This is a genomic window from Acidobacterium sp. FHG110202_01 (assembly GCF_059115305.1).
The window spans coordinates 1-57,671 of the sequence record NZ_JBZYWJ010000006.1 but is presented as its reverse complement, the minus strand read 5'-3'; the positions used below and the strand labels follow the sequence as shown (position 1 = coordinate 57,671).

The 57,671-nt window shown below is 56.5% G+C and carries 49 protein-coding genes and 1 tRNA gene (1 of these 50 running past the window's edge); 18 read left to right on the top strand and 32 right to left on the bottom strand.

Translation table 11 applies throughout. The features are described from left to right. Together AC5S16_RS13725 and AC5S16_RS13720 are read left to right on the top strand one after the other, a co-directional pair. Positions 1-107, top strand: the 3' end of a protein-coding gene (locus AC5S16_RS13725) for an enoyl-ACP reductase FabI (protein ID WP_493930646.1). The gene continues 661 nt to the left of window position 1, outside the view; only the last 107 of its 768 coding nucleotides appear in the window; its start codon lies beyond the left edge, outside the window; its stop codon occupies positions 105-107. A gap of 39 nt (positions 108-146) precedes the next feature. Next, positions 147-767: a YukJ family protein gene (locus tag AC5S16_RS13720; RefSeq protein ID WP_493930645.1), complete on the top strand. Its 621-nt coding sequence runs from the start codon at positions 147-149 to the stop codon at positions 765-767. Between the two features lie 5 nt (positions 768-772). Here AC5S16_RS13720 and eutC read toward each other — a convergent pair whose 3' ends face one another. Beyond that, complete coding sequence (gene eutC / locus AC5S16_RS13715) at positions 773-1,522, bottom strand: ethanolamine ammonia-lyase subunit EutC (RefSeq protein ID WP_493930644.1); 750 nt, start codon at positions 1,520-1,522, stop codon at positions 773-775. Beyond that, on the bottom strand, positions 1,519-2,898 hold the full coding sequence (locus tag AC5S16_RS13710; protein WP_493930643.1) for an ethanolamine ammonia-lyase subunit EutB: 1,380 nt from the start codon (positions 2,896-2,898) through the stop codon (positions 1,519-1,521). Before AC5S16_RS13710 ends, eutC begins: the two co-directional genes overlap by 4 nt. A 97-nt stretch (positions 2,899-2,995) precedes the next feature. On the opposite strand from AC5S16_RS13710, the gene AC5S16_RS13705 reads away from it, so the two are divergent. Both AC5S16_RS13705 and AC5S16_RS13700 read left to right on the top strand, forming a co-directional pair. Then, a complete protein-coding gene (locus AC5S16_RS13705) occupies positions 2,996-3,346 on the top strand; it encodes a PadR family transcriptional regulator (protein ID WP_493930642.1) in 351 nt (116 codons plus the stop codon). Positions 3,347-3,433: 87 nt separating this feature from the next. Continuing rightward, positions 3,434-6,118 (top strand): ABC transporter permease, encoded by a 2,685-nt coding sequence (locus AC5S16_RS13700; RefSeq protein WP_493930641.1) that lies wholly within the window; start codon positions 3,434-3,436, stop codon positions 6,116-6,118. Between the two features lie 230 nt (positions 6,119-6,348). Here the strand turns inward: AC5S16_RS13700 and AC5S16_RS13695 are convergent, their stop codons facing one another. The 13 genes from AC5S16_RS13695 to AC5S16_RS13635 form a co-directional block, all read right to left on the bottom strand. Beyond that, positions 6,349-7,797 carry an ATP-binding protein gene (locus tag AC5S16_RS13695; RefSeq protein WP_493930640.1) on the bottom strand — a complete coding sequence of 483 codons (1,449 nt, stop codon included), beginning with the start codon at positions 7,795-7,797 and terminating at the stop codon, positions 6,349-6,351. Between the two features lie 79 nt (positions 7,798-7,876). Beyond that, a complete protein-coding gene (locus AC5S16_RS13690) occupies positions 7,877-8,359 on the bottom strand; it encodes a DUF4174 domain-containing protein (protein ID WP_493930639.1) in 483 nt (160 codons plus the stop codon). A gap of 73 nt (positions 8,360-8,432) precedes the next feature. Further along, the gene (ilvC, locus tag AC5S16_RS13685; RefSeq protein WP_493930638.1) at positions 8,433-9,482 is read right to left on the bottom strand and encodes a ketol-acid reductoisomerase; all 1,050 of its coding nucleotides are present in this window, start codon (positions 9,480-9,482) and stop codon (positions 8,433-8,435) included. Positions 9,483-9,520: 38 nt separating this feature from the next. After that, complete coding sequence (locus AC5S16_RS13680) at positions 9,521-9,883, bottom strand: T6SS amidase immunity protein Tai4 family protein (RefSeq protein ID WP_493930637.1); 363 nt, start codon at positions 9,881-9,883, stop codon at positions 9,521-9,523. Then, positions 9,880-10,368, bottom strand: coding sequence for a type VI secretion system amidase effector protein Tae4 (locus AC5S16_RS13675; protein ID WP_493930636.1), 489 nt, complete (start codon positions 10,366-10,368; stop codon positions 9,880-9,882). Before AC5S16_RS13675 ends, AC5S16_RS13680 begins: the two co-directional genes overlap by 4 nt. Before the next feature lie 22 nt (positions 10,369-10,390). After that, a complete protein-coding gene (locus tag AC5S16_RS13670) occupies positions 10,391-10,804 on the bottom strand; it encodes a hypothetical protein (protein ID WP_493930635.1) in 414 nt (137 codons plus the stop codon). 45 nt (positions 10,805-10,849) lie between these two features. Beyond that, entirely contained in the window at positions 10,850-11,440 is a 591-nt protein-coding gene (gene ilvN / locus AC5S16_RS13665) for an acetolactate synthase small subunit (protein WP_493930634.1), read from the bottom strand. A 15-nt stretch (positions 11,441-11,455) separates the two neighbouring features. After that, a complete protein-coding gene (gene ilvB, locus AC5S16_RS13660) occupies positions 11,456-13,207 on the bottom strand; it encodes a biosynthetic-type acetolactate synthase large subunit (protein ID WP_493930633.1) in 1,752 nt (583 codons plus the stop codon). An 82-nt stretch (positions 13,208-13,289) separates the two neighbouring features. Then, positions 13,290-14,972: a dihydroxy-acid dehydratase gene (gene ilvD, locus AC5S16_RS13655; RefSeq protein WP_493930944.1), complete on the bottom strand. Its 1,683-nt coding sequence runs from the start codon at positions 14,970-14,972 to the stop codon at positions 13,290-13,292. A 23-nt stretch (positions 14,973-14,995) separates the two neighbouring features. Continuing rightward, complete coding sequence (leuD, locus tag AC5S16_RS13650; RefSeq protein WP_493930632.1) at positions 14,996-15,592, bottom strand: 3-isopropylmalate dehydratase small subunit; 597 nt, start codon at positions 15,590-15,592, stop codon at positions 14,996-14,998. Then, complete coding sequence (leuC, locus tag AC5S16_RS13645; protein WP_493930943.1) at positions 15,592-17,022, bottom strand: 3-isopropylmalate dehydratase large subunit; 1,431 nt, start codon at positions 17,020-17,022, stop codon at positions 15,592-15,594. Before leuC ends, leuD begins: the two co-directional genes overlap by 1 nt. Before the next feature lie 174 nt (positions 17,023-17,196). After that, positions 17,197-18,306 (bottom strand): 3-isopropylmalate dehydrogenase, encoded by a 1,110-nt coding sequence (leuB, locus tag AC5S16_RS13640; protein ID WP_493930631.1) that lies wholly within the window; start codon positions 18,304-18,306, stop codon positions 17,197-17,199. Positions 18,307-18,401: 95 nt separating this feature from the next. After that, the gene (locus AC5S16_RS13635) at positions 18,402-19,598 is read right to left on the bottom strand and encodes a 2-isopropylmalate synthase (RefSeq protein WP_493930630.1); all 1,197 of its coding nucleotides are present in this window, start codon (positions 19,596-19,598) and stop codon (positions 18,402-18,404) included. Between the two features lie 134 nt (positions 19,599-19,732). Here AC5S16_RS13635 and AC5S16_RS13630 point away from each other — a divergent pair, with 134 nt between their 5' ends. Together AC5S16_RS13630 and AC5S16_RS13625 are read left to right on the top strand one after the other, a co-directional pair. After that, positions 19,733-20,692, top strand: a complete 960-nt coding sequence (locus AC5S16_RS13630; protein ID WP_493930629.1) for a LysR family transcriptional regulator — start codon at positions 19,733-19,735, stop codon at positions 20,690-20,692. Positions 20,693-20,928: 236 nt separating this feature from the next. Continuing rightward, positions 20,929-21,528, top strand: coding sequence for an outer membrane protein (locus tag AC5S16_RS13625; RefSeq protein ID WP_493930628.1), 600 nt, complete (start codon positions 20,929-20,931; stop codon positions 21,526-21,528). A gap of 371 nt (positions 21,529-21,899) precedes the next feature. Here AC5S16_RS13625 and AC5S16_RS13620 read toward each other — a convergent pair whose 3' ends face one another. The 3 genes from AC5S16_RS13620 to AC5S16_RS13610 all read right to left on the bottom strand — a co-directional run bounded on the left by AC5S16_RS13620 (position 21,900) and on the right by AC5S16_RS13610 (position 25,582). Then, the gene (locus AC5S16_RS13620; protein ID WP_493930627.1) at positions 21,900-22,460 is read right to left on the bottom strand and encodes an outer membrane beta-barrel protein; all 561 of its coding nucleotides are present in this window, start codon (positions 22,458-22,460) and stop codon (positions 21,900-21,902) included. A 77-nt stretch (positions 22,461-22,537) separates the two neighbouring features. Further along, positions 22,538-24,406 (bottom strand): hypothetical protein, encoded by a 1,869-nt coding sequence (locus AC5S16_RS13615; RefSeq protein WP_493930626.1) that lies wholly within the window; start codon positions 24,404-24,406, stop codon positions 22,538-22,540. 96 nt (positions 24,407-24,502) lie between these two features. Further along, positions 24,503-25,582, bottom strand: a complete 1,080-nt coding sequence (locus tag AC5S16_RS13610; RefSeq protein ID WP_493930625.1) for an energy transducer TonB — start codon at positions 25,580-25,582, stop codon at positions 24,503-24,505. A 461-nt stretch (positions 25,583-26,043) separates the two neighbouring features. Here AC5S16_RS13610 and galE point away from each other — a divergent pair, with 461 nt between their 5' ends. Both galE and AC5S16_RS13600 read left to right on the top strand, forming a co-directional pair. Continuing rightward, positions 26,044-27,024 (top strand): UDP-glucose 4-epimerase GalE, encoded by a 981-nt coding sequence (gene galE / locus AC5S16_RS13605; RefSeq protein WP_493930624.1) that lies wholly within the window; start codon positions 26,044-26,046, stop codon positions 27,022-27,024. Positions 27,025-27,100: 76 nt separating this feature from the next. Continuing rightward, positions 27,101-27,952: a hypothetical protein gene (locus AC5S16_RS13600; RefSeq protein ID WP_493930623.1), complete on the top strand. Its 852-nt coding sequence runs from the start codon at positions 27,101-27,103 to the stop codon at positions 27,950-27,952. 29 nt (positions 27,953-27,981) lie between these two features. On the opposite strand, the gene AC5S16_RS13595 is transcribed toward AC5S16_RS13600, so the two are convergent. After that, complete coding sequence (locus AC5S16_RS13595; protein WP_493930622.1) at positions 27,982-28,752, bottom strand: hypothetical protein; 771 nt, start codon at positions 28,750-28,752, stop codon at positions 27,982-27,984. A 199-nt stretch (positions 28,753-28,951) separates the two neighbouring features. Here AC5S16_RS13595 and acs point away from each other — a divergent pair, with 199 nt between their 5' ends. Then, positions 28,952-30,913, top strand: a complete 1,962-nt coding sequence (acs, locus tag AC5S16_RS13590) for an acetate--CoA ligase (RefSeq protein WP_493930621.1) — start codon at positions 28,952-28,954, stop codon at positions 30,911-30,913. 360 nt (positions 30,914-31,273) lie between these two features. Here the strand turns inward: acs and AC5S16_RS13585 are convergent, their stop codons facing one another. Next, a complete protein-coding gene (locus AC5S16_RS13585) occupies positions 31,274-33,238 on the bottom strand; it encodes a YjhG/YagF family D-xylonate dehydratase (protein ID WP_493930620.1) in 1,965 nt (654 codons plus the stop codon). Between the two features lie 41 nt (positions 33,239-33,279). Between AC5S16_RS13585 and AC5S16_RS13580 the strand changes: the two genes are divergently transcribed. Continuing rightward, the gene (locus tag AC5S16_RS13580; RefSeq protein ID WP_493930619.1) at positions 33,280-34,599 is read left to right on the top strand and encodes an MFS transporter; all 1,320 of its coding nucleotides are present in this window, start codon (positions 33,280-33,282) and stop codon (positions 34,597-34,599) included. On the opposite strand, the gene AC5S16_RS13575 is transcribed toward AC5S16_RS13580, so the two are convergent. The 4 genes from AC5S16_RS13575 to AC5S16_RS13560 form a co-directional block, all read right to left on the bottom strand. Then, positions 34,596-36,302, bottom strand: coding sequence for a FecR domain-containing protein (locus AC5S16_RS13575; protein ID WP_493930618.1), 1,707 nt, complete (start codon positions 36,300-36,302; stop codon positions 34,596-34,598). The genes AC5S16_RS13580 and AC5S16_RS13575 overlap by 4 nt on opposite strands. A 280-nt stretch (positions 36,303-36,582) precedes the next feature. After that, positions 36,583-37,962 (bottom strand): Gfo/Idh/MocA family protein, encoded by a 1,380-nt coding sequence (locus AC5S16_RS13570; protein WP_493930617.1) that lies wholly within the window; start codon positions 37,960-37,962, stop codon positions 36,583-36,585. A 19-nt stretch (positions 37,963-37,981) separates the two neighbouring features. After that, entirely contained in the window at positions 37,982-39,157 is a 1,176-nt protein-coding gene (locus tag AC5S16_RS13565) for a Gfo/Idh/MocA family protein (protein WP_493930616.1), read from the bottom strand. Between the two features lie 14 nt (positions 39,158-39,171). After that, the gene (locus tag AC5S16_RS13560; protein ID WP_493930615.1) at positions 39,172-39,612 is read right to left on the bottom strand and encodes a cupin domain-containing protein; all 441 of its coding nucleotides are present in this window, start codon (positions 39,610-39,612) and stop codon (positions 39,172-39,174) included. Positions 39,613-39,979: 367 nt separating this feature from the next. Here AC5S16_RS13560 and AC5S16_RS13555 point away from each other — a divergent pair, with 367 nt between their 5' ends. Continuing rightward, positions 39,980-40,375, top strand: coding sequence for a (R)-mandelonitrile lyase (locus AC5S16_RS13555; RefSeq protein WP_493930614.1), 396 nt, complete (start codon positions 39,980-39,982; stop codon positions 40,373-40,375). A 152-nt stretch (positions 40,376-40,527) separates the two neighbouring features. Continuing rightward, positions 40,528-43,017 carry a glycogen/starch/alpha-glucan phosphorylase gene (locus AC5S16_RS13550; protein ID WP_493930613.1) on the top strand — a complete coding sequence of 830 codons (2,490 nt, stop codon included), beginning with the start codon at positions 40,528-40,530 and terminating at the stop codon, positions 43,015-43,017. 514 nt (positions 43,018-43,531) lie between these two features. Here the strand turns inward: AC5S16_RS13550 and AC5S16_RS13545 are convergent. After that, positions 43,532-44,248, bottom strand: a complete 717-nt coding sequence (locus AC5S16_RS13545; protein WP_493930612.1) for an MgtC/SapB family protein — start codon at positions 44,246-44,248, stop codon at positions 43,532-43,534. A 143-nt stretch (positions 44,249-44,391) separates the two neighbouring features. Here AC5S16_RS13545 and AC5S16_RS13540 point away from each other — a divergent pair, with 143 nt between their 5' ends. Next, positions 44,392-45,069: a lipid-binding SYLF domain-containing protein gene (locus AC5S16_RS13540; RefSeq protein ID WP_493930611.1), complete on the top strand. Its 678-nt coding sequence runs from the start codon at positions 44,392-44,394 to the stop codon at positions 45,067-45,069. Positions 45,070-45,254: 185 nt separating this feature from the next. Here AC5S16_RS13540 and AC5S16_RS13535 read toward each other — a convergent pair whose 3' ends face one another. Beyond that, on the bottom strand, positions 45,255-45,542 hold the full coding sequence (locus tag AC5S16_RS13535) for a DUF3175 domain-containing protein (protein WP_493930610.1): 288 nt from the start codon (positions 45,540-45,542) through the stop codon (positions 45,255-45,257). 182 nt (positions 45,543-45,724) lie between these two features. Between AC5S16_RS13535 and AC5S16_RS13530 the strand changes: the two genes are divergently transcribed. Then, entirely contained in the window at positions 45,725-45,931 is a 207-nt protein-coding gene (locus tag AC5S16_RS13530; protein ID WP_493930609.1) for a hypothetical protein, read from the top strand. Between the two features lie 37 nt (positions 45,932-45,968). Beyond that, on the top strand, positions 45,969-46,478 hold the full coding sequence (locus AC5S16_RS13525; protein ID WP_493930608.1) for a DUF892 family protein: 510 nt from the start codon (positions 45,969-45,971) through the stop codon (positions 46,476-46,478). 49 nt (positions 46,479-46,527) lie between these two features. On the opposite strand, the gene AC5S16_RS13520 is transcribed toward AC5S16_RS13525, so the two are convergent. The 6 genes from AC5S16_RS13520 to AC5S16_RS13495 form a co-directional block, all read right to left on the bottom strand. Further along, a complete protein-coding gene (locus AC5S16_RS13520; protein WP_493930607.1) occupies positions 46,528-47,745 on the bottom strand; it encodes an SGNH/GDSL hydrolase family protein in 1,218 nt (405 codons plus the stop codon). 110 nt (positions 47,746-47,855) lie between these two features. Further along, positions 47,856-51,071: a TonB-dependent receptor gene (locus AC5S16_RS13515; RefSeq protein ID WP_493930606.1), complete on the bottom strand. Its 3,216-nt coding sequence runs from the start codon at positions 51,069-51,071 to the stop codon at positions 47,856-47,858. Positions 51,072-51,195: 124 nt separating this feature from the next. Further along, entirely contained in the window at positions 51,196-52,476 is a 1,281-nt protein-coding gene (locus AC5S16_RS13510; RefSeq protein ID WP_493930605.1) for a hypothetical protein, read from the bottom strand. Further along, on the bottom strand, positions 52,473-53,111 hold the full coding sequence (locus tag AC5S16_RS13505) for an RNA polymerase sigma factor (RefSeq protein ID WP_493930604.1): 639 nt from the start codon (positions 53,109-53,111) through the stop codon (positions 52,473-52,475). The genes AC5S16_RS13510 and AC5S16_RS13505 overlap by 4 nt, the downstream gene beginning before the upstream one ends. 346 nt (positions 53,112-53,457) lie before the next feature. Beyond that, entirely contained in the window at positions 53,458-54,624 is a 1,167-nt protein-coding gene (locus tag AC5S16_RS13500) for an esterase/lipase family protein (protein ID WP_493930603.1), read from the bottom strand. Positions 54,625-54,720: 96 nt separating this feature from the next. After that, a tRNA-Val gene (locus AC5S16_RS13495) sits at positions 54,721-54,795 on the bottom strand. Positions 54,796-54,934: 139 nt separating this feature from the next. Between AC5S16_RS13495 and AC5S16_RS13490 the strand changes: the two genes are divergently transcribed. From AC5S16_RS13490 to AC5S16_RS13480, 3 genes are all read left to right on the top strand, one after another. Next, positions 54,935-55,774, top strand: a complete 840-nt coding sequence (locus AC5S16_RS13490) for an RNA polymerase sigma factor (RefSeq protein ID WP_493930602.1) — start codon at positions 54,935-54,937, stop codon at positions 55,772-55,774. A gap of 18 nt (positions 55,775-55,792) precedes the next feature. Beyond that, the gene (locus AC5S16_RS13485) at positions 55,793-56,293 is read left to right on the top strand and encodes an anti-sigma factor family protein (RefSeq protein WP_493930601.1); all 501 of its coding nucleotides are present in this window, start codon (positions 55,793-55,795) and stop codon (positions 56,291-56,293) included. A gap of 105 nt (positions 56,294-56,398) precedes the next feature. Continuing rightward, the gene (locus tag AC5S16_RS13480; RefSeq protein WP_493930600.1) at positions 56,399-57,199 is read left to right on the top strand and encodes a DUF3106 domain-containing protein; all 801 of its coding nucleotides are present in this window, start codon (positions 56,399-56,401) and stop codon (positions 57,197-57,199) included. Positions 57,200-57,671 lie beyond the last annotated feature (472 nt).

Genomic DNA, 57,671 nt, shown 5'->3' with positions numbered 1-57,671 from the left:
AGTCAGAAGTTGGCGGCGCGGCGCTGTTTCTTGCTTCTGATCTCGCGAGCGGTGTGACCGGCGAAACCGTCTTCGTAGACTGCGGCTATAACATCATGGGCTTTTAGTTTTATCCTGCCGCAACACATCGCATCTATGGTGATGGAATGCCTGTTTACAAATACAGTGTGCTCAAGGGTGATCCTACATCTGGAAAATTGTCTCCGGATGCGCATCCGCATTATCTGATCAATGTGGATGCGGGCGGGAAGACATACCAGGTTGCGGTGAATATCGAATCGACAGACGGCTCGCAGGTTCTTTATTTCATCAACGAGAACTTCACGCCTCCCGATGCAGATGCGCTCGATGGCCTTTCCGCTGGCATGACGCAGCTGACAGCACAGGGCAATCCGGCAGTCGATTATGTGCGCAGCACGGCGAATGGGCAGCCGATTGTGACCCAGTCTGAAATGCAGTTGCTGCCTCTTCCCGGGCAGACCAATTCGTCGAACCTGCAGAATGCCGTGATCCAGTTTCTGAACCAGGCCATTGCCGATCAGAACGGCACCATCTACGCTTTCGGCAGCCAGTACACAGAAGGCACAGGCATCCACGACATTCACATGAACCAGGGGAATCCTCCCGGCAGCTATGAGAAAGATAACGGCATCTGGCAGGATGGATTGCTGGTCTTCGAGATGCCGGCGAGCAACACGTGGGCAGCTATCTTTATCGCGTTCCAGACGGAGTCGTGGAATACGGATAACAACGGAAATCCTGCCTGAGCAGATCACGGTAGTCGCGGCTGGACGCTTTCATCTTTAAGCATGACTCCGGAACGGCCTGCCTTTTTCGCGGCCAGCATCAGGTGGTGCAGCTTGTCGGCTGCAGCTTCGTAGCTCAGTCCTCCAGGGCGGATGTTTGAGATGCAGTTCCTGTCTGCGTCCGTGCAGCCGATGTGCGGCTGGTAGGTGAGATAAACACCAAGGCTGTCAGGAGAGCTCAGCCCGGGGCGTTCGCCGATGAGCATGACCGTCATCTCTGCTTGAAGCAGCTCTCCGATCTCATCGCCTAATGCTACGCGCGCCTGAATCGCGATGAGGATGGGTGCGATATTCCATTTCTTGAGACGCGGAGCGATTTCGCGCAGCAGAGGGACGGCATGTCTCGCAGGTGCGATTGCGGAGAGACCGTCAGCAATGATGAAGACAGCGGACGGCGGTTCGCGCCGATTTATAGAGAGCAAACCAGTGCGACTGTCATTGCTCAACTTCCGGCCGAGGTCCGGGCGGCGCAGATATTCAGCACGGTCGCGTGCCGCGCTTTCTACTGCAATTGTTTCGAAGCCCGACTCTTTCAGATCGCCGGCGAGATGATCTATGTCGAGTGCAGCATGGACGGCATCGCGTGCCTGAGCGTGTGCCAGTGTGAATTCGAGGACTTCACGCGTGGGCAGGCTGTCACCTGCGCGTCCCAGTGCGAGGCGCGCACCGGTGAAGCGGCGCAGCTCTGACCACGGATTGCGGATGATTTCGCTCATGCGCTTTCAAGCAGTCTCGCGGCGCTGGGCGGCAGGCGGTCGGCGAGACGACCAGCGCGATCAGTGATGCCTATCTTCTCAAGCCACGCTTCGAACTCAGGAGCTCGTTTGAGGCCGAGCACACCCCGCACGTAGAGCGCGTCGTGAAACGACGTGCTCTGATAGTTGAGCATGATGTCATCGGCTCCGGGCACTCCCATGATGAAGTTCACGCCGGCGACGGCGAGCAGAGTCAGCAGAGTGTCCATGTCGTTCTGGTCGGCCTCAGCGTGGTTGGTGTAGCAGATATCGCAGCCCATGGGCAGACCGAGCAGCTTTCCGCAGAAGTGGTCTTCGAGTCCGGCGCGTGTGATCTGCTTGCCGTCGTATAGGTATTCCGGTCCGATGAAGCCGACAACGGTGTTGACCAGCAGCGGACTGAAGGCGCGGGCCACGGCGTAGGCGCGCGCTTCGCAGGTCTGCTGGTCAATTCCATGATGTGCTTCGGCGGAGAGCGCGCTGCCCTGTCCGGTCTCAAAGTACATGACGTTGTCGCCGATGGTTCCGCGATGGAGTGAGAGCGCAGCTTCGCGCGCTTCTTTCAGAAGGCCCAGGTTGATGCCGAAACTTGCATTGGCTTTTTCCGTTCCTGCAATGGATTGAAAGACGAGATCGACGGGCGCTTCCTGTTCGATGGCCTGCATGGTGGTGGTGACATGCGCGAGCACGCAGGACTGTGTCGGCACTTCATAGCGCTCACGGAATTTGGCGAGCATCTCGAGCAGATTGATTACGGCAGAGAGGCTGTCGCTTGCGGGATTGATGCCGATGACGGCGTCGCCTGCGCCGTAGAGCAGGCCGTCGAGCATGGAAGCGGCGATGCCCTTTGGATCATCGGTCGGATGATTGGGCTGGAGGCGCACGGACATGCGGCCTTCAAGACCGATAGTGTTGCGGAAGCGCGTGATGACGCGGCATTTCTGCGCAGCGAGAATCAGATCCTGGTTGCGCATGAGCTTCGAGACCGCGGCGGCCATCTCCGGTGTAATGCCGGGGGCGATGCGTGAGAGCGTATTTGTATCCGTCGCGGTGCTTAATAGCCAGTTGCGGAAGTCGCCGACGGTGAGATGGCTGATTTCAGCAAATGCTGATTGATCATGCGTGTCGTGAATGAGGCGCGTGACTTCGTCTTCTGCGTAGGGAATCAATTCTTCTTCGAGAAATTTTTTGAGCGGGACTTCTGCGAGAGCCATGCGCGCAATCATGCGCTCTTCCTCTGATTCGGCGGCGACGCCGGCTAGCTCGTCCCCCGAGCGCGCAGGACTGGCCTTGGCGAGCAGCGTCTTCAGGCCGTCGAAGCGCCATGTGCGGCTGCCGTAAGTATGCGTGTAAGCCATGCGTTGAGGTGATTTTATGATGATGCGCTGGCCGGTTGTTAGCAGTAAAACAGGATGTAGACAGACTACAGCTTTGGATGTAGAGTGTCTACATCCTATGAAGCTACGAAAAGAAATCTACAAAAATCGCATGGAACTGCTGCAGGGCACGCTAGACATGCTGATTCTGGAGACGCTGCAGTGGGGCGCGCAGCATGGCTACGGCATCAGCCAGGCCATCCGTGCGAAATCGGGCGAAGTGCTGCAGGTGGAGACGGGGTCGCTCTATCCGGCGCTGCATCGCATGGAGCGGCAGAAGTGGATTGATTCGGAGTGGCGGCAGACAGAGAGCAACCAGCGGGCGAAGTTCTATCGCATCACGGCAAAGGGTAAGGAGCAGCTCGCGGAGAGCCGGAGCCGCTGGGAGCTGATGGTGGCGGCGATTGGCGGTGTGTTAGGTGCTGAGTAATCCTCGCATCTCTTCGAGAGTTGTGAGATTACTCAGCAAAAAGTAGGTCCTTCGCTGCGCTCAAGATGACAAATTGAGAGAGGGAACATGTCGATGCGTTGGTGGCGGAAGAAAGACGAGCTAGATGAAGAAGTGGCAGCGCATCTGCGCATGGCGGCTGCGGATCGCGTAGAGCGCGGAGAAGACACGGCTGCGGCAAGGCGGCATGCAGAGCGTGAGTTCGGCAATGTCGCTCTGGTAAAAGACGCGACGCGCGAGGCGTGGGGATGGGTGTGGTTTGAGAGACTGCTGCAGGATGTGCGCTATGCGCTGCGGCAGATGCGGAAGTCTCCGGGATTTGCGGCGACGGTGATTGCAACGCTGGCACTGGGGATCGCCGCTCCAGCAGCGATGTTTACTGTGGTGGACCGGACGATGCTGCGGCCGCTGCCTTATAAGGATGCGGGGCGGCTTGTGAGCATGTATTTTGGCAAACCCGATGTAATTCCAACAGGACCATCACAGCCGCCATATCTCGACATCGCGGAGTGGCGCAAGTGGAGCAGGAGCTTCGAATCGATCGGGTATTACAACTGGGTGAACGGGCGCAATTTTCTTGAAGGCAAGACGGGCACGCAGCAGGTGGCCTGGTACTCTGTCAGCTCCAACATATTTGAGGTGCTGGGCGTGGCTCCGGAGATCGGCCGGGATTTCCGCGCGACGCCGGAGAGTTTCGCCAAAGGCGCCGATGCGAACTCAATCGTAATCAGTGACAGCGCGTGGCGGGGGATGTTTGGCGGCGATCCCTCGATTCTGGGAAAAACAGTCAAGGTGAGTGGCAAGCCTCTGGTGGTAGCAGGAGTGATGCCGCGCGGTTTCTCATTTCCTTTGGAGGAGAGCCCACAGGTATGGACGCTGCAGCAGCTCGGCAACGAGGATCGGGTGCGTAGCGACCAGACGCCAAAATATAACGTGATAGCGCGCCTGAAAAAGGGAGTGAATGCTGAACGCGCACAGGCTGAACTCACGACTTTGCAAAAACAGATTGCAGAAGGGTATGTCGATCTGCAGACAAGGCGGGAAAGCTCGTCGGTGGTCGTGCGGAGTTATGTTTCCTCGCTGGTAGATAAGGACACTACCAAAGCGCTGCTGGCCCTGCTGTCCGCGGCGGGCGTGCTGTGGCTGATTGCCTGCGTGAACACGACGAACCTGCTGCTGGCGCGGGCCATGGTGCGAAGGCGCGAGATTGCCGTGCGCGGCGCACTGGGCGCAGGCCGCGCGCGCATTATGCAACAGTTCGTGGTGGAAGGTCTGCTGATGAGCGTGATGGCAAGCGTGATTGGCGGAACACTCGCATTGCTGGCCATCAAGATATTTGCTTATGCGATTGCGCACAGCGGCCTGCCGTTTGCCGTGCCTGCGGGTCCTGACGCGCGCATTGTGGCGGCGCTGCTGGGACTGACGGTGGTCTCGGCGCTGGCGTCGTCGATATGGCCGGCATGGATGTCGGCGCATGCTCCAGTGGAGCCTGCCTTGAAACAGGGCGGGTTGCAAGGTGGTGAGGCTCAGGGGCACAACCGTCTGCGCAGTGCGCTGGTGGTGGTCGAGGTTGCGCTATCGCTTACGCTGCTGGTTGGCTGCGGCCTGCTGCTGCGCACGATCTATGCGCTGCGGCATACGCCGCCGGGGTTCCGCACGGATCACATCATTGTGGCGAACCTGAAGATTCCCGGATATAAGTTTGCAGGAAAGAATCTGGCTGAGAACCTCTATCTGCCGCTGGCGGAGCGAGTGCAGCACTTGTCCGGAGTTCAGAGTGCCGGGCTGGTCTCCGAGGTGCCGATGGGGAACACCTTCTGGTTGCAAATGTCACTGATGGGAAAGCCAGGTGTGACAGGAAACCGTGCAAGAGTCCTCGCCAAAGTTGATTCAGTAAGTTCCGGTATACAGAAGGTCTTCGGTTTCAGGATGGCGGTGGGCAGGTTCTTTAATGAACAAGACACCGCGACTTCGACTCCGGTTGTGGTGGTTAACCGAGTATTCGTGCATGAATATGCACCAGAAATCCAGGATATGCGCAAGGCGATCGGCATGAAACTGCTGACGTTGCACAAAGGGGAGAATCCGACGCAGATCGTCGGCGTTCTGGATGACTTTCACCAGTTCAGTGTGGCAGCAAAGCCGCCACCGGAAATCTACGTCTTGATGTCACAGATGACGCCGGACAGTGGCTTTTACGATGCCATTGAGGGCATTGCCATGGATCTTGCGGTGCGCACGAACCGCAATCCGAAGGCGGTCATTCCGGAGCTGCGCGAGGTGCTGCGGCAGGCTGATCCGGCGCTGGCGGGGAGCAACTTCACAACCATGGACCAGGTGGTGGAGGATTCGTTTGGCAGCCAGAAGCTAGCGGCGCACCTGCTTGAAATTTTTGGCGGATCGGCACTGTTGTTGTGTGTTGCAGGGCTGTATGGGCTGCTTGCTTACGTGGTTTCGCAGCGCACTAGAGAACTAGGCATCAGGCTGGCGCTTGGGGCACAGCGCGGCGATCTTGTCTGGATGGTGCTGCGGCAGGCCTCTGTCATGCTTGTGACCGGCGTGGTGATTGGCTTAGGTCTGGCGCTGGCTTCTGGACGCCTAGTGCGGAGTTATCTCTATGGCGTGAGCGCGCATGATGGCTGGACGCTGGCCTTTGTGGCTTTGATTCTGCTTGTGGTCGGGCTGATGGCGGCTTATCTGCCTGCGCGTCGTGCGGCGATGGTTGATCCGATGGAGGCGCTCCGGGCTGAGTAGGACTGCGCGTCCAGCGGGTTGCGGCTTCGCCGCCTTCCTTTGGTTCGAGTGAAGTGCTTTCCCACCCTATCGCACAAAATCGGCGCGATAGGATGGGGCACCCAGTGTTGTTGGCTTGTTGAGAAACTGCAGGTCCTTCGGCTCCTCTTTCACTCCGTTCAGGATTTGCTCAGTGTGACAGCGTATTTGGGTTGCTTCATAACTGAGCCCTGTGCCCTGAGGACTGTGGCCTAGTACGCCTGCAGCTGCTCGACAGGCAGGCGTACCTGGAAGCAGGTGGCTCCGGGCTCGGACTGCACGCGGACGTAGCCGCGGTGTTTGCGTACGATGCGCTGCACGGTGTCGAGTCCGAGTCCGAGACCGCTGCCTGGTGCCTTCGTGGTGAAGAAGGGCTCGAAGATGCGATCCTGCAGCTCAGGCGGAATGCCCGGGCCGTTGTCCCACACTTCGATCAGGAGCATGTCGCCGGAGGGCTGCACGCTGAGCGTGATTTTTCCGTGGTCGTGGATCGCGTCGAGCGCGTTTTCGAGCAGTGCCATCCATACCTGGTTAAGCTCGCTGGCGAAGGCGTTGATATGCGGCAGATCATCTGCGTAGCGGCGCTCGACTTCGACGTGTTGCAGTCGTGACTGCAGCATGGTCAGCGTGTTTTCGAGACCCTGCGATATGTCGACCTCCTGAATCGGCGCCTGGTCCATGTAGGAGTAGTCCTTGATGGCGCGGATGAGGTCGAAGATGCGCGCTGTGGAATCGAGCATGGCGTTGGCCATGTTTTCCGCGCGCAGCGATGAGGCGAACTGCGTCAGCACAACGGCGAGCGCAGAGGAATCGAGAAATGAAGCCAGCGGTTCGAGCTGCTCAGGTATTACGCCGGATTCGGCCAGCTCTGGCGAAATTTTCCAGGGCGATTCAATCTTGTGCTGACGCATCCAGGCGAGGATGGCGTCTTCTTTTGCGGCGAATTCGGCGGGATTCGCATCGCGGCTACGTGTCTGGATGCGGATGGAATCCTGCCATTTACGCACCTGCGAGAGATGCTCGTCGGAAAGACAAAGGCTCCCCAGGCGGTACTTCTCGTGTCCGTAGACGTGCAGCTCGTCGAGCAGCCCGGAGGCTGCGCGCTGCGCGGCAGACGCTGGATTGTTCAGCTCATGCGCAAGGTTACCGGCGAGCTTGCCGAGAGCGTTCAGCTTTTCCGCCTGCTGCTCCATGCGCGTGACTTCGCGCACGCGGTCAAGCAGAACGCTTACGCAGCGCTGCGACATGGAGGGCACAGCCTTGAGCATCTCGGGGAAAATTTCGCGCGGATACATGAGCGCCCACGTGGGCGCGGCGGTATAGCCGTGGCCGCCGTAGGTCTTCATGCGTGAGAAAGGCAGCAGCCCGGAGAGCTGGCCGGAACGCCCGATCCAGAGCGCAGATGCGGGGCCATGCTCGCGGCGGACGTGAACTTCGCCCTTGAGCATGATGCTCATGTCATTAGCAGGCTCGCCTTCGCGAAAGAGGGTGGTGCCGGCATCGACAAACCATTCCGCTCCATTTTTTGCCAGCCATTCGTATTCGTGTTCCTCCATGCCGTTGAGTGCTGCCACGCGTTTCAGCGCGGCGATGATCTCGGGCAGGGGGGTGGGGGTCTTGATCAGATTATCCGCGGCAGGTGCAATGCTGGCTGTATTCATGTAAGGCCCTTACCTAAACTTGATGGTACATCTTAGACGATGGCCCGTTGAAGAAGCGTCAAGAATCTGTTGAACTGCGCTAATTTGCATGCGGACGCTGCATTTCGATCTTTCGATCGGGCATGGCGTCGATGAGAGTATTGAGCTGCGTGATGGAGACCGGTGCAGTGCTATGTAATTTGATGCTGCCATCTTCTCCGAGGAGCAAGACAGAAAATTGATTTTCCGGCACATGGAACCGCGCACGGGCTGATGCTGCTTCTTTCTGATCGAGCAGCTGATAGGGCGTGTCGAGCGGCGGCTGGTAGCCTTCGGCCTTTGCAATTACGGGCAGAAATAAAACGAAACGATCCATCATATCGTCAGCAGCGCTGTCGAGCGTGGACTGCTGCTTGAGCAGGCGCGGATCTTTTGGCGAAGGGCTGAAGACCACAAGCGGGCGATAGCAATGGCGCATCTGCGTAAGAGAAGCTGGGCGCACCGCGCAATTGGAATGTGCCTGTGCGAGCGCCGGCATAGACGCAAATAGAAGTATGGCGAGAGGGAGGAGTCGTATCGTCATAATTCTCAGATGGTTGTGAAAAACCCCAGGTCGGCGATGCGACCTGGGGCACCACTTTCTTACAAGTTATAGTTTACGCCTGTACGGTTTCAGGCTGCGCTGCGGGCTGCGGAGTGCCGTCCTTTACCGTGACTGGATCGAGGAAAGGCATGGAAGCACGCAGCTTTGCGCCCACTTCTTCAATCGGATGCTTTGCTTCCTGCTTACGAATTTCATCGAACTTCTTGCGGCCGGTTTTGTTTTCTTCGATGAAGGCTTTAGCGAAAGTGCCGTCCTGAATCTCCGCGAGCAGCTTCTTCATGGCGGCGCGAGTCTCGTCGGTCACAATGCGCGGGCCGGCGGTGTAGTCGCCGTACTCGGCGGTGTTCGAGATGGAGTAGCGCATGTAGGCCAGGCCGCCGCGATACATGAGGTCGACGATCAGCTTGAGCTCATGCAGGACCTCGAAGTATGCAAGCTCAGGCTGGTATCCGGCTTCGACGAGCGTTTCAAATCCTGCCTTGACCAGGGCGGCTGTTCCGCCGCAGAGAACGGCCTGTTCGCCGAAGAGGTCGGTTTCTGTCTCTTCTTTGAACGTGGTTTCAAGCACGCCGGCGCGGGTGCAGCCGATGCCCTTGGCATAGGACAGCGCCAGGGCGAGCGCGTTGCCGCTGGCATTCTGCTCGACGGCGACCAGAGCAGGCGTGCCGCCGCCTTCGACAAAGACTTCGCGCACGCGATGACCGGGGGCTTTGGGTGCGGCGAGGAAAACGTCGACACCTGCAGGCGGCTTGATGGTGCCGAAGCGGATGTTGAATCCGTGAGCGAAGGCAAGCGCCTTGCCGGGCTTGAGGTGCGGCTCGATCTCTTCGGAATAGACTTTCGCCTGTGTCTCATCGGGCGTGAGGATCATGACGACGTCGCCCCACTCGGCTGCATCGGCAATGGAGCTGACTTCAAGGCCCACCTTCTTTGCCTTGTCGATGGACTTGCTGCCGGCAGGCAGGCCGACGCGCACATGAACACCCGAGTCCTTGAGGTTGAGCGCGTGGGCGTGGCCCTGCGAGCCGTAGCCGATGATGGCAACTTTCTTCTGCTGGATCAGTGAGAGATCCGCGTCGTGGTCGTGGTAAGTCTTCGCCATTCTTGTTTTTCCCTTTGCAATAATTAGTAGATTCTTTGTTACTTGAAGTATTTCTTCGCAAGAGCGTCGAGCTCTTTACTGTGATAGAAATCGATGCACTTCATCATGTTGAAGGAAGTATCGGCCATACCTTCGTAATGGCGTGCGAGAAACTTGCGTCCAAGTTGAGTCGCTTCGGTATAGGCCTCCAACGGACCTGCGCCCAATTCAAGATAGCCGGATGCAGAGGCACTGGCGTCTTTTTTTACTTCATCCGAAGTGTAGGCGCTAGCAATACAACTGCTTAACGCATAATTTTTGAACATGACTGCTGGCGGATATTTGGGAGATGCAGAATTCTGACCATGTGCACTCAAGCTGAGATTAGCGAGCAGTAGCAGTGCAGCAACCCGAAATTTCATGATAGCCGCCATAGGAAAGCCTGAGACGCTTTTGGGAAATAGCAGTGATCCGAACAAATAGAACCATTCCAGAGTGTGATGTGCCCTGTTGCATCGATCCATCCGTGGACCTCGAAAGCCAAAAAACCTCTTTCACCGTAAAAATTCTCCTGTGATGGATGTTGTACCGTTTTGTCGGGGTTACCAAAAATGCCTCGGAGGAATTTCATCATATCCGCTACGCGAAAAATATAAAGCTTCTTATCCCCACCAGACACTGTAGTCCAAGGCCCTTTATGTATGGGCACTCCGGAATAATTAAGCACATAGCTCATACGTGTCGCGCAGGCATTTGTAAAGCCTAAAGCCGGGTCCCTTTGTCCGAGATCGAAGTTCTCTTTGACTATTCCTCCAATTTTGTTGCCCACATAGGTAAGACTTCCATCGCCATATATTTCCGTAAATTTCGTCCAGGCTATTGCAAATGGTGGTCTTGGGTGAGGCATTTGGCATTCCTTTGAATATGATCTAATTCCCCATTTGGAAGTCGACGAAATTCTTGCTGTCAAGCGCCGGCTGCAGGCTGATAGCCAATAAATGATTGGAAGAATCTCCGCTATTTATGCTGTATTTGCTGATCCATCCTTTGAATGAATAAGTGCAGATTGCATCTTGCTGGTTCTCATCCTGCCAAAATTCAACCTTGATATCTTTCATCTTGTCTCGCGTCACGACATTTGCCATATCAAAGAGCTTTTTTAGAGTGGCATAAGGCATATTAGTTGTGTCATGCACATCGACAACACATTCGATTGCACAACGAAGGGTTCCCATTTGCGGTAGGCCAGTGTGATCGTGATCTGTAGAGATTCCGAAATGAGCCGAGATGGCGTTGAACTTATTACCATCGATTGTCACGGTGGTTTTAAAGGGCTGCGCCATGTTTTTCTCCTCGCCTGATTGTAGAAGAAATAAGTCGCGATCGTTTTATAACGAGTTCGACTTATCTTCAAAAGTCGGTGCCGTTACATTCGGCTCCAGCATTTCCGGCTCATGCACGCCGGCGATGCGCATGGCGTCGAGGACGCGGTTAGTATGGCGTCCGCGGCGCATGACCATGCGGCCGGTGCGCGCAACTTCGAGAATCTCGTCGCCGCTTTCCATCAGCACCTGAATCAGTCCTTCGATCTTGCTGGAGACGCCGGTGATTTCGATCATCAGCGAATCGGGCGCGAGGTCGACGATGCGCGCGCGGAAGACTTCGACCAGCTCGAAAATGTGCGAGCGCGTCTGCGGCGTGGCCGCGACTTTGATCAGCGCCAGCTCGCGTGTGACGCAGGCGAACTGGCCAACGTCATCGACCTCAAGAATATTTTCAAGCTTGTAGAGGCTGGCCGTGATGCGGTGGCCTGCTGTCGGCGACGCATCGGCAACGATGGTCATGCGCGAGACGCCCTGCCGCTCCGAGCTGCCGACGGTGAGCGAGACGATGTTCACGTTCAGGCGGCGGAAGAGCGAGGCGACGCGGGTGAGCACGCCGGGCTTGTCTTCAACGAGTGCGACAAATGTATGTAGCATGGTTACAAATCTTTCTTATGCGTCTTCCGCGGTTTCGATCAGAGGGTTGTCGGGGCGGCGGATCATCTCGTGCAGCGCCTTGCCCTGCGGAATCATCGGGTAGACCGAGTCCTCCTTCTCGACATGGAAGTTGATCAGGAACGGTCCTTTCAACTTGCGCGCTGTTTTAACTGCTGGCAGAACTTCTGCGCGCTTCGTGACTGTTACGCCAGAGATGCCGTGCGCGTCGGCGAGCTTAGCGAAGTCAGGGCTCAGAATGGGCGAGGAGGCATAGTTCTTCTCGTAGAAGAACTCCTGCCACTGGCGCACCATGCCGAGAAAGCCGTTGTTGATGACGGCGATATTGATGTCGATATTCTCCTGCGCAATGGTGGAGAGCTCGGAGGCGGTCATCTGGAAGCCGCCGTCGCCGGCGATGACCCAGACTTCTTTTTCCGGGCAGGCGATTTTTGCGCCGATGGCCGCGGGCAGCGCGAAACCCATGGTGCCGAGTCCGCCGGAGGTGACAAGCGTGCGCGGCGCATCGTGCTTATAGTATTGCGCCTCCCACATCTGGTGCTGGCCTACATCGGTGACGACGATGGCCTTGCCGCCGGTCGCGTTCCAAAGATCATTGATAACGTGCGCGGCGTAGAGGTGGCCGTTGTCGGGCAGGTTGGTGATGTCCTTGACGGAGCACTCGCCCTTCATAGCGTTGATCTCTTTTACCCAGGGAGAATTCGGCCGCGAGGCCACCTGCGGCAGCAGGATTTCGAGAACCTGTTTCAGATCGCCGATGAGCGCGACGTCAACCTTTACGTTCTTGTTGATTTCTGCGGGATCGATCTCGATGTGAATCTTCTTCGCGTTCGGCGCGTAGGTAGCGAGCGTTCCGGTGACGCGGTCATCGAAGCGCATGCCGCAGGCGATAAGCAGGTCGGCTGTCTGGATGGCGTTGTTGACCCACGCTTCGCCGTGCATGCCCATCATGCCCAGGGACAATTCGTGTGAAGCAGGGAAGGCGCCGAGGCCGAGGAGCGTGCAGGCCACGGGAATTTGCATGCGCTCAGCGAGCGTGCGGACTTGTTCATATGCTTCGGACTGGATGATGCCGTGTCCGGCGAGGATGACGGGGCGCTTTGCTTCGCGGATGAGGCGCGCGGCGTCGGAGATCGAGTCGGCGTTGTGGCCCTGCATCGGGTGCGGGCGATAAGCGCGCGGCGCAGCGGCTTCGAAGTCGAACTCGGCGAGTCCCTGCTGTGCGTCCTTCGTGATGTCGACGAGCACCGGGCCGGGGCGTCCCGATTTCGCAATGAGGAAGGCCTCTCGCAATGCAGGCGCAATATCTTCCGTGCGCGTGACGAGATAGTTGTGCTTGGTGATAGGCAGTGTGATGCCGGTGATGTCGACTTCCTGAAAAGCATCGGAACCGAGCACTTTGCTTGAAACCTGTCCGGTGATGCAGACGATGGGCACCGAGTCCATCATGGCGGTGGCCAGGCCAGTGACCATGTTGGTAGCTCCGGGGCCGGAGGTCGCCATGGCCACGCCGACGCGGCCGGATGCGCGCGCGTAGCCGTCAGCCATGTGCGTGGCTCCCTGCTCATGGCGCACGAGGATGTGACGGATGGGGAATTTCCGCATCGCGTCATAGATAGGCAGAATGGCCCCACCGGGGTAGCCGAAGACATCGCTGACGCCCTCGCCGACGAGCGTGGCCCAGACAATTTCTGAGCCGGTAAGGCGGGTGGCGGGCGATGGTGAGTCGTTTTGTGAGCTGCGGCTCATGAGTGGTGACTCCTTAGTAGTTGTGTCAGCGCCGGAGTGAAAAGCAGGTCCTTCGCTCTGCTCAGGATGACAACCTGAAAAACTAATTCGTAACTGCGCCTAACGATGCCGAGGAAACTGTGTCGGTGTATTTGCGGAAGACGCCACGCTTGAACCTTGGCTCGGGCGCTTTCCAGTTTTGTAACCGTGACTGTAACTCTTTCTCGGTGATCTCCACATCGAGTTTCCTGTTGGGAATATCGAAGTGGATGATGTCGCCTTCGCGGATGGCCGCAATCGGGCCGCCGTTCGCGGCTTCCGGCGCAACGTGGCCAGCCATGAGTCCGCGCGTAGCTCCAGAAAAGCGGCCGTCAGTAAGCAGGGCTACGGTTTCTGAAAGCTCGGGAATGCCGGCGATGGCGGCGGTGACCTGAAGCATCTCACGCATGCCGGGGCCGCCGCGCGGACCTTCATAGCGGATGACGACCACTTCATTCGGTTTGATATTTCCTGCATCCACGGCGGCGAAGGCATCCTCTTCGCAATCGAAGACGCGCGCCGGTCCGCGATGTTCGAGGCGCTTGTGTCCAGCGACTTTAATCACGCAGCCTTCGGGAGCGATGTTGCCTCTGAGAATGACGAGTCCGCCAGTGGACTTGATGGGTGCATTCACCGGATGAATCACATCCTGATCGGGAGCCTCGACCGCCTGCGCTGCTTCCTCTGCGAGCGTGTGTCCGGTGACGTTGATGCACTCGCTGTGCAGCAGGCCTGCCTCGATGAGGCGCTGCGCGAGAAGGCGGCTGCCGCCTGCATTCTGGTAATCGGCGGCGACGTACTTGCCGCCCGGTTTCAGATCGCAAAGCAGCGGCGTCTTCGAGCTGATGCGGTCGAAGTCATCCACGGAAAGATTAATGCCGACTTCATGCGCGATGGCGATGAGGTGCAGCACTGCGTTGGTCGATCCGCCGGAAGCAGCGACGCTGGTGATGGCGTTTTCTAAAGCTTTCTGAGTGATGATCTGGCTGGGACGGATGTTTTTGCGCGCGAGCTCCATGACAAGCGAGCCGGCCTTGCGCGAGGCTGCGTGCTTTTCCGCTGAAAAGGCGGGCACGCCAGACAAACCAATAGGCGAGATACCAAGAAATTCGCAGGCCATGGCCATGGTGTTCGCGGTGAACTGGCCGCCGCATGCTCCCGCGCCGGGACAGGCATTGGCTTCGACAGCTTCGAGTCCGGCATCGTCGAGCTTTCCGGCAGAGTGCGCGCCGATGGCTTCAAAGACATCCTGAACCGTGAGGTCTTTTCCGTTGAGATGGCCGGGGGCGATGGAGCCACCGTAGATCATGAGTCCGGGAATGTCGAGGCGCGCGAGCGCCATCACGGTTCCGGGCATGTTCTTGTCGCAGCCTGCGATACAGACGAGGCCGTCGAAGAGATTGCCGCGCGTAACGAGTTCAACAGAGTCGGCGATGACTTCGCGGCTGATAAGCGAGGCCTTCATGCCGTCGGTGCCCATCGTGATGCCGTCGGAGATGGTGATGGTGTTGAACTCCATCGGCGTGCCGCCTGCATCGCGAATGCCCTGCTTCACGGCTTCAGCAATGGTGCGCAGATGGAAGTTGCAGGGGCCGATCTCCGTCCACGTATTGGCAATGCCGATGATGGGCTTGTGCAGATCGTCTTTGGTGAAGCCGATGCTGCGCAGCATGGCGCGCGCCGCAGCGCGGCTGGGGCCTTCGGTGAGCGTTACGCTGTTCTTTTTTGCTTCGTCCTTGCCGTTCAGGCTCAATGTACTCGTCTCCTGTTTTATGGTCTGGGCGCGAGCCAGAATTCCTCGTTGTGGGTTTGCTCGAATGTGTCGAGCGCTGCGGCATGGCGCAGTGTGAGGCCGATGTCGTCGAGGCCTTCGAGCAGACAGTAGCGGCGGAAGGGATCAATCGAGAACTTCGCCGAAAATCCCTGATCGTCTTTCACGGTTTCGTCTTCGAGCGAGACGTGGAGTTTGTAGCCTTCGGTTTTTGCAGCGCGGTCGAGCAGCGTCTGCACCTGATCTTCCGGCAATGTGATTAAAAGGATGCCGTTCTTGCCTGCATTCGAGTGGAAGATGTCGGCGAAGGTCGGCGCGATGACGCAGCGGAAGCCAAAGTCGGAGAGCGCCCATGCGGCATGCTCACGCGATGATCCGCAGCCGAAGTTTTTTGCGGTGACGAGAATCTGCGAGCCTTTGTAGCGTGGCTGGTTGATCTCGAAGTCCGGGTCCTGCCGCCAGTCGAAGAAGAGAAACTCGCCGTATCCTGTGCGCTCGATGCGCTTCAGAAACTGCTTGGGGATGATCTGGTCAGTGTCGACGTTGACGCGGTCAAGCGGCGTGACGACGGATGTGAGTGTACGGAACGGCTGCATTATGCCAGCACCTCCTCGCCTTTGAATTCCCATTGACGGATATCGGTGAAGTGGCCGGTGACGGCTGCGGCTGCGGCCATCTGCGGGCTGACGAGATGCGTGCGCCCGCCTCGTCCCTGGCGGCCTTCAAAGTTGCGGTTGCTGGTGGAGGCGCAGCGCTCGCCCGGCTGGAGAATGTCGGGGTTCATGCCCAGGCACATGGAGCAGCCCGGTTCGCGCCATTCGAACCCTGCTTCAAGAAAAATTTTATCGAGGCCCTCTTTTTCCGCCTGTGCTTTCACCTGGTGCGATCCGGGAACGACCATGGCACGCACTTTGGAATTGACGTGATAGCCGGTGACGACTTTAGCGGCGGCACGCAGGTCTTCAATGCGCGAGTTGGTACAGGAGCCAATAAAGACGCGGTCGATGGCGATCTCTTCGATGGCTTCACCGGGCTTCAGCGCCATGTATTCGAGCGCGCGTTCGAAGGCGCGGCGGTCGGCCTCTGATTGCGTAATGGCTGGATCGGGCACATGGTCAGTGACCGGAACCACCATGCCGGGGTTCGTTCCCCAGGTGACGTAGGGGACAATCTCTTCGGCGGGAATCACAAGCTCGCGGTCGAACGTTGCATCGGGATCGGATTGCAACTTGCTCCATTCGGCGACGGCTTCGTCCCATTGTGCGCCTTGCGGAGCGAAGCGGCGGCCTTTCAGGTAAGCGAAGGTCGTTGCATCGGGAGCGATCATGCCGGCACGCGCGCCTGCTTCGATGCTCATGTTGCAGATGGTCATGCGGCCTTCCATGGAGAGCGAGCGGATGGCCGAGCCGGCGTATTCGACGACGTGGCCGGTGGCGCCGTCGGTGCCAATGCGTCCGATGATGCCGAGCACGATGTCCTTTGCGGTGACGCCTTCAGGCAAAGCACCTTCGATGGCGATGCGGAAGGTCTTCGGCTTCGATTGCGGCAGGCATTGTGTTGCCATCACGTGCTCGACTTCAGAGGTGCCGATGCCGAATGCGAGTGCTCCGAATGCTCCGTGCGTGGAGGTGTGCGAGTCGCCGCAGACGATGGTCATGCCCGGCTTGGTGAGTCCTAATTCTGGTCCTATAACGTGGACGATGCCCTGGTTCGGTGATTGCACGTCGTACAGCTCGACGCCGAATTCTTTGCAGTTCTTGCGCAGCGTCTCGATCTGTTTGGCAGCGATGGCATCCTCGATGATGAGGCGGTTCGCTGTGGTCGGCACGTTGTGATCTACAGTGGCCACGGTGCGGTCGGGGCGGCGCAGCTTGCGTCCGGCCAGGCGGAGACCGTCAAAGGCCTGCGGCGATGTGACCTCATGCACGAGATGCAGGTCAATGTAGAGCAGTGCAGGCTCGTTTGCGGGTTCAGCGACGAGATGCTGCTCCCAGACTTTTTCAAAGAGTGTTTTTGGTTCGGACATCATTTACTCCAAATCTTCTTTGAAGGGGCACGACTTTAGTCGTGCCGTAAATCCCAATTCTCAATGGAGCTTCAGCCCCTGAGGGAATCTATACCTCGGCGACTTAAGCCGTGGAGGCTGACCGCGTTATGGCACGGCTGAAGCCGTACCCTTCAAAACAAACTTCGATACAACCTAAACTGCGTGCAGGGCCTGGCGCTTGTCGATCAGCTCGTTCAAAACTTCGTGCACCTGCTTGCCCATCTCCTGCGTGGAGAGAACCATCTTCTTGTCCTGAGCGGTGCGCGCGAGATCCGGCGTGCGGTAGCCCTGCTCCAGGACTTTACGCGCCGATGTTTCGATTGCTGTTGCATCCTGCTCGAGGTTGGCCGAGTGCCGCAGCAGCATGGCCGCAGTCAGGATTGCTCCCAACGGATTGGCGATGCCTTTGCCCGCGATGTCTGGGGCTGATCCGTGGACCGGCTCATAAAGATTTACCTTGCCGCCGATGGTCGCCGAGGGCAGCATGCCGAGCGATCCGGTGATGACGGCTGACTCATCAGAGAGGATGTCGCCAAAAAGGTTTTCGGTCAGAACCACGTCATAGTTGCGCGGGGTGTTCATCAGGTGCATCGACATCGCGTCCACGTACTGATGTTCGAGCGTGATGCCGGGATAATCCTTTGCAACTTCCGTCACGGTTGCGCGCCAGAGCTGCGAGACTTCAAGCACATTGGCCTTGTCGACGGAGGTGACTTTCTTCCTGCGCTTCGCAGCTAGATTAAAGGCAACACGCGCCACGCGGACCACCTCATCGTGGGTATAGCGCATGGTGTTCCAGGCTGCGCCGGCTTCGCGGTCCCACTGGCGCGGCTCTCCGAAGTAGAGGCCGCCGAGCAACTCGCGCACGAAGATGATGTCTGCGCCGTCGATGACTTCGGGCTTGAGCGGTGAGTTCGATGCGAGCGCGGGATGCGCGAAGGCAGGACGCAGGTTGGCGAATCCGCCGAGCGCCTGGCGAATTTGCAGCAGGCCGGCTTCGGGGCGCTTATCCGGCGGAAGGGAATTGAACTCGTTGCCGCCGACAGCGCCGAGCAGGACGGCATCGCTTTCGAGGGCGGCGTCGAGCGTGGCGGGCGGCAGCGGCGTTCCCTGTGCCTTGATGGCGACACCTCCGATGAGCGCGTCGCGAAATTCGAAGTCATATCCGCCGAGCTCGGCGACCGAGCGCAGGATGCGCGTGGCTTCACTGGTGACTTCGGGGCCGATGCCGTCTCCGGCGAGAATGAGAATCTTCAGCTTCATCTTTGTGTCTTCTCCACCATTTCTTTCCTTGTCATTCTGAGCCCTTCGGCTTCGCTCAGGGTAAACTCCGCGAAGGACCTGCTGCTCTCAGGGAATCAGGCTTCGCCTACAGGCTCGGCAGAGATCAGGTCCTCATTGCGCTTGTGGTGCGCGACGAGGTTGATCAAATCCTGGTCGTAGATGGACTTCTTCCTGTCCGCAAGCTCAGTGAAGGCATGGTATGCGGCATCAAGGTCCGCCGAGTCGAGCTGGTATCCCAGTTCGTTCAACCGTGAGCGCAGCGCATGACGTCCCGAGTGCTTGCCGAGAACCATGCGGTTTGTCGGAACACCCACTGACGCTGGCGTCATGATCTCGTAGGTCAGCGGGTTTGAAAGCACTCCATGCTGGTGAATGCCCGCCTCATGCGCGAAAGCGTTGCTGCCGACAATGGCCTTGTTCGGCGAGGGCGCAAAGCTGATGACCTTCGCCAGCTGCTGGCTCGCCGGGTAGAGCTTGCTGAGCTCAAGCCCATGCTGAACAGGGTAGTGGTCGCGCCGCACGCTGAGGGCCGCGGCGATTTCTTCAATCGCTGCATTTCCGGCGCGCTCGCCGATGCCGTTGATGGTGCACTCGATCTGACGCGCTCCGCCTTCAACGGCGGCGAGAGAATTGGCGACTGCGAGTCCGAGATCGTTGTGGCAGTGCGAGGAGAAAGTGACCTTATCTGCGCCGGGAACACGCTCGCGGACGGCGCGGAACATGGCCTTGTACTCGTCGGGCACGGTATAGCCGACGGTGTCAGGCATGTTGATGGTGGTGGCTCCCGCCTCGATGGCAACCGAGACGATCTTGCACAGGAAATCAATATCTGTGCGGGTTGAATCTTCGGGGGAGAACTCCACGTCATCGACATAGGTGCGGCCGAGTGCGACCGCCTTCGCTGTCTGCTCGAGCGCCTCTTCGCGGCTGATTTTCAGCTTGTACTGGAGATGAATGTCCGAGCTCGCGAGAAAGATGTGGATGCGCGCTTTCCCGGCGGCCTCAAGGGAGGCAGCGGCGCGCTCAATGTCTTCGCGCCGGGCGCGGGCAAGCGAGGTGATGACTGGCTTGCGAATCTCCCTGGCAACGGCCTGAATAGCGGCAAAGTCGCCGTCGGAGGAGATGGCAAAGCCCGCTTCGAGGATATCGACGCCCAACTCTTCGAGAGCATGGGCCACAGCAAGCTTTTCCGGCTGGGTCATGCTGCAGCCGGGCGACTGTTCGCCGTCGCGCAGGGTCGTATCGAAGAAAAGAAGACGCTCTTGAACCATAGGGAGTGACCTCAAAATCTGTTGGACTTAAGTGTCGCAGAAGGATGGATATAATTCAAATTTCTAATTTCTTGAATTACCATAATTTCTAGTTATGATGTGTTGGCGGGAGTAATCGTTACCAATCGTTCATTATGGAATTATCTCAATTAGAAACCTTCCTCACAGTTGTGGCCGAGCGCAGCTTTTCCCGCGCTGCTGTACGTCTTCACCGGACACAGCCTGCCGTCAGCCAGGTGATTCGAAAACTCGAAGAGGAATTAGGGGAGCCTCTCTTTGAGCGAGCCTCGCGTGATGGGACGCTGACTGCCGCCGGCGAAGTCCTGCGCGAATATGCCGAACGGCTGCTGCGCCTGCGCACTGAGGCGGCGAGCGCGCTTGAGGAAGTGCGTTCACTGGAACGTGGCCGTCTCACGCTTGCTGCCAATGAGTACACCTGCCTGTATCTGCTGCCGGTGCTGGATGAGTTCCGCAGGCACTGCCCGCAGATTTCGATCGGAGTACAGCGTTCGCTGGCCAGCCGCATTCCCGACCAGGTGCTGGGCCGCACGGTAGAGATGGGCATCGTCTCTTATCGCCCTGAGGATGAGCACTTGAGCTCGATTGCCGTGTACTCGGATGATCTTGCGTTCATTGTGCATCCTCGGCATGCCCTGGCTCGGGAGAAGCGGATCCAGATCAAAGATCTTGGAGCGGAAAATTTCGTTGCGCATAATGTGGCCTCGCCCATGCGCCGCCGCGTGGAGGACTCCTTCGCAAAACACAAAACGCCTTTGAATATTGGCGTGGAACTGCCCAGCCTTGAGGCAATCAAGAGATTTGTGGCCAGTGGAAACGGCGTGGCCCTGGTTCCGGCGCTGACGGTGCAGGCGGAGGTCGAACGCGGCGAGTTGGTCATCGTCGATGTGCCGGAGCTGGCCTGTATCCGCCGGCTGTGGCTGGTGTATCGCAGGCAGGGGAGCTTGTCGTATGCGGCGCTCGCCTTTCTGCGCGTGGTGCGGGCGCTTTCCCGGGAGAAGGGCATGCCTTTTCTCTATGACGAGAAAGGTGATGGAGCGTCTAAACAGCTTAAGGCAGAACCGGGGCTACTGTGACTTCTTGAATTTCGCGCAAGGTCGCCGCTTCCTGATGGCCGCGTCGACTTGAGCAGTGTTGTTTCGGGGTACATCAACCCTGGTTCTGCTATTGCTGATAGCTGTGCAAATGGCTTTCGGCAGGTACAATTGCGGAGTGGGTCTGATTCCGGTCTCACAACACTTTACAATTTGACGAGCCCGAGGGGCAGTGTGCCTGCGGCGCTTTTTGATGCAGGCGAGAGGTTCTTAAACGGATGAAGAGAATTTTGTTGTCTTTGGCGTTGCTGCCGATGCTGGCAGCAGCTGGGTTTGCGCAGGAAAGCAGACAGGATGTCAGCCTGAGTCTGGCAGGGCTGATTCCTCCACACGTGGTTGGGAACACGGTACAGCAGGATGGGACTATCGGCATCTATGGAGTGCTGGCAAGCTACCGCTACATGTTGACGCCGCGCAGCGCGCTGGAACTGAACTACCAGTACAACCAGGATGTGCAGAAGTACATCACCAGCTTCAACTTGATCCACGTGCATACCCGCATGCAGGAAATCTCCGGCGCCTACGTTTACAACTTCACCTTCAGGAACTTCAACCCATTTGTTGAGGCGGGTGTAGGTGGCTATATCTTTGGCCCGATCAAGGACCAGAAAACTACCGACCTCGATGCCAAGCAGAGCACCAATGTGGGAGCTCTCTATGGTGGAGGCATCGCCTATGAGCTGAGCCCCAGCTGGGATATTCGCGCCGAATACCGTGGCATCATCATGAAGGCGCCAAATTTCGGACTGGAACAGTACCGCACCAACCGCTACTACAACATCAGCAATCCGACGATCGGTATTGCCTATCACTTCTAGATCCTGAAAGATCCTGTAAACAAAGGCCTCCGGAATTGCGGAGGCCTTTGTTCGTTGCCGCTTTTTCCAGGCATAGAGACAGGCTTTGAGGGGTGGCGCGGACACATTCCGGAACTGCGGCAGTTTGCGCGTGACCTGGATGTTGAGAGCTGCCGGCCACAGACTGCACCAGCAATGCTCCTCCTCTGGGAAATGCAAATGATTGTGTTTCGTGATTGCGCCAGGCGCAGGGGAGGAAAGGCAGAGCGAAGGCGAGAAAATCTGTCGAGTAGTGCAGCGAAAGGGAGCCGCGTTTCCAGCGGAGAATAGTCTGTCCCCTAGAAAGCGAAGGCCCCGCATCGAGCGGAGCCTTTCCTGGAGCGAAAACGACGCTAGAAGATGCGGTAGGAGGCACCTATGCTGAAGCCGTTGGGGGTGAGCCCATGGCTGGGGTTGGGATAAGTGAACACCGCGCCCGGAGCGGAAGGCCATATCTGATATTCATAGTCGCCGCGCACCGACCAGTGGCGGTTCAGGCGATATTCAGCAGTACCGCCGGGAGCATACGCGAAGTAGCTGCCGCTGCCGATTTTGTTCGGGTAGGTAACCCAGCCGCCGCCAAGCAGAAGTTTGGCATATAGTGACAGGCCCTGGAAGCGAAACGCCCGGTAACGTGGCCCAGCCAGGTAGTTGTCCTCGGTCTCTCCGGCCGGCTGGTTAAAGCGCAGCCAGCGACCTTCAGCTTCCACGCCCAGATTTGTCAGAAAAATATGGTCCAGATCACCGAAGGCTGCTATGCCATTCAAGCGGGTTGACCCATAGTCCGGGGCGAAGTTGGAATATTCCGCGCCCACGGAAAGCCTCATTCCCCCGCCAATTGTGGCAGGGGAAACCTGGGCGAAAGTAAGGACGGGAGTCAGGAGAAAAGCTAAGCCGACAAGTTTTTTGATCACGCGCGATCTCCAAAAAAAGAATCTGCCAAGGAACAGAAGAATAACGATGTTGTTAGATGCTTCATGCGAGCTCTGGCCTATTGCGGATTCTGCTGTGGCTGTTGCGGCTGCTGTGGCTGCGGCGTCGTCTGGGGAGCCGCAGTGCCGTTGTTGTTCGCCGGCTGGCCCTGCTGAGGCGGCACAGCCGTGGTCGTACCGTCAGCGGGCTGACCCTGAGGAGCAGCGGTTGTGCCGTCCGCCGGCTGGCCCTGTGCCTGAGGAACAGGCGCATTGGCTGAAGCCGGGACCGCAGAAGCAGCCTGGTACCGCTGCAGGCGGAAGAAGACCGGCGTCAGCTCCATGGGCATTTTGTCGCCAGGGTTCAGAATGCGGTCGCCCTTCAGATTGAGAGCATAGATTTTGTCATCCCAGGGATCGGTCTTGAGGTGGCTGCCCAGAGGCAGGGCAGGACGATCTTGAGCTACATCTTCGAGGTTGAGCTTCGGCCCGCGGTTGAGGAATGCAGCCATCCACGGCGTTCCATCAGCTTTGAGCAGGGGGTCGCCCATGCGCGGCGTCAGGAGGGCCGTAGTCTCTCTGGCCCGCGAGACCACCTGCTGATAAAAGAGGCTGACGGATGCCGATTTGTCGTGGTAGACCGAGCTGTCGAACAGTTCGACAGCCTTCTTTGCCGCGGCGTCATTGTCCGCAGGGGAGTGGCTCATGTTGAGACGCTCAAGAGTTGCCTCGTCAGGAAAGAGCAGGCGGTCGTTAAAGGCATAGCGGGTATCAATGTGGTGGCCCAGCACGATGTGAGCAAGCTGGAAGCTCAGCACAGCGGCCAGGTCTTCTTCCTGCGGCAGCACATCGACCAGACCTTTACTGATAAGGATGGTGTTGCCGACGGCCAGCGATTCAAGGGTCGAGGTCAGCATCACGCGGCAGTGGATGTCAGGCATATCGAGCTTGTTGCCGATGATGACGTTATTCGTGACTTGTTCGAGAACCTTGTCGAAGTCGCTGGGCGGGGCCACGAGTCCAGCCTGCACCAGGCGGTCGACAACGTTCTGCTCGGCCTGCGAAACCCACTGCCGCTTTGCATTGAGCGGGCTCACATCCTGTGAGTTCTCGCTCTGGTCCTGCGCATTTTCGACGGTGATGGATTCAGCATCCGATTCGCGCGTCGGCAGTTTCAACGAGTAGCCCCAGAAATGTGTCTGGGCGCGGAAGCCTGCGCCCTTTCTGCCGGTGCCGCCGGTTGATTCCTCGGCATAAATGGCAGCCGGCAGCCAGATGTCGGGCTGCACATTCAGTCTCCAGCTATCGAAGTGATAGTAGCGGGTAACCATATCGTCCGGACCGCTGGTATAGGAGCCGTTGAAGCGGACTATATTGGCGTTTTGGTCTTCAATCCAGATGCGCCCGAAGAAACGGCCGGCGCCCGTCTTGGGCTTGGGGCGCACGTCAAAAACAACTGTGCGCACGCTGCCGAGGAATTCGCGGCGGACGTAAGCAAAGTCATAGTGCTGCTGATCAAAGCTCACCGGATCAAGGAACATCATGTCCATGAATCCGGTTGGCGAGTAGCTGAGGTTGAAGGCCTTCGTCAGCCCGGAGAGATATCGCATCGAGCCCTTGAAGAACCCGCGCGAGGTGGACTTGGTCGCATAGCCCTTGTTGGTAAAGGCCTTGCCGAAATCCACGCGCCCCAGCATGTACGCGTCCGATTCCGGAACGGCATACACTCTCGGATCTGGCCGCATGTTCTGGATGTAAGTCTGGACCACAGGCGTGTGCTGCTGAATGGCCTTGATCGTTTCTTTTTCCTGGGCGACAGCTCTCTGAATGAGAGCCGCCTGCTCCGGAGTGAGAGGGGCCGCGGGCGCATACTTTGGCTCTTTTGCGTGTGCGGTGAGCCCCGCCATCATGACCGCCAGACCGGTCATCCATATCTTGCGAAAAGACATTTCCTTGCTCCTGATCTTCTTTCTCAATTCCCTGTAAGTCTTAGTAGGCACAAACATTTCTGTCAAACCTTGAAGTGCAGCACTCATCGAGTTCCTTTACGCCAGCTGGAATGTGATGTGGATGATGCTTACCTGATCCACGGGCACGCCATTCTTCGTGGCCGGCTTAAAGCGGATTCGTTCAGCCGCTACCATCGCCTGCTGATCCAGTCCATGGCCCAGGCCGCTGACTACGCGAATTACCTGCACCTGTCCGGATGCGGTAAAGCGAACCTCGAGGGTCACATCGCCCTCGATGCGCAGCTGCTTGGCTTCCGGCGTGTACTGCGGCAAAGGCTTCGAGACGAGCACAATCGACGTGGATTCCGGCTCCTGAACCTTGGCGACCTTCTCGCCCCCTGAACCGCTGCCGCCTGAGTTGCCGAAGCCGCCGGTGGCGACGGTTCCGCGGCTCCCTGGAGCGCCGGTGCCGCCTACCACGCCGTTGCTGAAACCGGCCGAGGCGACAGTGCCGCGATCGCGTCCTCCGGGAACGCCGTTGGCCGCTCCCGATCCGAAGCTCGTGCCGTGCACTGATCCCTGCCGGGCCGCGCCCGCGCCGCTCGATGTTCCCGGAGCTGCGTTGAACGCGCCAACTGCGGCGACGGTTGCCGGACGGTTGGCATTGGGATTCGGTGTCACACCCTGCGGATCGCCGAATCCGCCGACCTTCGGAGTGGGAGCAGTTGTGTTGTTAGCGACCTGTGTCGGAGTTGTACTCTTGAAAAGCCCAACCTTCGGTTGTGGCGGAGGAGTGACGGCCTTGGGCGGCGCAGGCGCAACATGCGGAGCTTCCGGCGTGGGCATCTTTACAGGGGCGGGCTTGGGCGGTTCGGGTTCCGGTTTGGGTGGAACGATCCTGGGTTGCTCGATTTTGGGCGGGGGTGGGATGGTTCTGATTTTAGGCGCAGGAGGAATGTACGGCTTAGGCATCTCCACCGGAAAGACCAGGGTTGTGCTCTGATATTGGTGTTGCTGTGCCTGTTTACGCACCTGTGCCATGGTCAGCAGAATAAGAATCGTGCCCAGCACTATATTGACGATAGTGCTGACACCGAAGGATCCAAAGCGCCCTTTGGGTTCCGGCAGCAGACCGAAATTCTCCCGATTCAGCGGATCGTTATTGTTAATTGCCATAACTTCTTTGCTTCAAACTCGTGTACTTTCTAAGAAATAGACGTAAAAAAGAACTAATCTCATCAAAATCCCTGCATCTTTTATGCCGTTTTGACACGGGAAGGCCTCACAGGGGCGAGACTTCGCCGATTATGAAACCGGCCATAGCAAAACAGCTTCCAAAGTGTTGGGATCATGGTAAGTTTCCATACAATATCGCGGCTGCGGTCTGACGGAACTCCATTCGATTTTGCTGGAAGCGCGCTCCTATAACTGAGGTAATGTTCGTGGTAACAGACTCGTTTACTGTTCAGTCCCGGACAACCGCGTAACTATTACCGCAGAGATCGGTAGTTTAAGTGTAAATTTTCTTGATCTGGAAAATCTAATCCTTCCCAGATTGGGACGAGGGCAGGAACTCCTCTGGTTGCCCATGACGGCAGCCATATCTGGCTATAATCCAGACAGACAAGGAGATATCGGTGAGAATTTTGGTGACTGGCGGCGCGGGGTATGTAGGTGGAACGGTAGCGGATCTGTTACTGCAGCATGGCCACGAAGTTGTTGTTTATGACAATCTTTGCCATGGCCACCGCTCGCTGGTTCCCCGTGGAGCGGAGTTTGTGGATGGCGATCTTGCCGACCGTTCCAGACTAGAACAGCTTTTTTCTGAACGCACCTTCGATGGCGTCATGCACTTTGCCGCACTTATCGAGGCAGGTGAGAGCATGAAGAAGCCGGAACTCTACTTCCGTAACAATACGGCATCGACCCTGTCGTTGTTCGAAGCCATGCTCGCAAAGGGCGTAAAGAAACTGGTCTTTTCTTCAACTGCAGCGGTTTACGGCGAGCCGGAATCGACGCCCATCCGCGAAGACGCTCCGCTGCGTCCGACCAACGCCTATGGTGAGTCGAAGCTGCTGGTCGAGCAGATGCTCACCTGGCTGAACCGTATCCACGGCTTTCGCTACGCCAGCCTGCGCTACTTCAACGTAGCTGGCGCGATTGAAGGCCGCGGCGAAGCGCATGAGCCGGAATCGCACCTTATCCCGCTGGTTCTCGACGTGGCCCTGGGTCGCCGCCAGAGAATCAAGGTCTTTGGGCAGGATTATCCGACCAAGGACGGCACCTGCGTCCGTGACTACATCCACGTGTGGGACTTGGCCAAGGCTCATCTGCTCGCCTTTAACGCACTTTCTGAGCGCGACCGGCTGATCTACAACATTGGTAACGGCCAGGGATTCACCATCCGCGAGGTCATTGAAGCGGCGCGCCGGGTGACCGGCCATGCCATCCCGGTGGAAGAGGAGGGCCGCCGTCCAGGCGATCCCGCCGTCCTGATTGCGAGCTCGGAGAAGATTGAGAAGGAACTGGGCTGGAAGCGGGACTACGCTACGCTCGACAGCATTGTTGCGAGTGCCTGGAAATGGCATCAGCAGCGTTATCTGGTGACAGCCGGCTGATCGCGTCCTTGCAGCAATCTTTCCTTGACAGCTTAGGAGAGGTCGCACTACACTCCTAATCAATTTAGGAGGGTGTGTGACTGATCAGGCTCAATTTCCCCCCGGAACTTCCAATGCGAGAGTGGGAGTGTACCTCTACAGTCTGGCAACGATTGCGGCCGGCATCCTGGATCTGATCTGGGGTGAATTTGAAGCTGCTCATCAACCCATTGGAGCTCTGGGCGGTCATATTCCCGGCCGCACGATATTCGCATACATCACTGCTATCTGGATGATCTCTGCCGGCGCGGCGATCTTTTGGCGGCGAACCGCGCGCGCGGGCGCGCTGGCGGCGGCCATTATTTATCTCGTGTTTGGAATGTTCTGGTTGCCGCGCTTCTACACCGCACCGCATGTGCTTGGTTTTCGATTTGCAGTGTTCACGGGTGTGTTGGGAGGAGTATTTACGCAATTGATCGCGGCCGCCGGGGGCCTGATTCTCTATGCGTCGTTTGCGCCTCCAGGTTCATCCTGGCCACAGAAGCTTCCGGTAATGGCCCGCTGGATATTTGGATTGGGCCCGGTCCTGTTTGGGTTGGGACATCTCACCAGCGTACAGTCCGTGGCTCGTATGATTCCGAAATGGATGCCGCTGGGCGCCCACTTCTGGGTCGTGATAAGCGGGATAGCTTTCCTGCTGTCAGGTCTTGCGATCCTCAGTGGAATTCTGAATGTATTAGCCGCCCATCTGCTCGGGTTGATGCTGTTGATCTTTGAGCTTGCATTGGTGTCCCTGGTGTTTGCTTACCCGCGTGTGCATACAGCCTGGGGCGCAAACGCTTACAACCTGGCTGCAGCGGGAGCGGTCTGGATATTCGCGGCATCTATTACGCACCGCCATGCGAGTCGCGAGCACAATGCCAGGACACAGTTTGCGGAAGTTTCCTAGGAAGTCTCAAAGGTAGAGATGGCAACTTCTCAGCGGGCTGCCTGTTGTGTCCGCACATCCTGCATCGCATAGCCGTGCGGCAGGACGAAAAGTGCAGGATCAGGCGATCCCAGCTTGAGGTTAGATACAGAGAAGATCTGCGTTCCATGCCGTGGATCGACCCGCTTGACCAGCAGGTTGATGCCCAGCTGGGGCGAATACCAGAACTCCTTGGTGATCGCCAGCGGCTGCGAGTTGCCGACAGCATTGGCATTCAGCGTCAGAGTCTCGCGCGTGCCTACGACCTCCACACCATCGAGCGTGTTCTTGCCCAGGTCTTCACGAGTCAGCTTGCCGTTGCGATTGGGCAGCTCGCCTTCCTGCATCAGGTGAAAATCTGCCGGGACGAAGTAGTTATGGAGTCGGCAGGTGCGTATCGATGGTGTGCAGATATAGAGCTCATGTTGCACAGGGTTGGCGAAGTCGAGCTCCGAGATAGGAGTCTCCTTCGTGTCGCCGTTCTGCATGAGAAAGCGGCGCTCCTGAAAGATGCGTCCGGAGTTATCGCGGGCAACCTTGCGGTGATTCGAGGTTGTGAGCGTGCCGCCATCTTCGAGCTTGCGCGTCCACTCGGCTGTCACTGTGGCGGTAAAGGGAGCATTGGCGAGAGGCGTGATGTCAATATTGTTGATGCGCTCCATTGTGCCGCCGTCCGGAGCATGCGCGGCATCCTGGGGCTGGACAGGACCGACCTGGCTCCATGAAATCGGCAGAACAATGAGAACCGGCACAATGGCCAGAAAAAGGAAGCGGTGTTTCATGTGCGAAGCCCCCCTGAAACGCCTCCAGCCTACCATGAGCTCCTTCGTATCAATCGGAAAAATCGAGAGATGTATACCTGTCTATACAGTTAATCTCTTGCCACCGCAGTCACCAGCCTTTAACGTGATTGTTGGAAGAAAATTAAGTTTCCTCCGGTACGTTCCCCAAGTTCATTAGCAAAGAGGTAGATCTCAAAGCATGCCCTCCACGACTATCAGCACGAATCTTGACTCCATTCTGCGCGAAGACCGCGTCTTTCCTCCTCCCGCGGAGTTTGCGGCCAAGGCCCACATTAAGAGCCTGGCCCAGTATGAAGAGATGTACCGTCGCTCAGTGGATGATCCGGAAAGCTTTTGGGCCGAAGCGGCGCGCGAGTTGCACTGGTTCAAGCCATGGGAGAAGGTGCTTGACTGGGACCTGCCCTGGGCGAAGTGGTTCGTCGGCGGAAAAATCAACCTGAGCTACAACTGCGTCGATCGCCATGCGCTCGGAAGCAAGCGTGATAAGGTCGCCATCCTGTGGGAAGGCGAGCCGGGAGAAATACGTAAACTTACCTTCGGTGATCTGTATGCCGAAGTGCAGCGCTTCGCGAATGCACTGAAAGGTCTCGGCATCAAGAAGGGCGACCGCGTAGCCGTCTACATGGGCATGACGCCCGAGCTGGCCATCGCCATTCTCGCCTGCGCGCGCATCGGAGCAGTGCATTCAGTCATCTTTGGCGGATTCGCAGCGCATGCCATCATCGACCGCGTGAATGACGCCGAGTGCGCCGCTATCATCACGCAGGACACGGCCTGGCGCCGCGGCAGTGAGGTCAAGTTGAAGGCGACCGTCGATGAAGCGCTGACGCAATGCTCCACGGTGAAAAATGTTGTGGTCTACAAGCGCACTGGCTCGGAAGTAAATATGCAGCCGGGGCGCGACCACTGGTGGCACGAGCTGACAGCGGCCGCCGAAAAGGAATGTCCGGCAGAAGAGCTGGATGCCGAAGACCCGCTCTACGTCCTTTACACCTCAGGCACGACGGGAAAGCCGAAGGGCCTGGTGCACACCACCGGAGGCTATTCTGTCCAGACCTATCTCACCACCAAATACATCTTCGATCTGCGCGATGATGACGTGTACTGGTGCTCGGCTGACATCGGCTGGGTCACGGGACATTCTTACGTTGTCTATGGCGCTCTGCAGAATGGCGTGACGACTCTGATGTATGAAGGCGCTCCGAATTTTCCCGCGCCGGACCGCTTCTGGAAGATCATCGATGACCACAAGGTCACCGTCTTCTATACGGCTCCAACCGCCATCCGCGCCTTCATCAAGTGGGGCGATGAGCATCTCAAAAAGTACAAGCTCGATTCGTTGCGCCTGCTCGGAACCGTGGGCGAGCCCATCAATCCTGAAGCATGGATGTGGTATCGCGAAATGATCGGGAAAAATCGCTGCCCGATTGTTGACACATGGTGGCAGACAGAAACGGGAGCCATCATGATTGCGCCCATCCCCGGCGCGGTTGCCACCAAGCCCGGCTCAGCGACGCGGCCCTTCTTCGGAATTGTGCCTGAAGTAGTTACAAAAGAAGGCGAGCCTGTTCCGGCAGGACATGGCGGACTGCTGGTCATCCGCAAACCCTGGCCTTCGATGGCGCGGACGATCTACAACAATCCGGAACGCTATGTCGCTGGCTACTGGTCCGAGATTCCTGGATCCTATTTCACCGGCGACGGTGCGCGCGTCGACCAGGATGGATGTTTCTGGCTGATGGGCCGCGTTGATGATGTTTTGAATGTCAGCGGACACCGCCTGGGCACGATGGAAGTCGAATCGGCCCTGGTGGCGCACTCGAAAGTAGCCGAAGCCGCAGTTGTAGGCCGTCCCGATGAGATGAAGGGGCAGGCGATCGCTGCATTCGTTACGCTCGAAAGCGGAAACGAGCCGTCGAAGGAACTCAAGCAAGAGTTGCGCGCCTGGGTGGCGAAGGAGATCGGAGCTCTGGCGAGGCCTGACGACATCCGCTTTACTGACCAGCTTCCGAAGACGCGCTCAGGCAAGATCATGCGCCGTCTTCTGCGCGAACTGGCCACCAACGGCGAAATCAAAGGCGACACCACGACGCTTGAGGATTTCAGCGTGATCGCCAAACTCCGCGAGCAGGACGAGTAGCTTGGCCCACAGTTTGAGACAAGTCCTGTCAACGATTCCGAAAGTAACATTTTGCTGCAATTTGCTGGTTTCAAATGATATTTGTTGCAACTGGCAATGAGCTGATATTTCTCTTCTTTCTGATATCCTGAATATAGAAATCCCGCCTGCATCCGGCGGGATTTTTTATTGCCAGGAATCAGGACTTTGCGCGAAACCTGTCTGTTTTCAATACTTTGTCGCATTGAAAACAGAGGCCATGTGTTTTCAAAGACTTAACCCCTCTCCCCCCGGGGGGGATCCCCATGGAAAACGGGATTGTTCTTGATGTATCCGCACCCTTAGAGGGCGACACATTAAAACGGACACGGTAAAAGTGAATCAGCTCTGAGTCTCTGCCTTCTTAAGCTGCGCAATGATTGCGTCTGTGTCATAGACGCAGCCTCCCCATACGCCGCCGCTGGCTTGCACCAAGGCTGCCCACAGACGCGTGTCGTCAGGCAGATCGGGGTGCGGGGCTAGATCAGAGCGGGGACTGCGCTGGGCAAGTCGCTGCGTGCCTTCGTCCGCGCCGAAGAGCTCCTGCGCGTCGCCTACGAGATTGACCATGCCGGCCAGGCTATTGCGATCTATGACGATCTCGATCCGGTCGCCGTCGAGCACTTTGCCGATTGTTCCTCCGGCCAGCGCTTCCGGCGAAATATGCCCGATGCAGGCCCCGGTCGAAACTCCGCTGAAACGCGCATCTGTGAGTACCGCCACATGTCTCAAGTGCGGGAGTTGTTTCAGCGCGGAGGTGATCTGGTAAATTTCCTGCATGCCCGCGCCGGCAGGTCCGCCGCAGATCAGCACGATCACGTCTCCCTCAGACACCTTGCCATGCTTGATCGCATAAATTGCATCCGCTTCAGTTACAAATACGCGGGCCGGGCCAGTGTGGCGATAGGCGTTGCTTTCATGGATCAGTGATGGATCGATGGCCGTGCTCTTAATGACTGAGCCATCAGGAGCGAGATTGCCTGTGGGAAAGCAGACAGTCGAGGTAAGCCCTCGGGCACGCGCCTTGTCCGGCGACAGGATGACGTCGTCAGGATCGATGCCGTCCTGTTCGAGTAGAGTCCTACGCAGCTCAAAGCGGCGGCGGCTCTCCTTCCACCAGTCGAGCGAGGCGTCGAGCGTTTCGCCGGACACAGTTTTTACCGATGTGTTCAACAACCCGTGCTCTCTGAGGTGCAGCATGACTTCGGGCACACCTCCGGCAAGAAAGACCTGTACTGTGGCGAAGTTTTGCGGACCGTTGGGCAGAGCATCCACGAGCCGCGGCGTCTGCCGGTTGACCGCGGCCCAGTCGGATACAGCAGGGCGCGGCAATTTTGCGGCATGAGCGATGGCCGGAATATGCAGCAGCAGGTTCGTGGAACCGCCAAAGGCTGCATGCACCACCATCGCATTTTCAATCGATGCCGGTGTCAATATGTCAGCGATGCCTGTTTGTAACTGATACAGTCGCAAAATTGCGCGCGCCGCGCGCCGGGCCATATCGAGCCAGACAGGCTGCCCTGATGGCGCTAGCGCCGCATGCGGAAGCGCCAGTCCCAACGCCTCTCCCACCACTTGCGATGTGGCAGCCGTGCCCAGGAACTGGCAGCCGCCACCGGGGCTGGCGCAGGCGCGGCAGCCGACCTCTGCTGCATATTCGAGCGTGATCTGCTCCTGTGCGAAGCGCGCTCCGATGGTCTGCACTTTGCCCGCATCTTCGCCTGATTCGGGCAGAAGCGTGACTCCGCCGGGGACAAGAATTGCCGGAGTCGTACCGCATGAGGCGAGCGCCATCATCATCGCAGGAAGCCCTTTGTCGCACGTGGCAATGCCGATGACGCCCTTGCGCGTGGGAAGGGAACGGATGAGCCTGCGCAGCACCATCGCCGCGTCGTTGCGGAAGGGAAGCGAGTCCATCATGCCGGTCGTGCCCTGTGTTCGCCCGTCGCAGGGATCAGTGCAGGCCCCTGCGAACGGCACCGCATGCAGCGCTTTCAATTCGCGCGCAGCTTCGGCAACCAGCAGGCCCACTTCCCAGTGCCCGGTATGGAAGCCCAGTGCAACAGGCTCGCCATTGTCGGCGCGCAGGCCGCCGTGTGTGCTCAGAATCAGAAACTCAGGATCGAGCAGCCGCGCCGGCTCCCAACCCATGCCCGCATTCTGGCTCAGTCCGAAAAGATTGCCGGAGGGCTCTGTCAGAAGCATCTCCGGCGTCAGCGGCAGAAATCCTGCCGGGCCGGAAGCGTGCGTGGCGACACGGGCATAGCTTGTGTCAGGAAATTCGAGCACCGACTCAAGTGAAATCATGGCAAAGAAAAACTGTCTTTCATTTTAAGTTCAAGTCACGAATGAAAGAATGCTACAAATCATCTGGTGTGCTGAATCGCGTGGAAAATCCCGGACTGCTTCAGAAGGAACTGCGAAGGCGCTGGACATATCTGCTGCCCGCCGTCTTCGTTACCTATAGCCTTGCCTATCTTGACCGCGCCAATTACGGCTTTGGCGCAGCCGCGGGCTTGGCGAAGACACTCAACATCAGCGATTCCCGGTCTGCATTCCTGGGCTCTCTCTTCTTTCTCGGCTATTTCGTCTTTCAGATTCCCGGCGCGGCATACGCACGGCGAAAGAGCGCCACGCGGCTCATCTTTCTTGCGCTGCTCGGCTGGGGTGCGCTGGCCGCGCTGACAGGCGTCATCCGCGAGTTCTGGCTCCTCGCCATCGATCGCTTTCTGCTTGGTGTGGCCGAAAGCCTGATATTGCCGGCGATGCTGATTCTGCTGAGCAACTGGTTCACGCGCACCGAGCGCTCGCGGACTAACACTATCCTGCTTCTCGGCAACCCTATCACTGTGCTCTGGATGTCGGCGGCCACCGGTTACCTGATTAAAGCAGTAGGCTGGCAGATGACATTTGTGTTCGAAGGCATTCCTTCGATCCTCTGGGCCTTTGCATGGCTGGCTCTGGTGCGCGACCGTCCACAGGATGTGCGTTGGCTCAGCGACGCATGCTGCGAAGAGCTCGCAAGCCAACTTGAGCTGGAACAGCGGGTCCTTCCCCAGACGCCCAACCTTGCCATCGCTTTTCGTATGCCCAGCGTCGTGCTGCTCTGCGTGCAGTACTTCTGCTGGAGCCTGGGGGTGTATGGCTTCGTGATCTGGCTGCCTACCATCATCCGGACAGGCATGAGCCAGGGCATTGAGATTGTAGGATTGCTGAATGCCGGGCCGTATCTGCTCGCCATCATTTTGATGCTCGCGGTATCACATTTTTCTGACCGCACGCTGAGCCGCAAGCGCTTCATCTGGCCTTTGCTGGTTCTGTCGGGAATCGCGCTCTTCGGCTCTTATCTGACGGTCGCGCACAGCTTCTGGCCGGCCTATGGATTGATGATCCTTGCCGGAGGCACAATGTACGCGCCGTACGGGCCGTTCTTCGCCATTGTTCCGGAGATGCTGCCGAAGAATGTCGCCGGAGAAGTAATCGCCCTCGTCAACAGCTGCGGCGCGCTTGGCGCTTTCGCCGGAACGTGGCTGGTGGGTTTTCTGCAGGCGCTTACCGGCAATTCACGCGCCGGATTTCTGGTCATGTCCCTTTCGCTGATCGTTTCCGGAGCGATTATCTTCTTTTTGCGCCCTGCAAATCAGAAGCTCAGAAGTATGCCGTACTAGTGGTGGGCTCCTCCGCCACCACTGGCACCACCGCTGCCTCCGCCATGACTTCCTCCTCCGCCGCTGAAGCCACCACCGTGACTGGCTCCGCCGCCACTGAAGCCTCCGCCCGAGCTGGCGCTGTGGAAGCCGCCTCCGCTGACACCGCCGCCGAAGCTTCCCGAAACAACGTGGCCGCCTCCGGAAGAGAATCCGCCATGCACGCCTTCACCGCTGCCTGGCCGTGACTGCATGCTGCCGATGCTGCGATTGAAGTTTTGCAGCTGCCCGATGTTATTGCCGGTGTTCAGCATCGTCGCTTTGCCCAGGGTGAAGCTTTGGGAGTGATGATTGAAGGTAAGCCTTGCGCCTGAATCCTTCGCTGTCAACACTCCATTTGCGCGGTGGATCTCAGGCGCAGGATCACCAACGCGTGCGAGTGTCTGGTGATACTCGCCGCGCATTCCTCGTGGAGCTTCACTGAGCGTCTTGAGCTTCGCGCCGGAATCAAGATTCAAGCGCGAGACCGACACGCTGCCCTTTCTCTCAATCGCAAAGACCATATGCACGCCATTCAGTGGAGGCTTTCCATGAACATCACGAGGATGCACAGGTACAAAAGCTACCGTCTTGCCGGACTTTACCCAGTGAACCGGACAGTGATGATGCTTATGAACTCCAGCCACCCAGACATAACGGTGTTGGCGATAAATCCAGGATCCGGCATGGCACCGGGCCCAGTCGTAACCGTAGGTGGGAATACCCATGCTCACAGGGAGCGTGGCGGCTACGCCTGGCGGATAGCACGGAAAATCATCGAGCGCAGGATAGAGATTTGGCCATTGACGTGTCGTTTGTCCGGGCAACGCTCCCGGCGGGAATTGCCCGGGCATCACTGTTTGAAATGAGTTTCTGCGGAAAAGAGACAGGCTGGCCGGGACCAGGAGGGCAGTTCCTGATGTGCTGTTTCGCGCTGAAGCAGCCTTGGCGGCATCAGCTGCGGGCTCCCAGCATGTGCCATAAGGTTCGCAGGAGAAAAACGTCCCCTTGTTATAAAGATCAGCAAGGCCGGGAACAGGCGCAGGGAGATTCAACTCCTTCATGACGGCTGCGATTGCTTTGGCGCGCGCAGCCACGCGGCCAGCAACCCAGCTGTCCCATTCCTTGAAATTCTCAGAAGCCGCGACGTCTTCAGCAGTAGGCGTGCCACTTGCGTGGTAAAGAGTGGTTTGCCCCTTGACCAAGTGCTCGACAGGCGATACTGGAAGTGTGAATGAGCTTATGTTCATCGGTTCCTGCGGCGTAATGGCCGTGGCATCTACATAACTGGTGACACGCGCATAACTGAACAGAGGAAACTTGATCAGCAGCCGATTGGTCGGCGTCATGATGGCAAAGATTCCTCCTGCAACCGGGTGAACATTCAGCGTCACGGTGCCTGTCAACAGGGCCACCCCGGTGATTGGAATATCGCCCGCTGCAATCAGGTCATTGAAGGACAGTACTGAATTTTCGCCTAGATAGACCGTGGAGGAGTCTTCGAACTCAATCTCCGCACGGCCGGCGCCGGTAGCCAGCGTGAATCCAGCCTCAATCGGCAGGCCGGAGACGGCAGCCTCCCACGCTGCGCCCTTGGTGCCGCGAGAGACGCGGACATCGCCTTCAAGATAGCTGATGCGCACAATCTGCGGCTCGATCTGGTCGGCAGGAATATTCAACTGCAACGGCTGAGCGGTTTTCGCTGATTCAACATCGGAAGCATCTACAGCAAGGGGGAGGAGGGGGAGGAAACTGCAAAGAAGGAGAACTGATACGCGACGGCAACGACTCAAAGCCATAGTCACCTCCGCTGGTTCGTACGTTGGTCCGAAAGCAATGGGTGCGCGCGAACAGTCGTAATTGTTATGCTGCTAAAAGAACGCCATATTAACAGCTCTGTTTGCAAATGACGGATCAGGGTCATCGCAAGTTTCACATCAGCTTAATAAAATCCAGCCTCAAGACTTACGCCTTCATCACATAAGGAGCGCGCTGCACGCGCGACAGCATCCTGTTCGCCTCATCGTCATGGATGAAGCGCTCCTTTGCCGGGTCCCAGTGCAGCCTGCGGTTAGTCTTCATCGCAATGTGGTGCAGCAGGCATGTCGAGCACGCGCGGTGCCCGATCTCTGCCGGAGCAATCGGCGTCTTTCTTGTTTTTATGCAGTCCAGCCAGTTGCCGTGCTGGTCGCTGCTCTCGTAAAGATGGACTTCGTTCGGCCCGATCACGCTGTCGAGAATCTTGGGATTGCTTGCCATCAGCGGCTCAATTTTGGTCGCAGGCTTTCCGGGGTCGGTTGGTGTCACTTCTGAATCGCGCGTGACGAAGATCCAGCCTTCCGTGCCGTAGAACTTGATGCCGTTGGGGAAGTCTCCGCTGATGTCCATGGTGACACCGTTCGCATAGATCGCGTGCGTGAGGAACTTGCCGTGAACGTCCCACAGTCCATGCGTCGGGAACTCCGCTGTGCCCCAGATTTCGACCGGGCCGGTGTGCTCGGTGTCCATGCCCCAGTGCGCGGTATCGACATGATGTGCGCCCCAGCCGGTAATCATACCTGCGCCGAACTGCTCGCAGCGCAGCCAGCCCGGACGGCTGAAATCGTTTTGTGGATGCACGCGTATTTCGGTGTAATAGACCTCGGGCGTTGACCCGAGCCACGCATCATAGTTCAGATTCTTTGGGATCGGCATGCGGCCTGCGTCCGGCCCGCTCGGATCGCCCGGCAGGCCAATTTCCACATGCTTGATCTGGCCGATCCGCCCATTCCGCACCAGCTCGCAGGCGCGATGGAACTGCTTCCATGAGCGCTGCTGCGAACCGATCTGCAGAATCTGCCCCGAGGCCGTCACCGCATTGCTCATCGCGCGCCCTTCGCCAATGGTGAGCGACGCGGGCTTCTGCAGGTACACGTCTTTCTTTGCGTGAACAGCATCGACCGCGAGAATCGCGTGCTGATGGTCGGGCGTGCTGATCACCACGGCGTCGATGTCCTTGTTCGCCAGCAGGTCGTGGTAGTTGTGATAGCCGGTGACGCCGTCGTAGTCCTTGCCTGTTTTTTCCGCGTAGTAGTCGTTGATGAGCTTCTTGCCTGCTTCTACGCGATTTGCGTCGAGATCGCAGACCGCCATGATGCGCGCCTGATCGAATTGCCAGATTCCCGGCAGATCATGCACGCGCGAGATACGTCCCACGCCGATGGCGCCTACGTTGATGCGGTTGCTCGGCGATGTTTCTCCAAAAACGCTTGACGGCACAATGTCGGGAAATCCTGCCACAGCCGCTGCTCCTGCTGCTCCAGTGGCCAGCTTCAGAAACGTCCTGCGCGACGCACGCTTTTTCATGGTCTTCGTCCTCGATGGCTCATGAGGTAAAGGTCAGCACCTTTGCATTCTTCTGCGCTTTCAGCACCAGCTCAGCGGCCAGCAGCGCCTGCTCCTGGTTCTGCGCGGTGTGGGTGCGGTTTACGATGTCGGAAACAAACTGTGGCCCGAAGGGAAGCACCACATTGTTGCAGTCGATGTACCGGACCTGCTTCTGGTCCACGATGAACAGATGGTTGCCCGCCGTCTTTCCGCCAATGTCGATGTACTTGCGCAACTCGATGTAGCCGTCTGTCCCCAGGATGAAGAGCCTGCCGTCGCCCCAGACGCTCAGCCCGTTTGGAGTGAACCAGTCCACGCGGACGTAGCCCGCTCCGCCGTTGCCGTGCAGCATCATGTCGCCGAAGTCCTGAAACTTGGGGTGCGTGGGGTGGTTCACGTTGGCGATCTGCGAGGCCGTCACTTCGGCGGTCGTCGAGTTGGTGTAGTAGACAAACTGGTCGGCCTGGTGCGATCCGATATCACAGAGAATCCCGCCGTACTTCTCCGGATCCCAGAACCAATCAGGCCGGGTAATGTCATTCACCTTGTGCGGCGCAATGTTAACCGTCTGCACCACTTTTCCGATCGCGCCATCCTTGATCAGATAACCCGCCTGTACCGCCGCCTTTACTTCCAGCCGCTCCGAGTACATGATGGCGAACATCCTGCCTGTCTCCGCGGAGACCTTGCGCACTTCGGCAAGCTGTTCGAGCGTGGTCATGGCCGGCTTGTCGCTCAGAAAATCCTTGCCGTGCTTCATGGCGCGGATGCCGAGCGGCGCGCGCAGGTTCGGAATGGGTGCGCCTGCGATCAGTTTGATTTCTGCATCGTTGAGAATCTCATCTTCATTGCGAGCCAGCTTGACGTTGGGATAGATCTTTTTGAAATCCACGACCGCTTTGGGCAGGTCAGTATAGAACGAGACCAGCTCGCCTCCGCCGCGAATCACCGCTGCCGTCATGCCCATAATGTGGTAGTGGTCGAGTCCGATAACACCGAACTTGATCGACTCTTTTGGCTTGCCGTCATCGTCGAAGCCGGGCCCGGCAACCTCGTGCGCAATGTGACCGCCGCCGGGATGCAGCCCAAAGGCCGCTTCCGGCAGCATCGACAGCATGCCCGCAGAGCCCATGGCTTTCAGGAAGGACCGCCGGCCTACGCTCGCATCTTGCATTGTGTTTCTCGCTCCTATTGTTTTGGAGTAGTAGCCGACTGCCAGTTGATCACGTGGTAGACAGCCGGAGTACTGCCGACATTCTTCAATCCGTGCAGCTGGTTCGAGGCGTTGAAGATCACTGATCCCGGCCCCACGCGCTTCCACTCGCCATTGCTGAGCGTCTCCACTGTGCCCTGGTCGATGATGATGAGCTCTTCATTCGGGTGCTTATGCGGCGGATGTGACATCTTGCCCGGATCGAGAGAGGTGACGTGCAGTTCCAACTCATCGAGTGTCGCCGTGCGCGCCTTGAAGAAAGAACGAACTGAGCCGACCGCGCTCGGCTTGGCAGGAATCGCATTCCAGTCAAAGACCGCGGAGCCCATGACCAGCCCCTGGTCGGCAAGGGCAAATCCACCAGCCGTAACCGCGGCTGCAAACAGGGCAACAAATATATCCCGGCGTGTAATCATTTTCTTGTTTCCTTGTGTGTTCGGAGCACCGGCAGGATTTAGCTTCAGCCCGTGCCCGTTTCAAAATTCGCAATGCATCCTAGTCGACAATTAGTTGCCGGGTCAAATTTATCCCGCTCAGCGGGAATTGCAGGAGGATGGGATATGATCTCCGGTCAGTGTTTCGCTGGGGATAAAGTTGGAGTCACCACACTAACTCGTCCTGTGAATTCCAGGCCTCCGGATATGAAATAAAAAACTGCGGCAGCTTACAATTACTTCATGATGCGAACTAAATTCAGAGTCAAGGCCGCCGCCAATTTCTCCGGTGAGGCAAGCAGCTGCTTTGCACGCATCTGTCATAAAGTGACTGAAGGAGCAACGATACATGGAAATCAAGCGCATCGGTTCGCAGCCTTCCGCGAAAGGTCCATCTGACTGGTTTACCGGCGCAGTCCGCATCGACCCGCTCTTTCAGGCATCTGATCCGGCTCGTGTTCAGGGCGCGAGTGTTACCTTCGAGCCGGGCGCGCGGACGGCATGGCATACGCATCCGCTTGGCCAGACCCTGATCGTCACAGCAGGCAGCGGCCGGGTGCAGCGCTGGGGCGGCCCGATTGAGGAGATTTACCCTGGAGACGTGGTCTGGTTTGCCCCCGGTGAAAAGCACTGGCACGGAGCAACACTCACCACTGCCCTGACCCATATCGCTATTCAGGAACAGCTCGACGGAAAGGCCGTCGACTGGCTGGAACATGTCAGTGAGGAACAATACCGGGGATGATTGCAGTCAGAGCCAGATCCAGTCGTGAGAATTCATAGCGTCTTGATTTGCCATTGTATGGCGGACATCTATAATCACAGCCCTACGAAAGATCTGGTCTTTTTATGGGCCAGAAAACGTCATGATCAAATAAGCAGACCGCGAGGTGCAACATGCAGAAGCTGGCATCCCCTGAGCCAACGGTGCAGATTGAAGATGATCGCACTGCGAGCAGCGTAGAAGCCTTGAGGCGCGCCATTCTGGACAACCTGTATTATGTCGTGGGAACGACGCAGGAAGCCGCGAGCAACCAGGAATTTTTCATGGCGGTTGCGTATACACTGCGCGACCGCATCCTGGCGAGATGGTTTTCGACCTGGGCTTGCTTCAAGCATCAGGATGTCCGCGTGGTGTGCTATCTGTCCGCTGAGTTCTTGATGGGACCACATCTGGCGAACAATCTGCTCAATCTCGAAGTTGAAACACCTTTTCGACAGGCAATCACCGAACTGGGCCGTGATTTCGATCAGGTTGTGACGCAGGAAAGAGAGCCAGGACTGGGCAATGGCGGTCTGGGCCGGCTGGCAGCCTGTTATCTCGACTCTATGGCGACGCTTGGAATTCCTGCCATTGGGTATGGAATGCGCTATGAGTTCGGCATCTTCCAGCAGCTGATCCAGAATGGCTACCAGGTGGAGCTGACAGATTATTGGCTCCGGTACGGAAATCCCTGGGAGATTCGGCGGCCGCACGAAGCAGTGGAAGTAGGATTTCGCGGCCATACAGAAGGCTGGACCGATTCGACAGGAAGGTACCGTGTGCGCTGGGTTCCGGCTTCTATTGTGCGCGGCGTTCCTTACGATACTCCTATTCCCGGGTATCGTTCGGGCATAGCTAATAATTTGAGGTTGTGGAAGTCGGAATCTAACGAGTCTTTCTATTTCGACCGCTTTAACAGCGGAGATTATCAGGGTGCTGTGGCGGGCAAAACATTTGCCGAGAATATCTCCAAAGTCCTCTATCCGAACGACGAAGAGATTCAGGGTAAAGAGCTGCGTCTCGAGCAGCAATACTTCTTCACCTCATGCGCGCTGCAGGACATGATCCGGCTGCACCTGAGCGTTGGCCGCTCGATCACGACCTTCCATGAAAAGTGGGCGATTCAGCTGAATGATACGCATCCATCCATCGGTATTGCGGAGCTGATGCGGCTGCTCGTGGACGAGCATGGCCTGAACTGGGAGCAGGCATGGGAAATCACATCGCACACTTTCAGCTATACCAATCACACTTTGCTTCCTGAAGCGCTTGAGCGCTGGAGCTTGCCGCTGTTCGCATCACTGCTGCCCCGGCATCTTGAAATCATCTACGAAATCAACCGGCGCTTTTTGGACGAGGTCGGGGAACATTTCAATGGCGACCAGGCCCGGATTTCGCGGATGTCCATCATTGACGAACAGGGCGGAAAGTTCGTGCGCATGGCGCATCTTGCCTGCGTGGGCAGCGACCATATCAACGGCGTCGCCGAATTGCATACTGCCTTGTTGAAGAGCGACGTGCTTCACGATTTCTACGAATTATGGCCCGAGAAGTTCGTGAATGTAACGAATGGTGTGACGCCGAGGCGGTGGATTGCCATCAGCAATCCGGAACAAACCGCTTTAGTAACCAGGCGCATCGGCGAGGGCTGGCTCAGCGATCTGGACGAACTGAAGCAGCTTGAACCTTTCGCAGAAGACGCAGCCTTTCGTGCCGAGTGGCGCAAGGTGCAGAGCGAGGTCAAGGCGCGGCTCTCGCGCTACATACTAGATGAGACTGGAATCACGGTCGATCCTGCATCCATGTTTGATGTTCTCGTCAAGCGAATTCATGAATACAAGCGGCAGCATCTGAAAGTTCTGCACATCATTACTCTTTATCAGCGCCTGAAACAGAAGCCTAATCTGGACATAACGCCCAGGACATTTATCTTCGGCGGCAAGGCCGCGCCCGGCTACGCGATTGCCAAGCTGATCATCAAGCTCATCAATTCCGTCGCCGAGGTCGTAAATAACGATGCTGATGTGAAGCATCGTCTGAAGGTGGTCTTTCTTCCCAATTACAACGTGACCCTCGGGCAGAGAGTCTATCCCGCAGCAGACCTCAGTGAGCAGATCTCAACTGCGGGCAAAGAAGCTTCCGGGACCGGTAACATGAAATTCGCCATGAATGGCGCGCTCACCATCGGCACATTGGACGGAGCCAATATTGAGATCAGGGATGCCGTAGGCCACGATAATTTCTTCCTCTTCGGTCTTACCGAGGATGAGGTTGAACACAAGCTGTCGCAGGGATATCGTCCCCGTGCCATCTACGAGTCCAATCCCTTCCTTCGTGAAGTGATCGACGGCCTTGCATCGGGCCGGTTTTCGCATGGCGACCAGGGGCTTTTCCGTCCACTGCTCGATCAACTGCTTGACCGCGACCCCTATCTTCTCTTTGCCGACTATCAGTCCTACATCGATTGCCAGGATCACGTATCAGACCTCTATCGTGACCAGGAAGCCTGGTCGAAAATGTCGATTCTGAATGCTGCGAGGATGGGAATGTTCTCCTCTGACCGCGCAATTCGCGAGTACAGCCAGAATATCTGGGGGGTCGAGCGGATTGCTGCATGCCTTTAGGCTCCGATTGCCGGCAAGCCTCAAAAGCAACACAACGGCGCGGTAAAATTACACACTCTATAGTCCATCAGGGAGCGCATCTGCGATGCGCTCCCTGATGGATATCATTGTGCCAGCAAATTTCATTGATTGAAAAATGTTGAGCGCGACCCGATATTACCTTCTGCACCCACAAATGTGATGTACCGGAGGCAACGCGCATCCAGAGCAGAAGCATTCAATTAAAAGAGGAGAGGAATTTCAGGGCTATATCCGCCCGGTAGTAGATGATGACACCTCCGTTTACCTGGAAAGAGCGTCTTCACTTTCTGTTCTGGGTCGCTCTTGTCTTCCTGCTCATAGCCATCCTTTTTTGGATATTCTGGAACTCGCCTGGACATAAATCGGTACAACCAAATACGTCGCACAGCAAGTTGGTTATACCTACAGACATTCATTCGCCATTTGGCGAATTATCGGTTCGGTCTTAGGCCACAATGGTACGTCTGAGCACGTTTCAAAACGCAAAATGTGATCAAGTCGGTCCCATGGCTATGCCTTTCCATTCCAGTTCGATAAGTCCAGGGGTCTTTTCAAGCTCGGTCAGGACCGGCGGAAGAACATCCGCCTTTCCTTGCATTGAAGGCCAACGCACTTCGCATTCAAAGGTGCAGCGATGTTCACTTGCAAAGTGAGTCATGGAAAGCGACTTAATGTGAAACTGCGCCCCTTCGAGTTGGTCACGCAGTTTTTGCGCAGACAAGTATCCCTCGGCAGTCATCACCCGCAGTTCTGCCATCTGGTAACGTTCGATTTTATTTTCTAGTTGCCGAAATCCCCAAAGTACGATGAAACCGATCAGTGACGTTATGGAGCCCAAGATGATTTGACCGCCTCCCAAACATAAGCCGATTACAGTCGCAAGCCACATCGTTGCAGCAGTCGTTACGCCGAGAACCATCTCACCTTTGCGAAGAATGGCGCCTGCTCCTATAAATCCAACTCCGGTCAGGATGCCGAGTGGCAGGCGCATCAGGTCCATCACTACATATGAATCATGTGGCTTGCCATTCGTCTCTATCAGCAGATTCATCTGGATCATGGACACCGAAGCGGCCAGCGTTACTAAAAGGGTCGTACGAAAGCCGGCAGCGTGTCCTGTCTTGCTGCGCTCCATGCCAAGAAGACTCCCTGCGATCACCGTCAGGATGAGGCGAAGGGCGATTGCGGGCCAATGTATCTCAGATGCCATCTATAGTTGGATTGATAGAAGTGCCTAACTGGATGTCAGATGAACTAGGCTGTGTTCCATTGCAAATTCGCATTTCCTCTTGTCTTCTGGTTTCAAGATGCGTTGTACCGGCATCCCACAAACTAGAGGAGGAACTTAAAGACATGAAGAAGCTTCTTACTCTATCAATTCTGGTGCTGTCGATGCCTGCAGTTGCCGCAAGTGATCAGGCAGCCCTCGATCAACGTTTGAACAATGCCAAGAGCGTGATTGATCAGATTATGCAGACGCCGGATAAAAGTATTCCCAACAGTGTGATGGAGAAAGCAACGTGCGTTGCAGTGGTGCCAAGCCTGAAGAAGGGCGCATTCATGGTGGGGGCCCAATATGGGCAAGGTGTTGTGACCTGCCGAACGGCTAATGGCTGGAGCGGGCCGGTATTTATCCGCATGGCTGGCGGCTCCTTTGGCTTCCAGATTGGCGGTCAGGGGACGGATCTTGTGCTGGTTGCCATGAATGATAAAGGTATGCAGGATCTGCTGAAGAACAAATTCAAGATCGGAGGTGACGCTGCAGCCGCAGCTGGGCCTGTCGGTCGCAACGCGCAAGCTTCAACTGACTGGAAGATGGGAGCAGAATTGCTGACTTATTCTCGCAGTAAGGGACTACTTGCAGGTATTGATCTGGATGGCACATCTGTAAGCCAGAACACCGACGATACGGCTGTCCTGTATGGTGCACCGCATACGTTTGATCAGATTCTGAAAGGCAGCATACCAGCGCCGAGTACCGCAACGCCTTTTGTGCAGACTGTGGCAAACTATTCGGCCGCAACACGCTAATAGTACATCGACGCGACCCGAGGCAGGAAGTTCTTGAAGGAATGATAATTAATCGTCTTATAGAACGCCTGTCTTACCTACTATGCGGTCCATCAGACGCATGAGGTTAGCAGATGTGGATCAATGCGTGTAAATCATCGATTCAACGATAAGCATCTTACTCGATATGAAAAGAAGGTCAATCGTCAGGCCGCTTTCTTCTGACGCTTGATGCGTTCCGACAATAATTCTTTTGCCTTCTCTAACTCTTTTCTGCGCGTTGTACTTAATCCTTTACCGCCCCGATTGATGAAGTAGGTCAACATGCGCAGCCCTGATGTGGGTCCTTTCGGAGATACCTTCTTCGATGCAAGGCTCCGGGCAATAGCGGGTGCACTTTTCTTAAAGAGGTCTTGAGGAGGATGCGTGGAATCGGTCTTTACATCCTTCACCCATCTTTTCTTGTTCTCTGTTTGGCGTGGCTGGTTACTCATAGCAATTCACCTCAAGGCTCTATCTCCAAGTTAGGATGCATTGCAGTGCATGAGCCGGTGTAATACTCAAAAATTGACCGAAGTGTCTGGCGCTGGGTATTCGATGCTTCTGGATTTCGCATCCTAACTTATCAGCAGCGGTCGAACGTAGATCCTGTGCTATCCCAAGCCAGGAGCTCGCCATGAAAGCAGTTGTGTATCAAGGTATCGGTGACATTGCGCTGGAAACTGTATCTGAACCCAAGCTCAAACAGCCAACAGATGCCATCATTCACATTACTGCCAGCGCCATCTGCGGCACAGGCCTCTATCGGGCATTTGACCGCCATGAACGAGGATGGATCAAGGTCAAGCTCAATCCAGAGCAGGCAAAACATAAAGCGGCTTAGGTTAGTCGCGCACCCAACTCATATCAAGGAGAATATTATGATTCTTGCATCTGCACACCTCGATGACCTCCGCAAACTCTATGTGAATCAGCTTCAGATGCTTCTTTCGGCGGAACAGCAAATTACGAAAGGACTTCTCAAAATGATTGAGAAAGCCAGCGATGCGCAACTCAAGCAGGCATTTCAGTCTCACCTGCAGGAAACTGAGCAACACGTGACTCGCCTGGAGAAAATTCTGGGCGAGACCTTGGGTACAGCCGAAAGTGTCAAGTCCAAGGCATTGGAGGCCCTCGTCGATGAGGCCGAAGATATGTTTAAGGACGCTGATGATCCCATCGTTCGTGACGCAGCATTGATCGCCGCGGCCCAGCGAGTTGAGCACTATGAGATTGCTTCTTATGGCACGGTCCGTCACTTTGCTCAAGTGCTCGACCAACCGTCTCACGCGAAGTTACTTGATCGGACCATCAAAGAAGAAGGCCATGCCGATCATCTGCTGACTGAGATAGCAATGCGCATCAATCCCAGCGCCAAAAAGGCAGCTTGATCGGGTGGCTCGACTTAGCCCTAAGATGCGTCGCTGAACGGTGCGCCTGCTATCGGAACATGGAAAGATCGATAGCATCTGCCATAGCCTTATACCCGGCATCGTTTGGGTGGCCATGGTCGCCGCTGTCATAAGCAGGAAGCATGGTCTGTGGAGCCTGCGGATCAGCAGTTGCTTTGTTGAAGTCGACAACTCCGTCGAAGGCATGTGATGTGCGCACCCAGTCGTTGTACTGGTCGATGGTCTGGCGGACCTTCAGCCAATCGGGATTGGCAGGAAGGTCCTTCGGACCGAAGGGAAGCAGCGTCGCTCCGAAGATCTTTACTCCATGCTGGTGGGCTCGGGTAATGAGCTGAGTAGCAGCGAAGATCAGATCGTCAACCGTAAGCGTTTTTTCTGGAGAACCAGGCTTCAATATTTGCCCGATATCGTTGATGCCTTCGAGGTAAATGATGTAGCGCACACCAGGTTGCGCCAGCACATCGCGGTCAAAGCGAGCCAGCGCGCTCGGACCATGCCCCTCAAATAGCACGCGGCCACCGGAGATGCCTTCGTTCAGTACCGACAGGTGCGCCGTTTTCCCGTCTGCGTGCAAGCGAGTGGCGAGATAGTCCGGATAGCGGTGATTCGCATCGACCGTTGAGCGCGCGCCATCGGTAATTGAATCTCCCAGGGCGACCACCGCGGCAGCACCTTTGTTCTCAGGGCGGACATCGATGCCTTGCAGGAAACACCATGAAACCTGCGTACGTGCGCCTTGCAAGTTACTCTCCGTTGTCTTGTCACCTGCGACAATGTAGTTGGCTGATAAACCGTATTGATGGCAGGTAGGCGCGGCAATATCCTGTTGCGGCAGATAAAGACTGATGGCTAGGTCAGAGAATGCTGCAACAGGCATCGGAACCGGATCGCTGAGTATGTAACTGCCTGCGGGAATTGAGACAGATGTCTGATGGTTGAAGGTGAGTTGGTGGTCGGAGCCAGGCTGCAGCTTGTCACCGCCTGCCGACAATGCGATGTGCGCTGAGCCGACGCGCAGCGGCGTAGTTCCGAACTGGTTCGTCAGTGTTACGCGAGCAGCCGAGCCTCCCAGGCTGAGGTGCACCACATCACGAATTGTGGAGTCACTGACGGAATCTTTGAGCGGCATCAGCGTTGGCGCTGTGGCCCAGCTGCCCACCCATTCAGATTTTGGATGATCGGAGGCTAAAGACGCACTGCTCATCGAGACGAGCAGCGTCATCATGCAAAGAATATTTTTTTTCATAAGTTTTTAGCTATTCAGGTATTTTTCAATGTTGGCTGCAGCAACGAATTCCAAGGGTTCACAAGTGAGCGGAAAGCGCTTCTTGTGACCCCCGGGATCCATCTGAGGATTTAAAACTTGAGCTTGAGTGCAAGCTGCAAGGATCGAGACCCGCCCTGCTGGTAGAGCGAAGACAATCCACCCAGGCCAGTTGAGAGAGTATTCGTTGCCTGCCCCATGATCGTGTTATTGCAGGTAGTACCCGCAGTGGTGACACCGCACGTCGTGTTTACGGTTCCAAAGTTCGGATGATTGGCTATGTTGAAAGCTTCCGCGCGGAATTGAAGCTGCATCCGCTCGTACAACGGAAAACTGCGCTGAATGGCGAGATTTGCCTGGTTCTCTCCAAAGCCACGCAGGAAGTTGCGTGGAGCATTACCGACTCCGAGCGGGTCTGCAGTCACACTGAAGATTGTGGGATCGATCTGGCGGCCGCCAGGGATTCCAGCCTTGTGCACATAAGGATATTTGCCGTTATAGTTCAACTCGCCGTAGACCACATCTCCAGTTGCTGGATCGGTGATAGCCGGACCGGTCGGCTCATAGGGAAAGCCTGTGCGAGCAACAAACCATAAGTCAGTATTCCAGTGGCCAAGGATTGCTCTTTCAAGCCGATTGCTGTATTGCGAGGGCAGATCATAGACAAGAGCTGCAGTAAAGTTCTGGCGCACATCGAAGTTGGAATTTCCTTTCTGGAAGGGGAACGATACGTTGTAGTCCTCCGTACTTGCCCAATCGAGAGCATGCGACCAGGTATAAGATGCCAGAGCCTGAAGTCCAAACGCCATCTGGCGCTGGTACTTTACTTGAAGAGAGTTGTAGTTGGAACCCGGCCCATTGATGTACAACTGCGCCGTCCCAAAATTGGGATTCAACTTGTTCAGAGAAAACTGCTGGTACCGTACGAGATTGCGGCTTACAGATGCCACATAGCCCATCGTGATAGTCTGCTTGCTGCCGAGCGCCTGCTCCAGGGCGGCATTCCACTGGATCGCAGATGGAGGGACGATATCATTTGCAGGATAGAACTGAAGTGTGTACGGCGCCTTTGGCGGCACAGTGATGGGAAGAAGGATCTGACTTGCCGTAAGTGGAAATGCCGTCTTACCCGTAGTCGTTGCAGATGTTCCCAGGCCGGTGCCGGAACCAAATATTCCGTTGACTGCAATCAGGTCGTAAAAGAGGCCGCCTCCTGCACGAAACACAAGTTCATGGCCCGGCTGATTGTGAATGGTAAGCGCCATCCCGAATCTCGGAGCAAAGTTCGTGTAGGTGGTTTTGTACAGCGCGCCACCAGGCTGCGTTGATATTCCCAGGGTAGACGGGTCATTGATATTGCCCGTATAGGTATATGCCTGAACTCCGGATACCGACGGAGGAGGATTCAAATCCCAGCGGAGTCCGAGAGACAGGCTGAGCCGTGGCAGAATACGCCATTCATCCTGTGCAAACAGGCCTAGATTCTTGCTGGTTGGATCTACGCGGGGTTCGTTGGTAGCCGTGTAGCTCGCCGTGTTTGACAGGATCGTAGCTGCAGATGTCCAGCCATAAGCCACATAGGGGCTGCGAGAAATGTTGCCGTCATTGTAATAGGCAGTTGTCTGACGGTAATCTACGCCAAACTTGAAAAGGTGCCGTCCGTGTGTCCATGTAATCGCGTCGGTGGCGTTTGGCTGAAACTGCTGTGATCCGAATTTGGTCTGATAGATGCTTACAGTGTTAGGCAATGAGATATGTACTACGCTCTCACCAATGTTTGGAAGACCTTCCAAACCCTGTATGTCGAGCAGGTTGGTAGCTCCACCTATCTTGACAGGAGTATCCTGAGCAACAAATATCGCAGGAGAGTACTGGAGCCTTAGCTCATTGGAGAGTGTTGCTCCAAAGGCGTTGTCCGCTCCAAGAAGATAGATCCGATTGCGCCCAATGATCTGAGCCAACATGGGTCCTCCAGCGCTATTTCCTGCCGTGTTGCTGGTCGTATCGTTATAGCGGGCAAAGATGCGCATGCTCGGTAGAAGCTGATAATCAATGCGGGCATTGATGGAGTTGAGCTCTCCTGTCGACGTCGGGGTCTGCAAGTAAGGAGAGCCGCCAAGACCGTAATCCACGCACTGGGGATCCTGCGCTGTAGAGCAGTTTGGCAGCGGGAATGCATTCAGCACCGGTTGCAGTGCTGCTGGAGCATATTGCCGCAGATTCTCGTACCGCGGATCGGAATAGACCGCCGTATTATAGGTTCCGTTCGATGGAACATAATAGATACTGGCAGCCTGCGGCTGGGTTAAACGCAATCCCTCGTATCCAAAGAAAAAGAAAGCTCGATCCCTGCCCGAGAACAAATGCGGTATGGAGACTGGACCACCTAACGTACCGCCGAAATCATTCTGCCGTTCAGCTGGAGTTGGAATCGGATTCGTAGTGTATGTGTTGAACCAGTTGTTCGCATCAAAAACAGAGTTGCGAAGATAGTCGTAGAGTGTTCCATGATACTCATTGGTGCCTGAGCGGGAACGGAAAGTGATCTGTGCGCCCGGCTGTCTTCCATATTCAGCGGAATACGTCGAAGTCGACATGCGAAATTCTTCCATCGCATCCACCTGAAGCATTGCTTGTGTTGTTCCCAGCGCAGTTGCGCTTCCAAGCATGCCCGAGGAGCCTGCCGCGCTGGTGTAGCCCGGCGAGTTGCTCGCGCTGGCCCCATCCACCATAAAGTTATTGGCGTCGCTGCGCATGCCGTTGACGCTGTACTCGCCTTGATCATTTGACGGCGGCGTACCGACACCAACCTGCGGAGTGCTGGTGATAGTTCCGGGAGAAAGCAGTACCAGCGTTTGGAAGCTTCTTCCATTCATAGGAATGTTTTCCACGAACTGGCGATCGATCACGGTACCCACTGCGGCATCTGTAGTGTTGATATTGTTTCCTTCGCTACTCACGGTAACGGTTTCGGAGGTTGAGCCCACCGCCATCTGAAAGTTGATTTGCAGAACATCCTGGGTATGCAGAAACAGACCTTCTTTCAGGATGGTCAGAAAACCGATCTTCTCGATCTGCATCCGATATGGCCCGACTGGAAGAGACGAGATGTTATAGCTCCCGTCCTTGTTGGTCTTTGCCTCAAATTGCTGGTTTGTATCAGTGTTGACAGCAAGCACTCGAACATCGGATATGAATGCCTTCGAGGAGTCCTGAACGAATCCTGTCAGGCTGGCATTGCCTGCCTGGGCAAATACGCGACTGGCGAAAAGCAGGACAAAAAATACAGCAGCAGCTGTGCGTCGCATGCAATTGATTCCTCTCTTGAGGGGATGCCGAGCAGGCTCGGCTCTTGTGCCCTCTATTACGGGCGGGAATCTCAATCTGTACCGTGCTGCTCAGGGATGTAACTGACTTTTCACAAATGAAAGACTAGGGGTGATTGGGTTCACGCCGCAGCGATGCATAAAGAAAAGGCTTGCCGGTAGGTCCGTTGATCTGTTCGTGCGGTTCGATGGTGACGAAGACAGCATCCAGACGAGCAAGTTGTTCAGGGTTATCCACGCGCAGCGTCCAGCGGCGGTTTGTCTCGCTATCCATGTAGAGCAAGCCGAGATTGATGGGCTTGCGGTCACTGGCGCCAGTTCTTCCCCACACCTGGAATGTGCTCGACCGTCTCACGCCAGGTTGGCGGTCCAGATCATAGGCATAGAAGATCAGCGATTTGGTCTTGGTGTAAAACACGCGACCAAACGGCTTTCTCGATTGCCCTGTCTCGTTCACATCCATGATGTCAGCAATGTAGAGATTACGAGCGCCGATCAGATCCCGAATATCTTTGTCTGAGGCAAGGTACTGCTCATCTGTTTTTGTGCGCTTGTTCTGATCGTTAAGCTCAGCCGTGAGGCTGTCTGCACGTGTCTCCAGTGATGCCAGACGTGTCATGTCCTGCTGATGCTGGCTGCGTAGCGTGTTCAGTTCGTTCTGCACGGTCTGGTACAGCTTCTCAGCATCACGCAGCTTATTTGCATTCGCATCCCGCTCCTGCGTCAGGGCTGCCAGTTGCTCGTCAGATGCTTTCTTTACCGCATTCACGGCATCCGTTTTGCTTGCTACTTGCTCGGCGTTGGCTTCGGCCTCAGCACGAAGCTTATCCATATCATTCTTATCTGCAGCTGCCTGCTGTTCCAGAATAGAAATCTGTTGCTTATCGGCCTGAATCGCTTTTTCCAGTGCCTGCTTCTCGGCTGTTATCCGATTCAAAGCAGACTGCGACACCGCATGCACGTCGCGCAGGCGTAGATTGGCCGAATGTGTACCAGCCCAGTACGCTCCACCACCAACACTCATCACAAGGGACGCTGCGACAAGACCACGAACCCGGGCCTGGTTCCACACAGGCTTCTTGCTTGCAACTACAGTCAACGGAACCGGCGGCGCTTCAGTTTGTTCTGTCGCTTGCATCAGCCGGCTCAAGGCAGATGCTTCGTCGAACTCATCCTTGCCGACCTGCAGCGCACAGTGATTGGCAAGAAAAGACATTCCGTCTGTTGCAATGTTCTGATATTGGTCGAATGCCTCTCTACATTGAGCACACGTTCCCAGATGAGCTTTCAGCATCCCTGATTCTGCTGGCGTTAGTATGCCGGCAGTGGCCAAGGCGCAAAGTTCTTCATACTTCTCATGCTCTAATTGTGATCCGAACCCGGTCATGACTTGTTCTTATCTCTGAGTTCCTTTACGAAGGCATCCTTCCTCAGCTTTTGAAGCCCACGATAGTAGTGATGGCGAACATTTTCGAGCGATTCATCCAGCCGTGCCGCAATCTCGCGGAAGTCGAGCTCTTCGAAGAAGAATAGCTCCAAAGTGAGTCGCTGCCGGTCGGAGAGATTCTGGAACGCCTCTTTCAGACGCTCCCGGTTCAGCTTTGACGCAAGATCATGCTCCACGTCTCCCTTCCCCTTGAGAGTATCGGCCAGAGCCTCCACATCTGTACCAAGATAAAAATTGCGTCGATGCAGATAGTCCCGCCTGTCCAGCGAACGATGATACGCCACCTGCACCAGCCAAGCCTTCGCTCCTCCCTTTCTTTCATCGAAGAGCTCCGCTCTCTGGTAGAGAAAGAGGAAGACCTCCTGAACGATCTCCTCAGCCTCGCCTGCATTGCGGAGAATGCGAAGACCAATGCTGAAGACTAAACGCGAATAACGCCGGAACATTTCCGCAAGCGCTTCGCGGTCTTTACTCCTGAGCGCAGCCAACAGATTTTCGTCGGTTGAAGATCGAATCCCGGCGTTGTCCTGAGCAGCAACTGAATGCAGCTCTTCCTGGGGCCAGAAAAGGGCCACCTCTAGCGTTCGCTCTGTGGAATCGCTATAGGACAACAGAGTCTCTCAATCGTTTTGGCAAGATGCGCAGATGAATACGCGGAACGGTAAACAAGCAGACGTAACGGTTGCCATTAAACCTAAAATACAAGACCAGTGTTAAGGTTCAATAACCTTCGAATCCATAAAATATGTTGGTACAAAATTTGAATCTCGACCGTATTTATTAGGCTTTTTATTGAAGAGATCGTCCTGTTATCTAACGGAATCTATGCATTTCATCTGCATATTTCGGCGTAGTGGAGAGCCGGGCTAACGTTCCCAACGAGTGGATATTAAGAATAGGTTCGTCGGTTCCAATTGCGGCTCAATTCAGCGGTTCACGCACCGGCACTTGTCGGTTGATAGAAAATTGAACTTTCAAAGACGCGCGGGCAGTGCTGTAGCAAATGAAGAGCTTCTTGGCTGGCCCGCTGAATCCGTAATTGATATGCGCGACGCCGTCCGGATCGATATTGGTGACGATCGGTGGGTCGGGATTTACGTTCCGGATATTCACCGTGTTAATCAAGGAAGCAGTAGCCGACACTACTTTTTCGTGCATTGTGCTGTCGAGGGCTATCGGAACTTGTAAGTCAGGATTTGCGCTGCTTTGATCGCAGCTGGCTTCCAGGCCTGCAACTACATTCTCTCGTGTAACAACCTGTTCTTCCAGGATGGGATTGTCACGATAAACACGGTAGAAAAAATCATAAGCGCTCGATGTCCGATCTTGAGGCCGAACCATGTGCAAGTGATCGGCATGGATTTCCTGCGGTGGAGTCGTCACATCGCACCCATAGGTTGCGCTGAAATAGCTGACCACGCGGGCATGGGTTTTGAGGTAACGGCCAAAACCATTTTCCGGCGTTGTGTCTTCGGATTCGTAAGCGCAGAACCGATGAATGCTATTTACGGAATCGTGCCCTCGCCAATTGTTTTCCAATTGAGTCAGGAATGTGTTATCGCTGGCATCACTGAGGTCAATGAGGAGAGGATCTTTATCGTAGATGGAAGCTATGCGGGCAATTGTTGAGCCTTCATGCGGAGTTCCATACGACACAATGAACCTGACTCTCGCCGCCTCTGCTGGATGTCTAAGCAGCATCTCTTCGACGAGGATGCCGCCCAAACTATGGGCGATGAAAACCACCTCGCGATGATCCCATACGTGGTCTTGCTTGAGGCGAGTCCAGAGAATTTCAGCCAGCTGCACACTGGACATCTTGCCATTTGACGTAGGCGTGGGATATTCAGCGACCTCAACATCAGAATAGGCGAAGCGCTGGTCCGTCCGAATCATATCCGGCCAATAGGCGCCGTTTGAGGCTCGCCAGGAGTCACGGCTTCCATGAAGCCCATGTACAAAAACTATGACTCTTGCCCGAGGGGCTGCCTGCATTTGGTTTTGTTCTATCGCGGCCTGGGAAGAGAAAGAGGAGACGAACAAGAGGAAGAAAAGGGCGACCAGAACATACTTGATCTTCCTGTTCATGCAACGGGTTCTTCTCATGATAATGCTTTGAGCCGGGACAGCAAGACCTTAATAGACCCTGATCTGGAAACCCTTAGGCACAAACAATTGATTCTATGGTGGGCGCAGCAGGATTCGAACCTACGACTTCCACCGTGTGAAGGTGGCACTCTACCGCTGAGTTATGCGCCCCTAGAAGGCGGGGATATCTCTAAGAATATCATCATCCGCCTGCGTGGGCTGCCAAACCTCCCATTTGACCCTGAATGCTATCAAAGGATAGGAGAAAGCATTTGTTGCATCTATTTACAATTCATACTTAGACGAACGAATGGCCTATCAAGACCCAGCTGGTTTTCCTGGTGACGAACCTCCTCCGGATTCCCCAAAATCCGGAAAAGGCAGGACCGACCCGGAATCCGAAGACTGGCAGGATGATGCCGAAGACGCCTCCGAGGACGTATCTTTTCCGCAACCTCCGGACGAAACCGGTGTTTCTAAGGGTATGGCGACCATTGCTCTAGACCGAGTTTTGGACAGACCGCTGATACCGGGCATCCGGGCTGAGGTTGTGCGGAGCGCCAGGATCAGCGATTGGAGCGAGCTCTCCGATGCGGAGATCATGCTCCGGGTGCGCGAAGGCGATGATGCGGGCTTCAATTACCTGATTGAGAAATACCGCAAGCCCATCATCCACTTCATGTTCCGCATGGTGCACAACCAGGCTGTGGCCGAGGAGCTGGCGCAGGAGGTTTTTCTCCGCGTTTACCGTTCTCGTGAGACATACCGGGCTGAGGCGAGATTTACCACCTGGCTCTATCGCATTGCTACGAATCTCGGCGTAAACTACGCCCGGGATACCAAACATGAGCGGACGGCCCAGAATGTGTACCTGGACCAGCCAGACCCGGAAACGGGAACGACGCCAGACCTGGCCGACACGACCCCGTCTGTCGAGCATGACCTGGTGAAGGACGAGCGCATGCGCGCCATCCGCCAGCATGTAATGGCCCTGCCGGAGCGGCAGCGGACCGCCGTGCTGATGCACAAGTATCAGGGCATGGACTACAAGCAGATCGGCGAGGTGCTGAAGCTGAGTGAGTCCGCCACGAAGTCACTGCTCTTCCGCGCGTACCAGACGCTGCGGGAGAAGCTGAAGGAATTTGTTTAAGTTTTAAAAGAGGGAATTATGATCTGCCGGAAAGTAAAAGCGAATCTTGCTGACCTGCTCCTTGACCCGGAGTCGGTGTCCGCTGAGGTACGCGCTCATCTTGAAGACTGCGCTGCGTGCCGCGAGGAAATGGCGTCGCTCGAAGCGACCATGAGTCTGATGGACGAGTGGCATGCGCCTGAGCCTTCGCCTTACTTCGACTCGAGGATGTCGGCGCGGCTGCGTGAAGAGCAGCGCGCCGAGCCCGCCGGATTCCTGGAGCGCCTGCGCGCCCGGATGCTCTTTGGCAGCAATGTGCATTTGCGCCCTCTGGCTGCGGGCGCCCTGGCCCTGCTGCTGATTGTGGGCGGCGGCACTTATGCTGGACTGATGCAGCAGCCGCATGCGACTCCCGCAGTTGGCGCTTCGGCGGTAGTCCAGGACCTGCAGTCGATTGACGACAATGCGCAGGTCTTCCAGCAGCTGAACTCGCTTGATCAGGGCGACCAGGACAACGGCGATTCGCCCAACACCCTGTAAGCCGGTAGAGTGAACGATGAGGAACTGCGCCGAATCCGGGCCGTTATTATCCGCAGCCGGAAGCGGTGCATACAAAATTGAATTTAGGCCTTGGAAGTTACAGTCATGCAAGCGCGCAAACAGCAAAATCGGTCCCGCAACGGTAGAGACATGTGCCGGCGCGGACTTTTTTCTGTCTGCGCCTTCGTTCTAGCACTGTTTCCCTCGGCGATCGTTGCCCAGCACGGCGGGGGCCATCCTTCAGCGCCTCATTTTTCTGCGCCAAGGCCGTCAGCTCCGCACTTCTCTCAGCCCCGGCCGCAGACGCCGCATTTCTCGCAGCAGCAACCGCGGCAGCAATACCGGCCTCAGGCACAGCCAGAGGTCCGGCAGCCAATGCAGCAGCAGTCGCCACGCATGCAGCAACCTCAGATTCAACAGCCGCAGCGCTTTGGCGGGGCGCAGCAGGAGACTGCCCGTCCCGGACATCTGCCCGCCTGGCTGGACAATCACCAGAACATGACGCCGCAGCAGCGGGAGAACGCACTGCGCAATGAGCCGGGCTTTAACCGCCTGCCCCAGGACCAGCAGCAGCGGCTCATCAACCGCATGCACTCTTTGAACAGCCTTCCTCCGCAGCAGCGGGAGCGAACGCTTCAGCGCCAGGAGATGTATGACCGGCTCAGTCCGGAGCAGAAGTCTAACGTGCGCGGAGCCTCGCAGGCCTTCAACCAGATGCCGACCGACCGCAGAGGAGCCATGACCCGGGCCTTCCAGGACCTGCGTGCCGTTCCCCCGGAGCAGCGGCAGTCGATCATCGATTCATCGCGATTCCAGCAGCAGTTCTCACCGCAGGAACGGACAGTGCTTGGCAACATGCTGCGCGTCGAGCCGTATGAGCCTCGGCCGGGAGTGCCTCCTCAGTGAGAGCATGGGGGGTACCCCCCTCCCCCTATGTAGCGGAAGGATTGTTTATTTTCAGTGAGATAGCGGGGGGTGACCCCCTGCTATGTGATTGATTCTTCTATTGGTTGTGCACTACTCCAGTGTTTTCTTGTATTTAGCGGGGGGGCTGTTTTTTCTGGTTATCTTCCGGGTTTTGGCTTAGGGGATGTCTGTATGTTCGTGGCGGAAAGCTGCCGGATGTTGTGGGGCTCGATGCTGTGTATGGATCCTTCCCCTTCGTTGCACTCAGGGTCAGGATGACCAATTCGTAGTGTATTTGGCTGCCATCGGTTGATTCGCCTGGATGTGCATCCCGTCGGCCTTTGGCCGACTTCCCACGAACCGTTCGACAAGCGCAGGGCAGGCTCTTCGAGTTCGTGGGGGTTCTTCGACTGCGCGTGCTTCCGCACGCTTCGCTCAGAATGAAAACCTGAAATTTGTCGCTCAGGATGAC

Coding starts and splice junctions, on each gene's coding strand:
- AC5S16_RS13720 (WP_493930645.1), top strand. CDS start 147: ATGCCTGTTTACAAATACAGTGTGCTCAAGGGTGATCCTACATCTGGA.
- eutC (WP_493930644.1), bottom strand. CDS start 1,522: ATGAGCGAAATCATCCGCAATCCGTGGTCAGAGCTGCGCCGCTTCACC.
- AC5S16_RS13710 (WP_493930643.1), bottom strand. CDS start 2,898: ATGGCTTACACGCATACTTACGGCAGCCGCACATGGCGCTTCGACGGC.
- AC5S16_RS13705 (WP_493930642.1), top strand. CDS start 2,996: ATGAAGCTACGAAAAGAAATCTACAAAAATCGCATGGAACTGCTGCAG.
- AC5S16_RS13700 (WP_493930641.1), top strand. CDS start 3,434: ATGTCGATGCGTTGGTGGCGGAAGAAAGACGAGCTAGATGAAGAAGTG.
- AC5S16_RS13695 (WP_493930640.1), bottom strand. CDS start 7,797: ATGAATACAGCCAGCATTGCACCTGCCGCGGATAATCTGATCAAGACC.
- AC5S16_RS13690 (WP_493930639.1), bottom strand. CDS start 8,359: ATGACGATACGACTCCTCCCTCTCGCCATACTTCTATTTGCGTCTATG.
- ilvC (WP_493930638.1), bottom strand. CDS start 9,482: ATGGCGAAGACTTACCACGACCACGACGCGGATCTCTCACTGATCCAG.
- AC5S16_RS13680 (WP_493930637.1), bottom strand. CDS start 9,883: ATGAAATTTCGGGTTGCTGCACTGCTACTGCTCGCTAATCTCAGCTTG.
- AC5S16_RS13675 (WP_493930636.1), bottom strand. CDS start 10,368: ATGCCTCACCCAAGACCACCATTTGCAATAGCCTGGACGAAATTTACG.
- AC5S16_RS13670 (WP_493930635.1), bottom strand. CDS start 10,804: ATGGCGCAGCCCTTTAAAACCACCGTGACAATCGATGGTAATAAGTTC.
- ilvN (WP_493930634.1), bottom strand. CDS start 11,440: ATGCTACATACATTTGTCGCACTCGTTGAAGACAAGCCCGGCGTGCTC.
- ilvB (WP_493930633.1), bottom strand. CDS start 13,207: ATGAGCCGCAGCTCACAAAACGACTCACCATCGCCCGCCACCCGCCTT.
- leuD (WP_493930632.1), bottom strand. CDS start 15,592: ATGCAGCCGTTCCGTACACTCACATCCGTCGTCACGCCGCTTGACCGC.
- leuC (WP_493930943.1), bottom strand. CDS start 17,022: ATGTCCGAACCAAAAACACTCTTTGAAAAAGTCTGGGAGCAGCATCTC.
- leuB (WP_493930631.1), bottom strand. CDS start 18,306: ATGAAGCTGAAGATTCTCATTCTCGCCGGAGACGGCATCGGCCCCGAA.
- AC5S16_RS13635 (WP_493930630.1), bottom strand. CDS start 19,598: ATGGTTCAAGAGCGTCTTCTTTTCTTCGATACGACCCTGCGCGACGGC.
- AC5S16_RS13630 (WP_493930629.1), top strand. CDS start 19,733: ATGGAATTATCTCAATTAGAAACCTTCCTCACAGTTGTGGCCGAGCGC.
- AC5S16_RS13625 (WP_493930628.1), top strand. CDS start 20,929: ATGAAGAGAATTTTGTTGTCTTTGGCGTTGCTGCCGATGCTGGCAGCA.
- AC5S16_RS13615 (WP_493930626.1), bottom strand. CDS start 24,406: ATGTCTTTTCGCAAGATATGGATGACCGGTCTGGCGGTCATGATGGCG.
- AC5S16_RS13610 (WP_493930625.1), bottom strand. CDS start 25,582: ATGGCAATTAACAATAACGATCCGCTGAATCGGGAGAATTTCGGTCTG.
- AC5S16_RS13595 (WP_493930622.1), bottom strand. CDS start 28,752: ATGAAACACCGCTTCCTTTTTCTGGCCATTGTGCCGGTTCTCATTGTT.
- acs (WP_493930621.1), top strand. CDS start 28,952: ATGCCCTCCACGACTATCAGCACGAATCTTGACTCCATTCTGCGCGAA.
- AC5S16_RS13585 (WP_493930620.1), bottom strand. CDS start 33,238: ATGATTTCACTTGAGTCGGTGCTCGAATTTCCTGACACAAGCTATGCC.
- AC5S16_RS13580 (WP_493930619.1), top strand. CDS start 33,280: ATGAAAGAATGCTACAAATCATCTGGTGTGCTGAATCGCGTGGAAAAT.
- AC5S16_RS13570 (WP_493930617.1), bottom strand. CDS start 37,962: ATGAAAAAGCGTGCGTCGCGCAGGACGTTTCTGAAGCTGGCCACTGGA.
- AC5S16_RS13565 (WP_493930616.1), bottom strand. CDS start 39,157: ATGCAAGATGCGAGCGTAGGCCGGCGGTCCTTCCTGAAAGCCATGGGC.
- AC5S16_RS13560 (WP_493930615.1), bottom strand. CDS start 39,612: ATGATTACACGCCGGGATATATTTGTTGCCCTGTTTGCAGCCGCGGTT.
- AC5S16_RS13555 (WP_493930614.1), top strand. CDS start 39,980: ATGGAAATCAAGCGCATCGGTTCGCAGCCTTCCGCGAAAGGTCCATCT.
- AC5S16_RS13550 (WP_493930613.1), top strand. CDS start 40,528: ATGCAGAAGCTGGCATCCCCTGAGCCAACGGTGCAGATTGAAGATGAT.
- AC5S16_RS13545 (WP_493930612.1), bottom strand. CDS start 44,248: ATGGCATCTGAGATACATTGGCCCGCAATCGCCCTTCGCCTCATCCTG.
- AC5S16_RS13540 (WP_493930611.1), top strand. CDS start 44,392: ATGAAGAAGCTTCTTACTCTATCAATTCTGGTGCTGTCGATGCCTGCA.
- AC5S16_RS13535 (WP_493930610.1), bottom strand. CDS start 45,542: ATGAGTAACCAGCCACGCCAAACAGAGAACAAGAAAAGATGGGTGAAG.
- AC5S16_RS13530 (WP_493930609.1), top strand. CDS start 45,725: ATGAAAGCAGTTGTGTATCAAGGTATCGGTGACATTGCGCTGGAAACT.
- AC5S16_RS13525 (WP_493930608.1), top strand. CDS start 45,969: ATGATTCTTGCATCTGCACACCTCGATGACCTCCGCAAACTCTATGTG.
- AC5S16_RS13520 (WP_493930607.1), bottom strand. CDS start 47,745: ATGAAAAAAAATATTCTTTGCATGATGACGCTGCTCGTCTCGATGAGC.
- AC5S16_RS13515 (WP_493930606.1), bottom strand. CDS start 51,071: ATGCGACGCACAGCTGCTGCTGTATTTTTTGTCCTGCTTTTCGCCAGT.
- AC5S16_RS13510 (WP_493930605.1), bottom strand. CDS start 52,476: ATGACCGGGTTCGGATCACAATTAGAGCATGAGAAGTATGAAGAACTT.
- AC5S16_RS13500 (WP_493930603.1), bottom strand. CDS start 54,624: ATGAACAGGAAGATCAAGTATGTTCTGGTCGCCCTTTTCTTCCTCTTG.
- AC5S16_RS13490 (WP_493930602.1), top strand. CDS start 54,935: ATGGCCTATCAAGACCCAGCTGGTTTTCCTGGTGACGAACCTCCTCCG.
- AC5S16_RS13485 (WP_493930601.1), top strand. CDS start 55,793: ATGATCTGCCGGAAAGTAAAAGCGAATCTTGCTGACCTGCTCCTTGAC.
- AC5S16_RS13480 (WP_493930600.1), top strand. CDS start 56,399: ATGCAAGCGCGCAAACAGCAAAATCGGTCCCGCAACGGTAGAGACATG.